General features: G+C 68.3%; 52 protein-coding genes (2 of these 52 only partly in view). 29 read left to right on the forward strand and 23 right to left on the reverse strand.

Annotated features, from left to right (window positions below):
- The 4 genes in view from EV647_RS12915 to EV647_RS12930 are tightly spaced (each overlapping or abutting the next) and all read left to right on the forward strand, a layout consistent with a single transcriptional unit that may run on beyond the window.
- Window positions 1-525 carry the end of a glycosyltransferase family 2 protein gene (locus tag EV647_RS12915; protein ID WP_134002460.1) on the forward strand. 1,746 nt of this gene lie to the left of the window's left edge, so only the last 525 of its 2,271 coding nucleotides appear in the window; its start codon lies off the left edge, out of view; it ends in the stop codon at window positions 523-525.
- Window positions 525-1,349, forward strand: a complete 825-nt coding sequence (locus EV647_RS12920) for a hypothetical protein (RefSeq protein WP_133786509.1) — start codon at window positions 525-527, stop codon at window positions 1,347-1,349. The genes EV647_RS12915 and EV647_RS12920 overlap by 1 nt, the downstream gene beginning before the upstream one ends.
- The gene (locus tag EV647_RS41980) at window positions 1,342-3,204 is read left to right on the forward strand and encodes a hypothetical protein (protein ID WP_166680305.1); all 1,863 of its coding nucleotides are present in this window, start codon (window positions 1,342-1,344) and stop codon (window positions 3,202-3,204) included. Before EV647_RS12920 ends, EV647_RS41980 begins: the two co-directional genes overlap by 8 nt.
- Window positions 3,201-5,360, forward strand: a complete 2,160-nt coding sequence (locus tag EV647_RS12930) for a glycosyltransferase family 2 protein (RefSeq protein ID WP_166680306.1) — start codon at window positions 3,201-3,203, stop codon at window positions 5,358-5,360. The genes EV647_RS41980 and EV647_RS12930 overlap by 4 nt, the downstream gene beginning before the upstream one ends.
- A gap of 301 nt (window positions 5,361-5,661) precedes the next feature.
- On the opposite strand, the gene EV647_RS12935 is transcribed toward EV647_RS12930, so the two are convergent.
- Entirely contained in the window at window positions 5,662-7,152 is a 1,491-nt protein-coding gene (locus EV647_RS12935; protein WP_238177177.1) for a class I SAM-dependent methyltransferase, read from the reverse strand.
- A gap of 190 nt (window positions 7,153-7,342) precedes the next feature.
- Here EV647_RS12935 and EV647_RS12940 point away from each other — a divergent pair, with 190 nt between their 5' ends.
- Entirely contained in the window at window positions 7,343-7,996 is a 654-nt protein-coding gene (locus EV647_RS12940) for a hypothetical protein (RefSeq protein WP_134002464.1), read from the forward strand.
- Here EV647_RS12940 and pseI read toward each other — a convergent pair.
- Entirely contained in the window at window positions 7,993-9,045 is a 1,053-nt protein-coding gene (gene pseI / locus EV647_RS12945; RefSeq protein WP_134002466.1) for a pseudaminic acid synthase, read from the reverse strand. The two genes, EV647_RS12940 and pseI, sit on opposite strands and share 4 nt — an antisense overlap.
- Window positions 9,042-9,551: a GNAT family N-acetyltransferase gene (locus EV647_RS12950; RefSeq protein WP_134002468.1), complete on the reverse strand. Its 510-nt coding sequence runs from the start codon at window positions 9,549-9,551 to the stop codon at window positions 9,042-9,044. The genes pseI and EV647_RS12950 overlap by 4 nt, the downstream gene beginning before the upstream one ends.
- Window positions 9,552-9,635: 84 nt before the next feature.
- On the opposite strand from EV647_RS12950, the gene EV647_RS12955 reads away from it, so the two are divergent.
- Window positions 9,636-11,210, forward strand: a complete 1,575-nt coding sequence (locus EV647_RS12955; RefSeq protein ID WP_134002470.1) for a glycoside hydrolase family 10 protein — start codon at window positions 9,636-9,638, stop codon at window positions 11,208-11,210.
- A gap of 4 nt (window positions 11,211-11,214) precedes the next feature.
- On the opposite strand, the gene EV647_RS12960 is transcribed toward EV647_RS12955, so the two are convergent.
- Window positions 11,215-13,656, reverse strand: coding sequence for a hypothetical protein (locus EV647_RS12960; RefSeq protein ID WP_202876153.1), 2,442 nt, complete (start codon window positions 13,654-13,656; stop codon window positions 11,215-11,217).
- Window positions 13,657-13,770: 114 nt separating this feature from the next.
- Between EV647_RS12960 and EV647_RS12965 the strand changes: the two genes are divergently transcribed.
- The 4 genes from EV647_RS12965 to EV647_RS12980 are packed head-to-tail and all read left to right on the forward strand — an operon-like array spanning window position 13,771 to window position 16,243.
- Window positions 13,771-14,055 (forward strand): hypothetical protein, encoded by a 285-nt coding sequence (locus EV647_RS12965; protein WP_134002472.1) that lies wholly within the window; start codon window positions 13,771-13,773, stop codon window positions 14,053-14,055.
- Window positions 14,048-14,263, forward strand: coding sequence for an acyl carrier protein (locus EV647_RS12970; protein WP_238154955.1), 216 nt, complete (start codon window positions 14,048-14,050; stop codon window positions 14,261-14,263). Before EV647_RS12965 ends, EV647_RS12970 begins: the two co-directional genes overlap by 8 nt.
- Window positions 14,260-15,501, forward strand: coding sequence for an AMP-binding protein (locus EV647_RS12975; RefSeq protein ID WP_134002474.1), 1,242 nt, complete (start codon window positions 14,260-14,262; stop codon window positions 15,499-15,501). The genes EV647_RS12970 and EV647_RS12975 overlap by 4 nt, the downstream gene beginning before the upstream one ends.
- Window positions 15,494-16,243: an SDR family NAD(P)-dependent oxidoreductase gene (locus EV647_RS12980; RefSeq protein ID WP_134002476.1), complete on the forward strand. Its 750-nt coding sequence runs from the start codon at window positions 15,494-15,496 to the stop codon at window positions 16,241-16,243. The genes EV647_RS12975 and EV647_RS12980 overlap by 8 nt, the downstream gene beginning before the upstream one ends.
- Here EV647_RS12980 and EV647_RS12985 read toward each other — a convergent pair.
- Window positions 16,240-17,631, reverse strand: a complete 1,392-nt coding sequence (locus EV647_RS12985) for an FAD-binding oxidoreductase (RefSeq protein WP_134002478.1) — start codon at window positions 17,629-17,631, stop codon at window positions 16,240-16,242. The genes EV647_RS12980 and EV647_RS12985 overlap by 4 nt on opposite strands.
- Before the next feature lie 167 nt (window positions 17,632-17,798).
- On the opposite strand from EV647_RS12985, the gene EV647_RS12990 reads away from it, so the two are divergent.
- Together EV647_RS12990 and EV647_RS12995 are read left to right on the forward strand one after the other, a co-directional pair.
- The gene (locus EV647_RS12990) at window positions 17,799-19,004 is read left to right on the forward strand and encodes a DUF2786 domain-containing protein (protein ID WP_238177178.1); all 1,206 of its coding nucleotides are present in this window, start codon (window positions 17,799-17,801) and stop codon (window positions 19,002-19,004) included.
- On the forward strand, window positions 19,001-19,519 hold the full coding sequence (locus tag EV647_RS12995; protein WP_134002480.1) for a dTDP-4-dehydrorhamnose 3,5-epimerase family protein: 519 nt from the start codon (window positions 19,001-19,003) through the stop codon (window positions 19,517-19,519). Before EV647_RS12990 ends, EV647_RS12995 begins: the two co-directional genes overlap by 4 nt.
- Here EV647_RS12995 and EV647_RS13000 read toward each other — a convergent pair.
- Complete coding sequence (locus EV647_RS13000) at window positions 19,500-20,078, reverse strand: TetR/AcrR family transcriptional regulator (RefSeq protein ID WP_134002482.1); 579 nt, start codon at window positions 20,076-20,078, stop codon at window positions 19,500-19,502. The two genes, EV647_RS12995 and EV647_RS13000, sit on opposite strands and share 20 nt — an antisense overlap.
- Before the next feature lie 122 nt (window positions 20,079-20,200).
- Between EV647_RS13000 and EV647_RS13005 the strand changes: the two genes are divergently transcribed.
- A complete protein-coding gene (locus tag EV647_RS13005; RefSeq protein ID WP_134002484.1) occupies window positions 20,201-21,679 on the forward strand; it encodes an MFS transporter in 1,479 nt (492 codons plus the stop codon).
- Here EV647_RS13005 and EV647_RS13010 read toward each other — a convergent pair.
- The 4 genes from EV647_RS13010 to EV647_RS13025 form a co-directional block, all read right to left on the reverse strand.
- Complete coding sequence (locus EV647_RS13010) at window positions 21,668-22,648, reverse strand: GNAT family N-acetyltransferase (RefSeq protein WP_134002486.1); 981 nt, start codon at window positions 22,646-22,648, stop codon at window positions 21,668-21,670. The two genes, EV647_RS13005 and EV647_RS13010, sit on opposite strands and share 12 nt — an antisense overlap.
- A 36-nt stretch (window positions 22,649-22,684) precedes the next feature.
- Window positions 22,685-23,725: an alpha/beta hydrolase-fold protein gene (locus tag EV647_RS13015; RefSeq protein WP_134002488.1), complete on the reverse strand. Its 1,041-nt coding sequence runs from the start codon at window positions 23,723-23,725 to the stop codon at window positions 22,685-22,687.
- 47 nt (window positions 23,726-23,772) lie between these two features.
- Entirely contained in the window at window positions 23,773-25,443 is a 1,671-nt protein-coding gene (gene argS, locus EV647_RS13020; protein ID WP_134004283.1) for an arginine--tRNA ligase, read from the reverse strand.
- A gap of 127 nt (window positions 25,444-25,570) precedes the next feature.
- Complete coding sequence (locus EV647_RS13025) at window positions 25,571-27,793, reverse strand: bifunctional glycosyltransferase/CDP-glycerol:glycerophosphate glycerophosphotransferase (protein WP_134002490.1); 2,223 nt, start codon at window positions 27,791-27,793, stop codon at window positions 25,571-25,573.
- 24 nt (window positions 27,794-27,817) lie between these two features.
- Between EV647_RS13025 and EV647_RS13030 the strand changes: the two genes are divergently transcribed.
- Window positions 27,818-28,591, forward strand: a complete 774-nt coding sequence (locus EV647_RS13030; RefSeq protein WP_134002492.1) for a Fic family protein — start codon at window positions 27,818-27,820, stop codon at window positions 28,589-28,591.
- 273 nt (window positions 28,592-28,864) lie between these two features.
- Here EV647_RS13030 and EV647_RS13035 read toward each other — a convergent pair whose 3' ends face one another.
- Entirely contained in the window at window positions 28,865-29,662 is a 798-nt protein-coding gene (locus EV647_RS13035; RefSeq protein ID WP_134002494.1) for an HAD family phosphatase, read from the reverse strand.
- A 415-nt stretch (window positions 29,663-30,077) separates the two neighbouring features.
- On the opposite strand from EV647_RS13035, the gene EV647_RS13040 reads away from it, so the two are divergent.
- Both EV647_RS13040 and EV647_RS13045 read left to right on the forward strand, forming a co-directional pair.
- Window positions 30,078-31,754: a chitinase gene (locus tag EV647_RS13040; protein WP_134002496.1), complete on the forward strand. Its 1,677-nt coding sequence runs from the start codon at window positions 30,078-30,080 to the stop codon at window positions 31,752-31,754.
- Between the two features lie 14 nt (window positions 31,755-31,768).
- Complete coding sequence (locus EV647_RS13045) at window positions 31,769-32,671, forward strand: LuxR family transcriptional regulator (RefSeq protein WP_134002498.1); 903 nt, start codon at window positions 31,769-31,771, stop codon at window positions 32,669-32,671.
- A 2-nt stretch (window positions 32,672-32,673) separates the two neighbouring features.
- On the opposite strand, the gene EV647_RS13050 is transcribed toward EV647_RS13045, so the two are convergent.
- Both EV647_RS13050 and EV647_RS13055 read right to left on the reverse strand, forming a co-directional pair.
- Entirely contained in the window at window positions 32,674-33,123 is a 450-nt protein-coding gene (locus tag EV647_RS13050; protein ID WP_134002500.1) for an aminoacyl-tRNA deacylase, read from the reverse strand.
- A gap of 4 nt (window positions 33,124-33,127) precedes the next feature.
- Window positions 33,128-34,339, reverse strand: a complete 1,212-nt coding sequence (locus tag EV647_RS13055; protein ID WP_134002502.1) for an MFS transporter — start codon at window positions 34,337-34,339, stop codon at window positions 33,128-33,130.
- A 71-nt stretch (window positions 34,340-34,410) separates the two neighbouring features.
- Between EV647_RS13055 and EV647_RS13060 the strand changes: the two genes are divergently transcribed.
- Both EV647_RS13060 and EV647_RS13065 read left to right on the forward strand, forming a co-directional pair.
- A complete protein-coding gene (locus tag EV647_RS13060; RefSeq protein WP_134002504.1) occupies window positions 34,411-35,298 on the forward strand; it encodes a LysR family transcriptional regulator in 888 nt (295 codons plus the stop codon).
- 88 nt (window positions 35,299-35,386) lie between these two features.
- On the forward strand, window positions 35,387-36,154 hold the full coding sequence (locus tag EV647_RS13065; protein ID WP_238175438.1) for a hypothetical protein: 768 nt from the start codon (window positions 35,387-35,389) through the stop codon (window positions 36,152-36,154).
- Between the two features lie 47 nt (window positions 36,155-36,201).
- Here the strand turns inward: EV647_RS13065 and EV647_RS13070 are convergent, their stop codons facing one another.
- Window positions 36,202-37,743, reverse strand: coding sequence for a cellulose binding domain-containing protein (locus EV647_RS13070; RefSeq protein WP_134002506.1), 1,542 nt, complete (start codon window positions 37,741-37,743; stop codon window positions 36,202-36,204).
- Between the two features lie 28 nt (window positions 37,744-37,771).
- Window positions 37,772-39,475 (reverse strand): glycosyl hydrolase family 18 protein, encoded by a 1,704-nt coding sequence (locus EV647_RS13075; RefSeq protein ID WP_134002508.1) that lies wholly within the window; start codon window positions 39,473-39,475, stop codon window positions 37,772-37,774.
- Window positions 39,476-39,710: 235 nt separating this feature from the next.
- Here EV647_RS13075 and ssd point away from each other — a divergent pair, with 235 nt between their 5' ends.
- From ssd to EV647_RS13115, 9 genes are all read left to right on the forward strand, one after another.
- Window positions 39,711-40,754, forward strand: coding sequence for a septum site-determining protein Ssd (ssd, locus tag EV647_RS13080; protein ID WP_238177180.1), 1,044 nt, complete (start codon window positions 39,711-39,713; stop codon window positions 40,752-40,754).
- A 26-nt stretch (window positions 40,755-40,780) separates the two neighbouring features.
- Window positions 40,781-41,959, forward strand: coding sequence for a TadA family conjugal transfer-associated ATPase (locus tag EV647_RS13085; protein ID WP_134002512.1), 1,179 nt, complete (start codon window positions 40,781-40,783; stop codon window positions 41,957-41,959).
- Window positions 41,956-42,753: a type II secretion system F family protein gene (locus EV647_RS13090; protein WP_134002514.1), complete on the forward strand. Its 798-nt coding sequence runs from the start codon at window positions 41,956-41,958 to the stop codon at window positions 42,751-42,753. The genes EV647_RS13085 and EV647_RS13090 overlap by 4 nt, the downstream gene beginning before the upstream one ends.
- 289 nt (window positions 42,754-43,042) lie before the next feature.
- Window positions 43,043-43,612 (forward strand): type II secretion system F family protein, encoded by a 570-nt coding sequence (locus EV647_RS13095; protein ID WP_238177181.1) that lies wholly within the window; start codon window positions 43,043-43,045, stop codon window positions 43,610-43,612.
- A gap of 112 nt (window positions 43,613-43,724) precedes the next feature.
- On the forward strand, window positions 43,725-44,090 hold the full coding sequence (locus EV647_RS13100; RefSeq protein WP_134002516.1) for a DUF4244 domain-containing protein: 366 nt from the start codon (window positions 43,725-43,727) through the stop codon (window positions 44,088-44,090).
- A 301-nt stretch (window positions 44,091-44,391) separates the two neighbouring features.
- A complete protein-coding gene (locus EV647_RS43370) occupies window positions 44,392-44,967 on the forward strand; it encodes a TadE family type IV pilus minor pilin (protein WP_255517902.1) in 576 nt (191 codons plus the stop codon).
- On the forward strand, window positions 44,964-45,437 hold the full coding sequence (locus EV647_RS43685; protein WP_370342983.1) for a pilus assembly protein TadG-related protein: 474 nt from the start codon (window positions 44,964-44,966) through the stop codon (window positions 45,435-45,437). Before EV647_RS43370 ends, EV647_RS43685 begins: the two co-directional genes overlap by 4 nt.
- 186 nt (window positions 45,438-45,623) lie before the next feature.
- Window positions 45,624-46,244, forward strand: coding sequence for a response regulator transcription factor (locus tag EV647_RS13110; protein ID WP_134002520.1), 621 nt, complete (start codon window positions 45,624-45,626; stop codon window positions 46,242-46,244).
- Window positions 46,245-46,314: 70 nt separating this feature from the next.
- A complete protein-coding gene (locus EV647_RS13115) occupies window positions 46,315-46,731 on the forward strand; it encodes an NYN domain-containing protein (RefSeq protein WP_134002522.1) in 417 nt (138 codons plus the stop codon).
- A 96-nt stretch (window positions 46,732-46,827) separates the two neighbouring features.
- Here the strand turns inward: EV647_RS13115 and EV647_RS13120 are convergent, their stop codons facing one another.
- From EV647_RS13120 to EV647_RS13155, 8 genes are all read right to left on the reverse strand, one after another.
- Window positions 46,828-48,075 carry a CehA/McbA family metallohydrolase gene (locus tag EV647_RS13120; RefSeq protein WP_134002524.1) on the reverse strand — a complete coding sequence of 416 codons (1,248 nt, stop codon included), beginning with the start codon at window positions 48,073-48,075 and terminating at the stop codon, window positions 46,828-46,830.
- 57 nt (window positions 48,076-48,132) lie between these two features.
- Complete coding sequence (locus tag EV647_RS13125) at window positions 48,133-49,233, reverse strand: ABC transporter ATP-binding protein (RefSeq protein ID WP_134002526.1); 1,101 nt, start codon at window positions 49,231-49,233, stop codon at window positions 48,133-48,135.
- Entirely contained in the window at window positions 49,233-50,054 is an 822-nt protein-coding gene (locus EV647_RS13130) for a carbohydrate ABC transporter permease (protein ID WP_133786476.1), read from the reverse strand. The genes EV647_RS13125 and EV647_RS13130 overlap by 1 nt, the downstream gene beginning before the upstream one ends.
- Window positions 50,051-50,986, reverse strand: a complete 936-nt coding sequence (locus EV647_RS13135; protein ID WP_134002528.1) for a carbohydrate ABC transporter permease — start codon at window positions 50,984-50,986, stop codon at window positions 50,051-50,053. Before EV647_RS13135 ends, EV647_RS13130 begins: the two co-directional genes overlap by 4 nt.
- The gene (locus tag EV647_RS13140) at window positions 50,986-52,413 is read right to left on the reverse strand and encodes an extracellular solute-binding protein (protein WP_134002530.1); all 1,428 of its coding nucleotides are present in this window, start codon (window positions 52,411-52,413) and stop codon (window positions 50,986-50,988) included. The genes EV647_RS13135 and EV647_RS13140 overlap by 1 nt, the downstream gene beginning before the upstream one ends.
- A gap of 532 nt (window positions 52,414-52,945) precedes the next feature.
- Entirely contained in the window at window positions 52,946-53,713 is a 768-nt protein-coding gene (locus EV647_RS13145; RefSeq protein WP_238177182.1) for a ricin-type beta-trefoil lectin domain protein, read from the reverse strand.
- Between the two features lie 331 nt (window positions 53,714-54,044).
- Complete coding sequence (locus EV647_RS42520) at window positions 54,045-54,479, reverse strand: hypothetical protein (protein WP_202876154.1); 435 nt, start codon at window positions 54,477-54,479, stop codon at window positions 54,045-54,047.
- Window positions 54,480-54,515: 36 nt separating this feature from the next.
- Window positions 54,516-56,825: a DEAD/DEAH box helicase gene (locus EV647_RS13155; protein WP_134002534.1), complete on the reverse strand. Its 2,310-nt coding sequence runs from the start codon at window positions 56,823-56,825 to the stop codon at window positions 54,516-54,518.
- 191 nt (window positions 56,826-57,016) lie between these two features.
- Between EV647_RS13155 and EV647_RS13160 the strand changes: the two genes are divergently transcribed.
- Together EV647_RS13160 and EV647_RS13165 are read left to right on the forward strand one after the other, a co-directional pair.
- Window positions 57,017-57,346: an STAS domain-containing protein gene (locus EV647_RS13160; RefSeq protein WP_130387202.1), complete on the forward strand. Its 330-nt coding sequence runs from the start codon at window positions 57,017-57,019 to the stop codon at window positions 57,344-57,346.
- 237 nt (window positions 57,347-57,583) lie between these two features.
- A protein-coding gene (locus EV647_RS13165) for a sodium-translocating pyrophosphatase (protein ID WP_134002536.1) crosses the window boundary here: on the forward strand, window positions 57,584-57,671 show its beginning. The gene runs 2,216 nt beyond the window's last position; the window shows 88 of its 2,304 coding nt (coding positions 1-88); the start codon lies at window positions 57,584-57,586; its stop codon lies beyond the right edge, outside the window.

A 57,671-nucleotide genomic window follows, 5' to 3' on the forward strand; every position in this document is an offset into this window, starting at 1 on the left:
CGCGGGCCCGGGGGTGAGCAGCGCGTGTTGCTGTGGACCGCGAGCGACTCGGCGGTCTCGCGGGTCGTTGACGACCGGGTGGTCACGCTGACCCGCTCGACCGGCGGGTACGTGAACCTGCACGAGTCGCCGATCCGCACGACCGCTGTGGCGGCGGTTGTCGAGGGCAACCAGTTGACGGTGCGCGGATCGGAGGGTCGCGAGGTCACGTTCGCGTGGCGGCGGTACCTGGCCGACTCCGACGAGCATCTCGATGTCGCATGCCGCCGTACCCTCACCGCCGAAGGATGGTCCGCGGCAGTCGACGTGGACGCGCTGGTCCCGGTGACCGCGGTGCAGGTCTCGGTCGATCCGCTGGCCGCGCTGGCCGACTGGATCCTGTTCGCCACCCCCGCTGACGGTGCGGCCCACGCCGTACAGTGCGAGCCGTTCCTGTGCAGCCGGTTGCCGTTGGCAATCACTCACGGGTCGCACGCGCTCGCCGTTCGACCCCATGCCGGCACTCTGCATGTCGAGGTGCGCTGATGCATCACCACAACCACTACTACGGTCAGACGCACATCCTGTCCCGGTACGCCGGGTTCGACTTCGACCACCCGCCGCGGTTGCGGGGATACCTGCAGCACGGCTGGAACATCGGCTGCGGCTGGAACCCGGTGCACGAGTTCTACGACGGCGCCTGGCGGTTCACCTGGAGCGATGCGCCGAGGCGTCGCGGACACGCGCTGGGGCGGCGGAACTACCACAGCATCGGCGCGCCGTTCCTGTACCTCATGGAACTCGAACCGGAGCCGGAGGAGCCGGTCGAGCGCGAGGGAACGCTGTGGTTCCTCTTCCACGGGTGGGAGGGCGGCAAGATCCACGGCGACCACCAGCGGCTGATCGACGAGATCCGCGAGACCGAGCCCGGCCCGGTCACCTTTTCGTTGTATTACACCGAGTACGACCGGCCCGAGGTGCGCGGGTTCTACGAGGACGCGGGCTTCCGGGTGGTGTCGTTCGGGCGCCGCGGGTTCTCCTACGAGGGGACCGACCGGCGGTTCCTGTTCAAGCAGCTGGCCGAGCTGCGCAAACACAAGCGGGTCGCGGCCAACCGGCTGTCGACCGCGATCTTCTACGGCGTCGCGGCCGGCTGTGAGCCCGCGGTGTACGGCGACCCGATGGAGATGGACGGCGAGAACCCGCTGTTCGGCGGCCAGAGCCGGATCGAGCGACTCTGGCCGGAAATGCTCGGAAAGACCGTCGATCTCGAAGCGGCCCGGGCGACCACCGACCTCGAGCTCGGCAAACCCTGGATGATGCCGCCCGCGGAACTGCGGTCGCTGTTCGATTGGAGAGAGCGTGTCTGAGTTGGCAGCTGGGGTTCAGGTCGTCCGCGGCGAGATGCAGCCGTGGACCGACCACACGACGCCGCGGCCGGCGCTCGCCGCGCTGCTGACCGACGTCGTCCCCGCCAACCGGCGGACGCTGATCCTCGGGCCACATGCTCCGCAGCTGATCGAGTCGGTGCTCGCGCACTCCGCGGACGTGACGATCCTGGTCCGCTCGGTCGCGGACGCGCAGCAGTTGGGCGAGGACTTCGGGCCGTGCCTGCAGGTGATCGCCGGTGCGCTGGACGGCCTGCAGAGCGAGCCGTACGACGTGATCATCGCTTCCGATGGACTCGATCGCGTCCTGGGATACGACAGCGCCGACCTGTCGTGGACCGCACGTCTGGCCGCGCTCGCTGCGTTGGCCGCTCAGGACGCGGTCGTCGTACTCGGGCTGGAAAACGAGTTCTCGCTGCTCAACCTGCTGGACAGCCGCCCTGCGGACGAACGCCACGGCGACGACGAGTGGCGCCCGCTCCACGACGACCCGACCCGGCCGGTCTCCGTCGACCAGCTCAAGTCCGCGCTCCCGTGGACCTCTGAGGTGTACGCCGACTTCGGCTCCCGCACCTTCGTCCGCGCCGATGTCGCGGCAACCGCCCGCCCCGGAGAACTCCCCACCCGCCTGGCCGGCGCCGCGCTCGAGTCGGTCGACGTATCGCTGTTATCGCCCGCTGCCGAGGGCGTGGACACCGCCGCCCGAGCCGGCCTACTAGCCGCCATCCCCACCGGCTGGCTCGCAATCGCCGGCGCCGGCGCCACCCACGACGTCTACGCCCAATCCGCAGACGTAGTCCTGACCGCCGACCAAACCCTCACCGGCTGGGACACAACCATCACGGGCGAGCCCCCCACCCCCGCCCCCGCACCTACCGCCACCGCACCTACCACCGCCGCCGCAGCGACCACCACCGCCGCAGCGACCACCACCGCCGCAGCGACCGCCACCGCCGCAGCGACCACCACCGCCGCAGCGACCACCACCGCCGCAGCGACCACCACCGCCGCAGCGACCACCACCGCACCTACTACCGCCGCCACCGTCGGCTCGCTCTTCTTTGACCCCTCCGTTGTCCCCTCCACAGTTCCCTCGGGTGTGTCGGTCGAGAGTGTGCTGTTCCGGCTTGCCGCCGCCGAGGACGTGCCTGCCTTCCGCAAGCTGGCCGCCGACCTGGGTGACTGGGTGACAACCTCTCGTGTGATCGTCCGCTGGGACGACGTGATCTACGACGGCGACTCCTTCGCGTACGGCGTCTCGGGCTGGGTAGCCGAGGACCCCATCGAGAAAGAGGACCTGCTGGCTGCCGCCTGGGCGCGGTTCCACGACCGTCTGATCGGACAGCGCCGTCGCCACCCGTGGCCGCCGTGGATGCTGGGTGACGACCTCATCTCCGCGTGGCTCGGCATGTCCGGTGTCGAGCCGCCCGAGCAGACCCCGGCCACGAGCCCCGACTCCCTCCCGGCCACCACCGAACAAGTTGCCTGCGGCAAAGAACTCGCCGCCGCGCTGGACGTCGTACTGGAGACGAGCACCACCACCGTCGACGTACGCACGACGCTCGCCGAAGCCGAAGAGGCCAAGCAGGAGCTGTTCGAGCTGAAGGGCCACGTCTACGGCCTCGAACGCACGCTCGGCTTCCGCAACAAGGCGATGAAGACCCGCGAGAACCGCATCCGCGAGCTCCGCGGTCAGCTCCAGCGGCTGACCACGGCCCACGAGCGGATCCGCGGATCCCGCACGTACGCCGTCTCGCGGGTGATCTTCCACGCGGCCCAGGTCCGCAAGCCGAAGGTCGTCGCCCGCAAGCTCGCGCGCCGGATCAGACAGCGGTGAGTACGCCGCGCCCTCCTGCACGACTCAGCGTGGTAGTGCCGTTCTACAACGTGGGGGCTTATATCGGGGACTGCCTGGACTCGATCGCGCGGCAGACCTTCGGCGACTTCGAGGCGATCCTGGTCGACGACGGTTCGCCGGACGACAGTGCCGTGATCGCGAAGGAGTTCTGCATCCGCGACTCGCGGTTCCGGATCGTGGAGCAGCAGAACGCCGGCCTCGGACCGGCGCGCAACACCGGCGTCGAGCAGGCGTCGGGGGAGTACATCACGTTCGTCGACAGCGACGACCTGGTGACCCGGCACGGGTTCGGGATGCTGGTCCGGTCCCTCGATCAGACCGGTTCGGACTTCGCCGCCGGCAACGCGCGACGGTTCAACAACAGTTACGGCGTACGGCCGTCGTGGTTGCATGCGCAGGCGTTCACGGAAAATCGCCTGGCCACGCACATTTCCGAGACGCCGCAGTTGGTGCTCGACCGGATGGTGTGGAACAAGGTGTACCGGCGGTCCTTCTGGGACGAGTACGGCTACCGGTTCCCGGCGATCCGGTACGAGGACTATCCGGTCACGCTGAAGGCGCACCTCGACGCGGTCACCGTCGACACGCTCGCGGCGCCGGTGTACTTCTGGCGCGAGCGCGAGTCGGGTGACTCGATCACGCAGCAGAAGTTCCAGCTCGCGAACATCCGTGACCGGGTCGTCTCGGCCGGTCTGGTGCTGGACGAGATCGAGGACGCGCCGCCGGCGATCCGGCACCGGGTGCACGCGCACTTCCGGCAGATCGACCTGCACGCGATCCTCTCGGCGTTCGGCACGGTCCCGCCCGAGGAGGAGCAGCACCTGGTCGAACTCACCACCGAGCTCCTCGACCGCCTGGACGAGGCCGTGCTGGTGAACTCGCCACGCCTCGCCCAGCTCCAGTTCGCGGCCTTGCGGGCGCGCGATCTCGAACTGCTGCACAAGGTCGCCCTCGACCCGGACGCGGCCCAGGAACACCTCGCGCTCACCAAGAACGACCTGACGCCGGCGACCAGTGTGCGCGAGGTGACCTGGATCGACGGCGCGTTGTCGGTTCGTGGCACCGCCGAGATCCGGCACCTGCAGTCGAAGCCGTCGAACCTCCGCATCGACTTGGTGATCGCCGGCAAGAACTACCGGCTTCCGGTACGGCGCTACCCGGCGACCGATCTCCGTGGCGAGGAAAGCATGGTGGGGTTCGAGGTTCGCGTCAGTCGCGAGCTACTCGCCAAGTGCACGGCCGGCCCGTCGCACTTCGACGTACGGCTGCGGGTCGGTGGGATCCGGCGGCGGGACCTGCTGCGTGGGCAGAAGGCCGGCAGCCCGGGGTGGCCGCCCGGAGCGTGGATCGACGCGACGAACTGGATCCAGCCTGGTCCGGGCAAGGACGGGGCGTTCGCCGTCCGGCGGTTGGCGGATCCGTGCCGGTTGACGTCGGTCGAGCAGACCCCGGATGCGCTGGTGCTGCACGGGCGATCGACGTTCGACGAGCCGGCGTTGTTCGTGAGCCGGCCGTTGTCGGGTGGTGAGGAGCAGGTGCCGCTCGAGGTGCGTGGCCGGGACTTCACCGCGTGGTTGCCGATCGGGCCGATCCTCGCGGAGGTCAATCCGGACGACCCGTTCAGTCAACGGACGACGCGTGCGTTCCGGGTCCGTGGACCGGAGGGGCAGGAGCAGGTGCTGCTGTGGACGGCGGACGATCGGCTGGTCTCACACGCCGAGCGCGGGCGTGCGGTGATGCTGACCCGGTCGACGGGCGGGTATGTGAACCTGCACGAGTCCCCGATCCGGATGACCGCCACCGCTGCGGTTGCCGCGGGCAACATGCTGGTGGTGCGCGGGCCCGATTGGGGCGAGGTGGACTTCAGTTGGCGCCGGTACCTGCCGGATTCCGACGACCACGTGGACGTCGCGTGCCGACGTACCGTCTCGGACGACGGCTGGGCCGCCGTGGTGGAGATGGCGACGTTGGACGCGGCGGAGTGGATCCTCTTCGCCACCGCACCAGACGGCACCTCCCACGCAGTCCAGTGCGAACCGTTCCTCTCCAGCCGCCTCCCCCTGACCGTCACCCGATCCCCCCACACCTACGCCATCCGCCCCCTGGCCGGCACCCTCCACCTCGAAGTCACGTAGAACCCGGCAGCTCGACAGGAGGTGTCGGCGAAATCGGCGCCGGTGCCCGCCGCGCTGAGCGTGACGATCGCCCGGCCGAGGTCACACCTCCTGTCGAGCTACACATCTCCGCCGCAGGCCGCTCGCATCTGCTGGGTTGGCCAGGCAATTTCGTGGGTTGGCCAGGCAATTTCGTGGGTTGGCCAGGCAAATTGGGGGTTTGGTACCCATTATCAGAGTGTGGAGCCCGGCATTTCGCTGGCTGACCCACCAAATGGGGCCGGTGAAAGCGGGGGGACTCGGGTTGGTGGCGGTTGGCGGGTTAGCGGCGGGCGATTGTTAGTTGGTGGGTGACCGGCCACTCAACGGCGTCGCCGTCGGGGGTGGTGATGGAGGCGACCGGTGCGATGCGGTTGTTGATGACCCAGTCGTTGCGCCAAGCCGTTGAGGACGGGTCGATGGTGAAGCCGGCGCGTTCGGCGACGGTGGTCCAGCCGGCGAAGTTCAGGCCGCAGAACTGTTCGTGGGTCTCGCTCAGCCAGTTGTCGACGTAGTCCTTCCGCGTGAGGAAATCCATCGCGTCGGCGAGCCGCAGTACCAGACCGTCGGCGCGGACCTCGTACCCCAACGGCACCTTCGCGTTCCGCCGGAAATCGTGGGCGAACTGGAAGAAGCGCGCCCGCGTGGAGAGTTTTCCGACGTACGTCGCGGGGTCGTCGAGGGACTCGAGTTCCGTGATGTCGTCCGGGTTCTCGCCGTCGCTGTCGTCCAGCCGCAATACGACGGGACGGTCCGGCTCGTCCGGGCCGCACACGTCGGAGTTGATCCAGACACCGTTCGGGGCCGTGTGCGCGTAGAGCGCGTCGGCGAACCGCTGGACCGTATCGGGTCGCGAACCGTCGGCGTACGACCAGATCTCGTGGGTGAGCGCGAGCGTCAGCGTGGTGTCGATCGAGCGCGTCGGGAACACGGCGGAGCCGAGCATGTTGCGCTGGTAGAAATAGACGTTCGGGTTGCTGAACAGGCCCTGTTCCTTCTTGTGCTCGCATTCGGCGAACAGGTGCCGCGCGACCTCCACACCGATCAGATCCGACTCGTGGAAACGTGGATCGCGGTCGACGAGTTGCAGGGTCGCACCAGTCGCGCAACCGATGTCGAGAATCCGGCCAGGGCGGACAAACGCCTTGATTTGTTGCCATTTCCGGTCGGCGGCGGTCTCGAACGCGTCGGCGTACGACTTGTAGTCGCGGGTCGTGGTCAGTCCGCCGTCGTCGCCGACCACCGGGTCGTTCACACAGCGCGCGACGTGCGCGTCCAGGGCGTAGCGCTCGAACACGTCCACGGTCGCCGGATGGGCGAGTTCCTTCCACTGCTCGTTGCCCGTAGCAATCATCAGCAGCACGTCCCACGGCCGCGTCGTACCCTCGGGCTCGACGCCGATCACGGAGTACCCGAGCTGCTCGTACAGCTTGCTCACCTCGGGCGTCGAGCACGCCACGACCGTGTTCTCCGGAGTCAACCGCACGAGATCGTCGGTCCCCGCCTCGATCGCCTTCACCGTCACCTCGGCGAACTCGTCCGTCGGCGGGGTATCAACCACTCCCACCACCAGCGACCGGATCCCCTCCGCCACACTGAACCGCTCGATCGCCGCCTCCCGCCGATCGAACGCCACCGGGTTCCGCTTGGTCGTCCGGTGATTCGCCGACGTCACCGCCCACACCACGGTCCGCTCCACAAACTGCTTCAGGAACTCCCCCTGAAACCGCGTCAGCACATGATGCCGCCCCGGAAACAACAAGTACTCGGTCACCCCGGCCAACCTTTCCTGCGTACCATGCATCAGACAGAACATGATCCCAGGGAGAGGGGCCGCGGTGGGTCGGTGGCTGGCCGCGGGCATCTGCCTGGCGGTTTCGCTCAGCGCCTGTACCAAGCCGAGCCGGGACGCTGATCCCGGGCCTTCGAGCGGACCTTCGGCACCGGCCCCAGTCGTACCGCGGATGACGCCCGTACCTCGAGTGGCGGTCACGCCGACGACCGGACCGCACCAGTACGCGGTCAAGGACCTGTGGTCTGCGCTTCCGGACGCGTACGGCACGCACTTGCTGGGGAAGGACTACTACCCGTATCCGCCTCGGGCCGACTGGAAGCCCAGGACCGATCCGTTGGCCGGGCGTACGGTCTCGCCGGAGCTCTGCCGGGACGTCATTCGGTACGTGGGTGTGCCTGGTGTGCCGGGCGACTTCGTCGCACCGGCTACGCCCGGCGTCGCGGCGTTCGCGGCGCTGGGACCGACTACCGGGCCGGCGAGGCCGTTTGTCAGCGTCAACATCGTCGAACTGGCTGCCCCGTTGGGGGACAGGTTGCTCGATCAGCGGCAGCCGACGCCGGCCGAGTGCGCGCACGTCCAGGTCGACGGCCGGGAGCTCGCCTCGGTCGTCGAGCGGCCGCTGCCGGGATTCGGGGTCCGGGCGCGTTACATCGTGCGCACCTACCCGATCGCGGGCAAGACCTGGACCGAGCGCACCTTGCAGTACCGCACGGCGACGTACGTCGTGCTGTTCCGCCTGGATGCGTACGCCAATCCAGAGGCGGCCTTCCTCGCGTTCGCAGGCAAGACCCGTGACGGTCTGACCTCCGCGCTGAAGGGCTAGAGCAGGTCCCAGGTGAGCGGCGTGCCCGCCTGGACGTCCACCCGGAACGGGCGGCCTTCGACCTGGGTGAACAGGTCGGGGGCGAGGCCGCCGGCGGGGCGGATGGAGCGGACGTTTTCGAAGGTGATGAGGTCGCCGGCGCGGACGTCCTGGGTGACGAAGAGCGAACGCCGGAAGCGGAGGACGTTCTGTTCTGCCTGCTTCGGGCCGATGACCGGCTCGCCGAGCGACAGTTGCGCGACGCGCGTGCTTTCGACGAGAAGCTCCAGCTCCCAGGGCTCGAGCGAGAACGCCGAGTCGACGCCGCCGTCGACGCGCTTCAGCGTCACATGCTTCTCGATCACCGTCGCACCGAGCGCGACCGCGGCCACGGCGGCGCCGATGCCCATCGTGTGGTCGGAGAGGCCGACCTGTACGCCGAGGGCGTCGCGAAGGACCGGGATACCGCGCAGATTGGACTGCTCAGGTGGCGCGGGGTAACTCGCCGTACAGGACAGCACGATGATCTGCTCGTTGCCGGTCGACCGCGCGGCGCGGACCGCGGCGTCGATGTCGGTGAGTGTCGCCGACCCGGTGGAGATGATGATCGGCTTCCCGGTCTCCGCCATGCCCCGGACCAGCGGCAGGTCGCCGATCTCGTTCGACGCGACCTTGTACGCCGGTACGTCGAGCTTCTCCAGGAAATCGATCGCGGTGCTGTCGAACGCGGACGAGAACGCGACCAGGCCGAGGGACTTCGCGAGCTCGAAGATCGGCTCGTGCCACGCCCACGGCGTGTGCGCCTCGTTGTACAGGTCGTACAGCCGCGCCTCGCTCCACAGCTCGTGCTCCGCCGGCAGCCGGAACGCCGGCAGGTCGAGGTCGAGCGTCATCGTGTCCGCGGTGTACGTCTGCAGCTTCAGCGCCTGCGCACCGGACTCGGCGACCGCGCGGACGATGTCCAGCGCCCGCTCCAGGTCGCCGTTGTGGTTCCCGGACATCTCCGCGATGACGAACGGCTGGTGGTCCGGTCCGACCTTGACGCCGCCGATCTCGATGGTGGTGCTCATTTCGTCCCCTGGGTTCTACGGTCCTGCTTGCGCAGGCTGATCGGAATCACGGTGATCTCGCGTCCGCCGGCGTACCGCGTCTCCGGCGTGCCCTCGGTGAACCGGAACCGCCGGTTCATCTGCCGGACCACGGTGTTGTGTTCGAGCACCTCGCCGGTCAGCAGCTCGAGCCCGAGCTCGTCGAACGCGTACGCCGTGGCCTCGCGCATGATCTCGATCCACGCCGGGAGTGTCTCGCCGCGCTCCGCGAGCCCGTCCGCGTCGAGGAAGAACCCCCATGCGCCGCTCGTCCCCTCGAGATCGAAGAAGTTCACCACTCCGGCGAGCCGGCCGGCCCGCTCGTAGATCAGCACCCGCCGCGAGGGATCGGCCGAGGTCTTGGCCCACCACGCCGCGTGCTCGTCGGCGGTGATCTCGTGTGAGGTGATGCTCACGTCACGGTTCGCCTGCTGATTTCGCAACCGCCGGATCGTGTCGACGTCGTCTTCGGTCGCGGCGCGCAGCATGCTCTTAACCTAGCGCCTTCTCTTGAGGTGCCTTGATGTGTAAACATCTTTCGACTTCACCTTGAACGACGGTCGGAGAGTGACATGAAAGTCTGGCGAGCGATGGGTGTCCTGGGCGTGACGGCGGGGCTGTTGATGGGCGGGCTGACCGGTACGGCGTCCGCCGCGGAGGCGGACGGTCAGCAGACGTGTGCGCCGAACGCGTCCACGCCACTGCGGCAGTTCCGGGCGAGCTGGGTCGCGTCGGTGGTGAACATCGACTGGCCGTCGAAGACCGGTCTGAGCGCCGCGCAGCAGCAGTCCGAGCTGATCGGCTGGCTCGACGACGCGGTGCGGCAGAACCACAACGCGGTCATCCTGCAGGTCCGTCCGACCGCGGATGCCTTCTGGCCGTCCAAGGTCGAGCCCTGGTCGAAGTATCTGACCGGCGCACAGGGCGGCGACCCCGGCTACGACCCGCTGGCCTTCGCGGTCGCCGAGGCGCACAAGCGCAACCTCGAGCTGCACGCGTGGTTCAACCCGTACCGGCTCTCGATGGACACCAACATCAACGGCCTGCTCCCGACCCACCCGGCGCGGCAGCACCCGGACTGGGTCGTCACGTACGGCGGGAAGCTGTACTACAACCCCGGCATCCCGGCGGCTCGCAAGCTGGTCGAGGACGCGATCATGGACGCAGTCTCGAACTACGACATCGACGGCGTGCACTTCGACGACTACTTCTACCCGTACCCGGTCGCCGGTCAGGTCTTCGACGACGCCGCGACGTACGCGCAGTACGGCGGCGGCTTCTCGAACCTGCAGGCCTGGCGGCGGAACAACATCGACCTGCTGATCCAGGAGCTGAACCAGAAGATCCACGCGGCCAAGCCGTGGGTGAAGTTCGGCATCTCGCCGTTCGCCGTCTGGCGGAACAAGGCGACTGACCCGGAGGGCACCGACACCACGGCCGGCGTGCAGACGTACGACGACCTCGCGGCGGACACCCGCAAGTGGGTCCGCGAGGAATGGATCGACTACATCGTGCCGCAGGTCTACTGGGCCGGTGGGTTCGCGCCGGCGGACTACAACAAGATCGTGCCGTGGTGGGCGGAGCAGGTCCGCGGTACGCACGTGCACCTCTACATCGGCGAGGCGACGTACAAGGTCGGTACGTCGACGCAGTCGCCGGACTGGTCCGACCCGGCCGAGCTGAGCGACCACCTGGCGTTCGACAGCACGATCCCCGAGGTGAAGGGCAACATCTACTTCTCCGCGAAGGACGTCCGCGCGGACCGGCTCGGGGCGACCACGCTGCTCAACAAGACCTGGTACACGCGGCCGGCGCTGATCCCCGCGATGCCCGCCCTCGACTCGCGGGCACCGCTCCCGGTGCACGCCGTCCACGCGACGCGCACGAGTGACGGCGTACAGGTCAACTGGTCCAGGACGTCGAGCGACACCACGTCGTACGCGATCTACCGCCGGGAGCTCCGCGGCGGAGACCACTGCCCCGACAACGACGCCCGCAACCTGGTCGCCACGGTCCGCTCCACCGGCGCCAGCCAGTCCTACACAGACACCACAGCCGCGCCCGGTACGGCGTACATCTACTCGGTAACCGCCCTGGACCGCCTCGCCAACCAGAGCATCGCCATCCCGGCAGTCACCATCCGCTGAGTCGCTACGGGCTGTTGAGTCCCGGCGTGGTGGTGATCTGCGTCGGGACTGGGGTGGTGGGGAACGTTGGGGTGGTGGAGGTTGGCAGGGGTCCGGTGGGGGAGGGCTGGGTCGGCTGAGTCTGGCCGGGGAACTGCGTGCCGGTCGGGAAGCTGGTCGACGGGGACCCTGGCGTGCTCGAAGGGGAGCCCGGGGTCTGCGTCGGGAAACCTGGGGTCGGGGTACCGGTCGGGGACGGTGTTCTCGTGGGGAACGGGTTCTCCGGGGGCGGCGGGTAGATCTGGTAGACGCGGACGGTTCCCAGCTGGAAGCGGAGTTCGGTCAGCTTGTCCAGGTTCTTCGGCGGGGCGCTGACGCGCTCGTCGAGCAGCAGCCATTGGACGCCGTACGTCGTCCGCAGCGTCTCGATCAACTGGCGGCTCGGGTTGCTGAACACCTCGTCGTTCAGCCGCAGCTCGTCCTGGTTCCAGTACGGTCCCTGCACGCCCGCGGGGTAGGAGTCGTCGACCCGCGCCCGGTACGCCCAGCCCTCCACGAGGACGCGGCGTTCGGCGTACCCGGCGATCCAGTACGACCCCGTCTGGCAGTGGGACGCCCGTGGCTGGTGGCAGTGGACGTTCGTGGCGATCCGATCGTTCGAGCCGGAGTTGCGCCGGATGAAGCGCGCCGCCTCGATCCCGCCCGGTGCGATCGACTTGTACGACGTCAGCGGCGGGTTCGCGAACCGTCGTACGGACGCGACCGTCGGCGACACCGTCGTACCGACCAGCACCGCCACTGCGATCACAGCCCAGGTACGTCGGGAACCGCGCAGGACCAGCCCGAATACCCCGATCCCGAGCACGGCGATCACCAGCGCGACCGCGAGGCCCTGTCCGAAGCAGTTGGCCGTCGTGCACGACTTCGGCGACCGGTACCGGCCCCAGTAGATCGCGGCGACCCCGATGGCGATCGCGATCCCGGCGACCCAGTACTGCCGGCGCTCGAGCGAACCCAGCCCCCAGGTCGCGAGCAGTACGCCGAACACGAACCCGGTCCGCACGAAGAACAGTTGGGTGTCCCCACGATCGGCCAGCAACGACGCGCCCAGCACCGCGGCCACGAACCCGGCCACCAGGAACACCACCATCGGATCCCGAGCCACCCGCCGCCTGATCAGCAACGCGCCGACCACCGGCATGGCCCACCCGACGACGACCACGACCGCGATCACCGCGACCGCGGATCCACCGCCCATCCGATCCGCGAGACTCTCGAACGTCGCGCCCGGATCGAACCGCACGCTCGACGCCGCGCCTCGCAGTACGACGAAGAACGTCAACGTATAGGCCGCCGCAACGCCGACGCCGAGCACCAACGCACGCAGATTCAGGCGACCCTTGCGAACCGTCAGATAGATCCACGCAACCGCAAGGCCCGTCGCGTACACCGGCAGCGTCGTCGCCTTCGTCAATGCCAACGCGGCAACCAGCACGCCCGCGGCGACGAACAGCCGGAACAACTCGGCCCGCGTCGTCCCCGCCCGCCGTCGCAACAGCAACGCCGTCACCGCGATCAGCGGCAGCAACAGCACCGTCGAGAACGCCTGCGACGGACTCGTCAGCCCGCCGAGCGAGAACGGCCCGTCCGCGAACACCCGGTCCGACACGGCCCACGGCCAGGCCACCAGGTCGCCACCGGCCACCACGAGCCCAGCAGCGATCGGAGCGGCGACCGCACGCCCGGTCAGCAGCATCCCGACCGCGGCCGCGCCCAGGACGGTGAGCAGGATCCAGGCGAACGGCACCATCCGATGCGTCAGTACGTCGAGCGGCACGCTGGTGATCCAGTGCGTGGACGCGATGTGTTCGTACGCCGCCCAGTGGCTGGTCAGCCACCCGCCGTCGGCGTACGGGATCTTCGGCGGGAAGTGGTGCGTGACCTCACCGGCCAGCGCGAGATTGTGCGGAGTGTCGGAGTTCGGCCGCAGCGCGTCCGATCCGTCGAGCGGGACGAGCTGCGAGCCGACCCGGACGAACCAGGCCGCCGCGACGCCGACCGCGACCATCGCGCCGGCCATCGACCACCACGGCGTCGGCCGTTCCGGCAGTTTGCGGCGCGGCAGCCCGCGCCACATCCCGAGCGCCAGCGCCGGCATCAGCAACGCCGCGAACGGCATCTCGAACAGCATTCCCAGCGGGTAGAGCAACGCCTCGACGGCCAGCCCGAACGCCGTACCCAGGATCACGTCCGCCGACCGCCAGCCGGCACCGCCGGTCAGCCGCCGCCAGAACATCGTGCCCGGAACGACGATCACGATCAGCAGGTACGCGAGGTACGCGGCCGCCATCCATGGCGGGTGCTCCTGGAGCGCGACGAACCAGGCCAAGGGCAGCACAGGCAGGCTCATCAAGGCCGCGGTTCGCTTGCCGCGCCCGGCCGCAAGCCGCTTCCCCGGTCTGATCATCGGCAAAGTGTATGAGTCCGACGAGTCGCCTTCGTGGCCGGTGAGCCGTTTACTGCCACGAACTTCGCATTTACACTCAGTAATCTCCCAGCCCCGCAGTGTTCGGGAGGTCCGATGGTCGTGCAGCACATCGCGGGCCTGCCGGTGGAGGAGGTCCTGCTGGCGGCACTCGCCGCCGCGGGCCCGGTGATCGCCCTGATCGGCTGGGAGATCACCAGCCGGATCAAACGGGTGAAGGACCGCTGGCACTCACCAACGTCCGGCGAGGCCGCTCTGGCGGGCTCGGCTGAGCGTGACGGGGCCACGGCGCAGACGGTTGGTGAGTGCGGGACGTCCGGCGCTAGGCTGCGGGACTATGAGTTCGGTGGATCGGAGTCGGGTCAGGGAGTTGATGGGTGAGGTGATGACGGCCCAGGGCCGGGCATTGCCGGCCGAGGACACGGCGGACCTGCGCGAGATCGGGTTCCGGTCGCTGGACTTCTCCGAGCTGGCCCTCCGGGTGGAGGACGAACTCGGTGACGAGCTGAACTTCGATGCCCCTGGGCTGCGCCGGATCGCGACGGTCGGCGACGTACTGGATTTCATCGAGCAACTCCAGTCGGCGTGAGCACCCGGCGCCGCACGACCGCCCTGATCGGCGACGACAACACCGTCGTCGTCGCCGGCAAGCGCCTGACCTGGCGGACGCTGCGCAAGCTGCCGCAGCTGCCGTCGCCCGCGGCCGTCCTGGTCGACAACGGCGCCGACGCGCTCGCCGCGCTCCGCCATCATGCGGTGCACGGCACCGAGTTACTGGTTGCGACCGAGTCCCGCGTCGACGAGCGCATGCGGGAGGAACTGGGCGAGTCCGGTTTCGCGATCGTCCTGCCCGACGGGTCAGTCACCCCAGCGCGACTGAAGCGGGTCGAGGAGTCCGGTCGCGCCTGGCTGCTCACCTCCGGCTCCACCGGCCGCCCGAAGCGCATCGGGCACACCCTGGAGTCGCTGACCACCGTCACCGCCGACCAACCGCCGCGCACCTGGCTGCTGCCGTACTCGCCCGGGACCTACGCCTGGTGGCAGGTCGTCACGCTCTCGCTGACCCAAGCCGATCAGGGCCTGGTCGTGATCGAGCCGAGCGAGCTGGAGGACTGGCCGAAGATGGCGACCGAGCACGGCGTCACGGCCGCCTCCGGTACGCCGACATTCTGGCGGCAGGCGATCTACCGCGACGCCGACGCGCTCGCCGGCGTACCGCTGGAGCAGATCACGCTGGGCGGCGAGCCCGTCGACCAGGCGATCCTCGACCAGCTCCGGGAGATCTTCCCGACGACGCGGATCTCCTGGATCTACGCGTCCTCGGAGGTCGGCGCGTCGATCGTGGTGCACGACGGCAAGGCCGGGTTCCCCAGGTCCTGGCTGGACCGCGACCCGCACCCGGAGCGCCCGGTCCTGAGCGTCGAGGGCGACGAGCTCGTGATCCGCTCGCCGCACCACGGCGCCGGCCTGATCGGCGCGATCCGCACCGGCGACCGGGTCGAGTACGACGGGGACCGGGTGCTGATCACCGGCCGCCTGGACACCGACGAGATCAACGTCGGCGGGTCCAAGGTCTCGGCCGGCGTGGTCCGCAACGTGCTGATGGGCCACCCGGGCGTGTCCTGGGCGCGCGTCTTCGCCCGCAAGGCGCCGTTGGTCGGCCGGATGGTCGCGGCCGAGGTGGTCCCGAACCGGTCGCTCGGCCCGATCACGGACACCGACCTGGTCCAGTGGTGTTCGACCCGGTTACCGGACTACGGCGTACCGCGGCGGATCAAGTTCCTCGACCAGATCCCGCAGAAGGAAACCCTGAAGAGCGATGTCTGAAGCCCCCAGTGTCGTCCCGCCGGCCTCGGTCGTGCTGGTGTCCGGCGGTTCCCGCGGTCTCGGTCTCGCGATCGTCACCGACCTGCTCGCGGCCGGTCTCAAGGTCGGCGCGTTCGCCCGTACGGTCACGCCGGAGCTGACCGCACTCGGGGAGAAGTACCCGGACCACCTCCATTACGGCTCCGTCGACATCAACGACGGCGCGGCCGGGCAGGCGTTCGTCAAGGCGGTCGAGAGCACGCTCGGCCCGATCGATGCCTTGGTCAACAATGCGGCGATCGGACAGGACTCGTTACACGTCCACACGTCCGCAGACCACGTGGCCGAGATCATCCGGACGAACCTGACGTCGCCGCTGATCCTCACCCGCTTCGTGCTGCGCCGGATGCTGGCGAAGGGCCTGAAGGGCCGGATCGTGAACATCACCTCGATCTGCGCGCAACGCGGCTACCCCGGCCTGGTCGCGTACTCGGCCACCAAGGGCGGGATGGACGCGGCCACCCGTTCACTGGCCCGTGAACTCGGTGGCCGCATCCTCGCCAACGCCGTCGCGCCGGGTTTCTTCGCCTCGGAGATGTCCGCGGTCCTCGGCCAGACCCAGCTCGACCAGATCGTCCGCCGGACGCCGACCGGCCACCTGACCGAGCCGGAGGACGTCCTTCCGGTCGTCCGCATGCTCCTCCTGGAGAACACGAACCTCAACGGCCAGGTGCTGGTCGTGGACGGCGCCGCCTCGATCTAGGGCCTGATGTTCTGGTTGCGGTGGAACACGTTGTCCGGGTCGTACTTCTGCTTGACCTCGCGGAGCCGGTCGTACTTGTCGCCGTACGACGCCCGGATGCGGGCCTCGTCGGGCTCGGTCATACCGTTCACGTAGCTGCCGATGTTGATGGTGTGCGGCTGCAGGGCGTCCCAGAACGTCCGCACCCACGTGCGTTCGGCCTCGAGCGCCTCGCGGACCGGCGTCGTTGCGATCATGAACACCGCGTAGCGCTCGGTGCGCTGCCCGCTGAACGCGGTCGCGTCGTCCGCCGTCTCCAAGTAGCCGTGGTCGAGGTGGTAGAACATCGTGACCGACAGCGGCGACGTTTTCTGCGGGAACTGCTCGGTGATCACGTCGATCGCCTCGTCGGTCAGCGTCTCGAGGTAGGCGCCCTTCTCGTAGCGGCACATTCCCCAGGCGTTCGGCTCGTCGATCGACTGCTGTACGGCGACGTACGGCATCGGCGTCGTGAACTCGAACAGCGGCGGCGGCAGCGTCCCGCGCAGTTGCCGCATCGCCTCGGCGTGCTGCTCGGGCGACCCGAATCCGACCGCGATGAGCGCGTATCCGACCTTGAAGTGGTGCTCTTCGGGGACGAACGGTGCCGGCGGCGCATTCAGGCCGGCGATCACCACGTTCACCTCGCGCGGCAGTGCCGGGATCACCTCGCGGGCGGCCCGGAACAGTTCGACGCCCTGCTCCGCGCCCCAGAACGCGATGCCGTAGTTCACCATCGGCCCGGCCGGGTGCAACCGGAACTCGAACTCGGTGACCACGCCGAAGTTGCCGCCTCCGCCGCGGACGGCCCAGAACAGGTCTGTGTTCTCGTCCGCCGCGGCGCGCCGGAGGCTGCCGTCCGCGGTGACGATCTGGACCGACTCCAGGTTGTCGATACTGAGCCCGTGCAGCCGGGTCAGCAGACCCATGCCGCCGCCGAGCACCAGCCCGCCGACTCCCGTGTGGCTGACGATGCCGGCGGGTACGGCGAGACCGTACTCCTGCGTCGCGGCGTCGAGATCCCCGAGCAGCGCACCACCGGCGGCACGCGCCCGGCGGGCCTCGGGATCCACCGACACCTGGTTCAACAGGCTCAGGTCGATCATCAGGCCGTCATCCACCGACGACAGCCCGGCCATGCTGTGCGCACCCCCGCGGACAGCGATCTCCAAGCCCTCGGCGACCGCATAGCGGACGGCGGCCTGCACATCCGCGGCCGACCGTGGCCGCACGATCACCGCCGGACGGCGGTCGTGCTCGGCGTTCCAGAGCCGCCGCGCCTCGTCGTACCCCTCTTCACCCGGCCGCAGCGCAAGGCCCTCCAGGATCGCGCGTAACGCGTCGAATCCGGTTTCCGCAAGTTGAGTCATTGCTTCCCCTCCCCGATGTGATGCCGTCAGGCTCGGTGCCTGACCCCCTGTTGACAGCAGTCGTTCGTGCGTCTGTCTTCAGTTACTGTCGGGATTCGCGGGGTTATCCACAAGGGGATGGATTCCCGTTTTGGGTGGGAACTTCGGTGGGTGTCAGACTCGACGGCGTGAGTGACCAGGAAATCCTGCGATTGTTACCGACCGCTGCGGCGGTCGTTGCCGTGCGCGACGATCGCGCCGACGCGCACCTGGCCCAGCTGGGTGCGTACGACGAGCGCGACCAGGCGCAGGTGGATCGGTGCGTGCAGGCGTTCCTCACCGGTTTGCTCCGCACCGCCTGGGAGCGCGGCTGGGCGCCGGCCGATGTGGTCCAGCACGGCCGCCGCACGCTGGATGCCGGCGTCGAGCCGTTGCTGCTGGCAGCGATCTCGGCCGAACACCGCGGTTACCGTCCCGCCACCATCGACCCCCGCTGGCTCGGTCAACTGACAGACCTCGGCGTGCCGCAGCCCTTCACTGAACTAAGCCTGACCGCTTGGGCAGCGGGCGCACGCGTCGGCCGCTACCTCACGCTGCATCACGCCTTGTCCCTGGCCGGCTTCCTCCAGACCCTGCCGGTCCTGGCCAGGCTCTACCCATTACCCGGTACGACGGTCCGCCGCGGGCAGCCCGCCGTACCGGCGAACGGGAAGATGCTGGCGCGGATCCGCGGCCTGCTCGCGAAGGCGGAGGCGACCGAGTTCCCGGACGAGGCGGAGGCGTTGTCCGGTAAGGCGCAGGAGCTGATGGCGAAGTTCTCCTTGGACAGCGCCCTCCTGGACGCAGAGGTGGAGATCCCGGATGATTCCGCGGGGCGCCGGCTCTGGGTCGAGACGCCGTACGTGTCGGCCAAGGCACAGTTGGTCGGCGCGGTCGCCGCGGCGAATCGGTGTCGCACGGTCGTGATCGACGAGCTGGCCGTCGTCACCATCGTCGGCGCCGAGGTGGACCTGCAACACACCGAGATCCTCAGCACTTCCCTTCTGGTGCAGGCGAATCGCGCGATGCTTGCCGCTGGCAAACATATCGGCCATCAGGGTGAGTCCCGGACGCGATCGTTCCGCCAGTCGTTCCTGATGGCCTACGCGCAACGGATCGGCGAGCGTTTGGAGCAGACGGCCGCGGCGACGCAGGCCGCCGTACCCGAAGCGGCTGCGGACCGTCTGTTGCCGGTGCTGGCCAAGCGGGAGGAGCAGGTCGACGCGTTGTTCGCGCAGCTCTTCCCGAACACGACCACGCGGCGGACTCGCATCACCAACGGCGCCGGGTGGAACGCGGGCGTGACCGCTGCCGACCAGGCCCAGCTCGAGGCCCGCCGGCAGGTACGCCGGTGAGGATCGAGGAGACCGCAATCCCCGGCGTACTGCGGATCGAGCTGGAGGTACAGCCGCACGACGACGGATGGTTCAAGGAGAACTTCCACCGCGAGAAGCTGGCCGACCTCGGGATGGAGGTCGTGCAGCACAACGTCGCGCACTTCGAGGCGGCCGGGATCGTCCGCGGGATCCACGCGGAGCCCTGGGACAAGTACCTGTCGCCGTCGTCCGGGCGGGTGTTCGCCGCGATCGTCGACCTCCGCCCCGGTGACGGCTTCGGCCAGGTGGAGACGTTCGAACTCGGTACGTCGGACGCGCTCTACGTGCCCCGTGGTGTCGGGAACTCGTTCTGCACACTGACGCCGCACACGACGTACAACTTCCTGGTGAACGAGCCCTGGTCGCCGGAGCGGGTGACCGTGGACCTGTTCGATCCGGAGCTGGCGATCGCGTGGCCGCTCGAGCAGCTCAAGTACACCGAGCGGGACTCCGGGAACCCTTCGCTGGCAGAACTCAGGAGGCAGCGGGCCTGAGTCCGCAGAGCACGATGTCGAGCAGGCGGTGGGCCTGCTCTGGCTGGGTGTCGGCGTTGTGAGCGATACCGCCGACCAGTCGCAGGACGTCCGCCAGCTCCAGCTCGGGCCGGACGTCGCCGGCCGCCTTCGCCTTGTCGAGCAGGAGTTTCCCGGCCTCTTGCACATTCGCCTTGCAGGCCTGGAAGAACGGCGAGTCCTTGCCTAGGGCATCTATCAGCTCACCCGACAGGCTCTTCTTGGACAGCCCGTACCCGACGAAGCTGCGCAGCCAGGCGGCGAGCGCGTCGAACGGCTCCAGTTCCCGGTCGAAGTCGTACGCGCGGTCGCAGACGGACTGGATCTCGTCGACGTAGACCGCCTCGAGCAGTGCGGTCCGGCTCGGGAACCGGCGGTACAGCGTGCCGATGCCGACGCCGGCCCGGCGGGCGATCTCCTCGAGTGAGGTGTCGGTGCCGTGCTCCGCGAACGTCTCCCGGGCGGCCGTCACCAGGCGGTCGTAGTTCCGGGCCGCGTCCGCACGGGTCGGACGTGCGCACGGCAAGGGTTGTGGCGCCATCCGGCCTCCTCGCAGATCACCAGAACAATATCGCTTGCAAAGCGGAGGAACCCTCCGTATCGTATCCGGAGGAGCGCTCCGCTTTCTGTCTCAACTGTAGCCCCTCAGGGGTAAGGAGCAATATGTCGGCAACATCCGCGGCGCCGGCCGGCGCCACCTCGGGCACGCCTGCGCGGCGGCCGGGGATCGTTCTCGCGGTCATCCTGGTCACCCAGTTGATGGTGATCCTCGACGCGACCGTCGTGAACATCGCAATGCCTCACATCCAGCAGGCCCTGCACTTCAGCCCGTCCAGCCTGTCCTGGGTGCAGAACGCGTACGCGCTGGCGTTCGGCGGTCTGCTCCTGCTCGGCGCCCGTGCCGGTGACCTGCTCGGTCGCCGCCGGGTGTTCCTCACCGGCGTCAGCGTCTTCACGCTCGCCTCGCTGCTCGGAGGCCTCGCGCCGAACGCCGAGTTGCTGCTCGCCGCCCGCGTTCTGCAAGGCATCGGCGGTGCGATCGCGGCGCCGGCGGCTCTGACGCTGCTGATGCTCACGTACCGCGAAGGTCCCGAGCGGATGAAGGCACTCGGCTACTACAGCCTGATCTCGTCCGGTGGCGGCAGCGTCGGCCTGGTCCTCGGGGGCATGCTGACCGACTGGGCTTCGTGGCGCTGGGGCCTGTTCATCAACGTGCCGATCGGTGTGGCGCTGATCCTGACGGCCCGCCAGGTGCTGACCGAGACCGAGCCCGAGACCGGCCGCTTCGACGTGGCCGGAGCGGTCACCTCGACCCTCGGAATCACGTCGCTCGTCTACGGATTCATCCGGGTGGCCGAGAAGGGCTGGACCGCCACCGAGGTCCTGGTGGCGTTCGCCGCGGGCGTGGTGCTGCTGGTCTCGTTCGTGCTGATCGAGCGTCGCGTCAGCCACCCCATCGTGCCACTGCGGCTGTTCCGGTCGGCGACCCGGACGGCGTCGTACCTGACCATGCTGCTGATCGTCGGGACGATGTTCGGGATGTTCTTCTTCCTCACGCAGTACCTGCAGGGAGTGCTCGGGCTCAAGCCGTTCGCGGCCGGCCTGGCGTTCCTGCCACTGACGGGTCTGCTGTTCGCCCAGTCGCGAGTGGTGCCGAAGCTGATTGCCCGGATCGACGGCGCGAAACTGATGCTGATCGGCTCCACGCTGGTCACGCTCGGGACGATCTGGCTGACTCGGCTGGACTCGCACAGCACCTACCTGCACGACGTGGTCGGACCACTCCTGCTGTTCGGCGCGGGTGCCGGGATGATCTTCATCCCGCTCGTCGGCCGCGCCATCTCGGGCGTCGCGCCGGAGGACTCGGGTGCCGCGTCCGGCATGCTGAACGTGGTCCAGCAGGTCGGCGGCGCGCTCGGTCTGGGCATCCTGGTGACGATCTTCGGTACGGCGAGCCGCAACTCGACGTCGACGATCCCCCGGGAGGTGCTGGTGGACGGCGTTCACGCCGCGTTCGTCGGATCGCTGGTCTACGCAGCGGTGAGCCTCGCGATGATCGTGTTCACCGTCCAGCCGTGGAAGTGGTTCCGCGGAGCGCCGGAGCCGGTCGAGACCCCAGCAGTCGTGGACTCACACGTCTGACGGGATGGGCAGCGCGTAGCTGATGAACTTCTGGTGAGTGACGAAGCCGAGGCCCTCGTACAGTCCGAGGGCTCCGGTCGGGTTGTCGGCGTCGACGCCGAGCGCGGCCCGCTGGTACCCGGCCTCTGCGGCCTTGGCGAGCACCTTCGCCAGGGCCGCACGGGCCAGTCCGCGGCCACGGTAGGCCCGTCGGGTGCCGACCTGGCCTATGTACAGCTCCCGGACTCCGGTCGCCTCGGTGTCGGCTTCCCACTCGTAACAGTTGGCGTACGCCGCGATGGTGTCGCCGTCGAGGACGTAGTACGACTGCGTTCCGCGGAACGCCCGTGATCCGACGTTCCGGGCTCGCCACGCCTCCGTGGTGGGCGGGGACCAGCCCCAATGGTCGGAGAAGGCCTCGAAGTGGGTCTGCCGCAACGCTTCCTCGTAGGACGTGTCGTACGACCTGAGCTGGAGGCCGCCGACCACTGGCGCGGGCGGGACCGGTTGGTCCAGCCGCCGCCGCATGTCGAAGAAGAACCGCTCGGCTTTGAAGCCCAGGCCTTCGAGCAGGTTGGTCACGCTGACGTTGTTGCTGCCCGCGCCGACGCTGACCTGACCGGGGGCGTCCGGGTGCGTGGCGGCATGCAGTTCGCCGGCGCGACGGATCAGCCAGCGCATCAGGGTCGTGCCGAGGCCCTGCCGGCGCCACTCCGGATCGATGGCACCCTCGGTGTTGACCCGGTCCACGTCCACCACGGTGGTCCTGCTGTGTGCGATGCCATAGCCGATCATCCGGTCGCCGGACCACAGGCTGATGCTGTCGTTGGCCAGATCGAGTTCCGGCCGCTCCAGCTGCTCGGCGAGATCCTCGGCACTGTAGTTCTCGCCGACCTGGTCGACCTTCTCCTTGGCAGCCGTCAGTGCCGCCCACGCCTCGACGTCGCCCTTTTCCATCGGACGCGCCTCGATCCCCTCCGGCCAGCTCATGGCTCGACCGTACGACGTCTGCACGGTGACGGCATGTCAATTAGTCAGTTGCTCGGCCAGCCAGCGGACTGCCATCGGGTAGCGGTACTCGATGCCGCCGTGGGTGCCCTCGAACAGCTCGAAGTGGATCCGCTCGTCCGGGAGACCGGCCTCCCGCGTAGCACGATGGAACGCCGTGGCGCCGAGGTCCAGGTAGTACTCGTCCTGCCGGCCGGCGTCGATCCATACTGCGCGGAGCGATCGCAGCGCATCGGCGTACTGCGGCTCCTTCACCATCTCGACCGGGTCGCGGGACAGCCAGCGGGCCCAGATCTCCGGGACGATCGCGCCGAGGTCGTCGAACGGCAGTAGTACCGTGCCGTCGGCCTCAGCGGAGTACGCCGACGCGTACCCGTACATCTCCAGCAGGTGCAGGTCCTCGTTGGTGGTCCGCCCGGTCTTGGTCGCGAGCACCTCGAAGTACTTCTCGTAGCTGCCGTCGTACTTGTCCCGCAGCGTCCGCGCGCGCTCCGGGAACTCCGGCCGGTAGCAGACGTCGAAGAGCGCGTCACCGGCATGCGTCGCGAGCGCCCCGAACACGTCCGGACGCAGCAGCGGCGTCACCATCGCGGTGTAGCCACCGCTCGACTTACCGGTGACCGCACGATGATCGCGGTCCGGGATGGTCCGGTACGTCGCATCGACCCACGGCACGATCTCGTCGCAGAGATACGACTGGTACTGCCCCGTCCCGGGGGAGTCGAGGCATTGGCTGCCGCCGTACTTCGTCCACGAGTCGACGAACACCACGACGGCCCGCGGCACGCTCTCGTCGGAGAACATCGCGTCCAGCAGCTCCGGGTACGGCTGCCGGAACGGGACCCGGTTGAACCACATGCCGACGTGGCCGGTGTAGCCCATCGTCACGTAGACCGACGGGTAGCGCTCGGCGGAGTTGTCGGGGTCGTCGTACCCCGGCGGCAGGTAGATCAGCACCGGCCGCTCGTGCGGATCGCCGAGCGGGTTCCCGCGCAGCAACTCACTCGTGTACGTCGTCTGGTCCAGGCGTCCCTTGAACTCGGCCGACCACGGCAGCATTCGTCCTCCAAAGGCTCACATTGAGCCAGACTCACATTGCGTCAGACTCACATTGCGTCGGGGGCCTCGATCCCCAGCAGGCCGAGTCCATCCTGCAACACCTTCCGGGTCGCAGTGCAGAGGGCGATCCGGCTTGCCCTCGTCGCACCCTCACTGCTCAGCACCGGGCACTGCTCGTAGAACACGGAGAGGGCGGATGCGACGTCGTACAGATAGGTGCAGAGCCTGTGCGGCTGGAGCGTCTCCGCGACCTGCTCGACGGTGGTGCCGAAGCCGGTGAGCAGGAGGGCGAGCCGCTGCTCGGCCGGGTCCTTCAGTTCGGTGAGCTCACCTGTCGTCCCTGCTTTGGCGAGCAGCCGGGTGAGCCGCGCGTGCGCGTACTGCAGATACGGGCCGGTGTTGCCGGTCATCGCGACCATCCGGTCCAGGTCGAACACATAGTCGTTGCCCCGGTCGCTCGACAGGTCGGCGTACTTGACCGCGCCGATCCCCACGGCCCGTGCGGTCGCGGCCCGGTCGACGCCCTCCCGGCCGGCCAGCAGCGCGTCGGCCCGGGCGACCGCGCTCTCCAACAGGTCGACGAGCTTGACGGTGCCGCCTTCCCTTGTTTTGAAGGGTTTTCCGTTCGGGCCGAGCACGGTGCCGAACGAGACATGCTCCGCCGGTACGCTTGCCGGCAGCCAGCCGGCGGTCCGCGCGAGCGTGAAGATCATGTCGAAGTGCAGGGCCTGCCGATGGTCCACGACGTACACGATCCGGTCCGCGTGCAACGTGCTCACCCGATGCCGTACGGCGGCGAGGTCGGTCGCGCTGTAGCCGAATCCGCCATCGGACTTCCGCACGATCACCGGCAGCGGATCGCCGTCGCGACCGAGGAATCCTGGCAGGAAGGCGCACATCGCGCCGTCGGACTCGGTCAGCAGGTCTTGCTGTTCGAGCTCGGCCACGACCCGCGGCAGATCGTCGTTGTACGCGCTCTCGCCGACGACGTCCGTCCGCTCGAGGTTGCTGCCGAGCAAGGCGTACACCTTGTCGAAGTCGTCCAGCGACACGTCGACCATGTGCCGCCACATCGCCCGCGTCTCCGGATCGCCCGACTGCAACGCGACCACCCGCAGCCGCGATTTGTCGGCAAAGGTGCCGTCGGCATCGAAGTGCTTCCGGCTCCGCTCGTAGAGCTGCTGCAATCCCTCCAGATCCAGGGATTCCGCGGCGAGACCTTCCTCGAGCAGTTGCTCGATCATCATCCCGTACTGCGTGCCCCAGTCGCCGACGTGGTTCTGCCGGATCACGTCGTACCCGGCGAACTCGAGGACGTTGCAGAGTGCGTCACCGATCACCGTCGACCGGAGATGGCCGACGTGCATCTGCTTCGCGACGTTCGGTTGCGAATAGTCGACGACGACCCGCTGACCCCTGCTGGTAAAGGATTCCGGCTCGTTGACCGCCTTCGCCAGCGTCTCCGGCAGCAACGTCAGGTTGATGAATCCAGGGCCGGCGATCTCTGGTGTCTGGCAAAGGTCCTCGACCTGCAACGAGGCGACCAGGCGTGCGGCGACGTCCCGCGGCGATTGGCCGAGGGCGTTGCCGATCCGGAGCGCGAGATTGCTCTGGTAGTGGCCGAACTCCGGCTTGGTACTCGACCGCAGCTCGGGGTCGTACGACGTACCGAAAGCGGCCAGGGCGGCAGCGGACAGTCTGGTGGACAGGACAGGCAGAACTGCGGACATGACTAGGTCCTTCAGGAGACGCGACTGGAACAGGCTGGGTGTTCAGACAGTGCGTCGTCGTCGCAGGCTGAAGCGCACGCGCCGGGCGTGGACAGGCTTCAGGCTGATCGACATGTCAGCCATTATGCACGAAGTACGCCGACGGCGCCGGAGACCGCTCGGCCAACGGCGCGATCGCCGGTACGTCGGTCTCGCCCAGGAACACCCGCCGTACGACGCGTTCGGCCGCGCGCCCGTCGTCGAACTCGCAGAACTTCTCCCGGTACAGGTGCCGGTGCTTGGCCGCCTCGGGCGCGGCGAACGTGCCGTTCCGGAGCGCGGCGTACAACTCCTCGGCGGACCGTGCCACCACGCCGGGCGGGAACTCGGCGACGTCGAAGTACGTGCCACGCCGGCCGTCGTAGAACGCCTGGTCCTCGACGTGCAGCATGATCGGCCGATCGAGGTTCGCGTAGTCGAAGGTGATCGACGAGTAGTCCGAGATGAGTACGTCGGCCGCCAGCATGAGGTCCTCGACCCGCGGGTGCCGCGACACGTCGATCACCACTCCGGAGTGGGATTCCGGTGCTGCGGACAACGAGTAGTGGGTGCGCACGAGCACCCGGCCGTGCTCACCGGCCGCAGCCGCCAGTTGGTCCAGGTCGAGCCGGACGCCGGTCCCGCCGAGGTCTTGCAGCCCGGTCGGCAGTCGTACCGAGTCGACGCCGTCGCGGAACGTCGGCGCGTACAGGATCACCAGGTGAGAGTCGTCGAACCCGAGCGCTGCGCGGACCGCCCGGACCTGCTCCAGGGATGCGTTGAGCAGTCGGTCGTTGCGCGGATAGCCGTACTCGAGCTCCTCGAAGTACGACGGGTAGGTGCGCTCCCAGATCTCCGACGAGTACCGGTTCGAGGACAGGTTGAAGTCCCAGCGATCGACCTGACGCATGAGCTCGTCGAGATCGAGGTCCCTGCACGCCTGGGGATGGTGCCGGAGGTCGGTGCCCATCGTCTTCAGCGGCGTACCGTGCTGGGTCTGCAGATGGATCTGGCCCTCGCGCTTGTCCAGGTTCTTCGGCCAGTTCATGTTGCTGACGAAGTACGTCGCCTTGTCGAGCAGCTTCTCGTACGCCGGGGAGTCCGCGACGACGTACTCGACGCCCTCCGGGACCGCGTCGACGTGCTCGTTGTCGACGACCCAGACCCCGCGCAGGTGCGGAGCCAGCTCGGCCGCCTTCTCGTAGATCGCGCGCGGGTTGCAGGCGTACTGCTTGAACCAGTAGGCGGCGTACGCGACCAGGTTCGGGTCGAGCTTGCCGCGCCGCAGCAGCTTGCCGACCGTCTTGCCCGCACTCGGGACGTGCAGCATCCGCGCGCTCAGCTTGAGCGTGGAGTAGGTCGCGTAGTCGTCGTGGATCAGCAGCCAGCGCTTGAACCCGCGGGCGGTCCGGTCGGCGCCGTACCCCTCCGGCTTCCAGCGCTTGGCGAAGGCGTGCGCCGTATGGAAGAACTCGGCCCGGTCGTCGGCGTCGATCCGCTCGGGCTTGGCGAGTACGGCGAGGATGTGGTCCAGCGACCGGTCGAACGCGAACCGGCGCCAGCCGGCCAGCTCCGGGTCGGACTGGATGAACGCGTGCACGCGGTCGTACTGGTCGAAGATGTCCCACTGCCGGCGGCCGCTGGTGGCGTGGATGTTGCCGCCGGTCCGATGCTGCCGGTAGTGCACGACGACCCGGTCCAGGGTGGCGATCCGCTCCGCGGTCAGCATCGTCGAGTAGGTCCAGGGCGCGTCCTCGTAGAAGCCGCTCGTGAAGGCGAAGCCGTGCCGGGTCAGGAACTGGCGGCGGTAGGCCTTGTTCCAGACCACCTCGAGGAAGGTCAGGAAGATCGGCCGCTCGGCCGCCGTGAACACCCCGGCGCCCTCGCGGGCGAACGCGTCGTGCCGCTGGCTGCCCATGACCCGGCCGTCCCAGAAGACCCGCTCGTAGTCGAACAGCACGAGGTCCGGCTGGTTGGCGGTGTCTATGCGGGCCGCGATGGCCTCCAGCGAGCCCGGCAGGTAGCTGTCGTCGGCGTCGAGGAACAGCACGTACTCGCCGCGGCACTCCTTCAGGCCGGCGTTCCGGGCCGGTCCGAGGCCGACGTTGTCGTCCAGGTGCAGCGCCCGGACCCGCGCGTCGGCGGCGGCGTACTCGTCCAGGATCCGGCCGGACCCGTCCGGATCGGCGTCGTCCACCCCGATCACCTCGAAGTCGGTGAACGACTGCCCGAGCACCGAGTCCAGACACGGCCGCAGCCAGGCCCGCGAGGCATGGCAGGGGACCACGATGCTGAACCTGGGGACGGTGCCGAGCGCCATGCCTAGTCATCCTATGGTGCAGCTATGAGTACTGATGTGTTCGAGCCATTGGCCGGTCTCGAGGGGGTCGGGTCGGCGGCACGGGCGGCCCGGGACGCGGTCGACGTACTGCTCCGGGATCGCGGGCTGCGCCGGGTCGGTTCGGACATGACCGCCGAGGCCCTGCTGCGGGGCGCGCACGCCTCAGCGGCGCTGGCCGGCAGCACGGCTGCTCTGGACGAGGTACGGCGAGGTGATGCCGACGGACTGGTCGCCGGCGCGGTGCGGATGACCGGCGAGCTGATGTCGCTCGCGCCACAGGTGGACAAGGCGCCGGTGCAGGTCTGGACCAGACTGCACCAGTTGGCCGCCGCCGACCTGGTCGCGGAGGACCAGTTGGGCCATCTCCGGACCAGTGCGGAACCTCTGCCGGACGACATCCCCGGGCTGCCGCCGGCGCCCGGTGCCGACGAGATGTGGGAGCGGCTGAGTGCCCTCGCGCAGAACCTGACCCGCCCGACCAAGGCGCCCGGTCTCGTCGTCGCGGCGATCGTGCACGCCGAGCTCGCCGTCCTGCGCCCGTTCCCGGCGGCCAACGGACTCGTTGCCCGGGCCGCCGAGCGCCTGCTGTTGGTTGCCCGGGGCATCGACCCGGTGGCGGTCACGGTCCCGGAGGGCGGTCACTATGTGTTGCGGGCGACCTATGCGTCGGGTCTCACCGACTACACAGCGCGAGGATTGACCGGCGTTCGTGATTGGTTGCTGCGGTCCTGCGAGGTCGTGACAAGAGGTGCCGAGCTCTCGCCGCTCTCGTCCTGAGTGAACATGCGAACGGCGTTCTCGAGTGAGAACGCCGTCGCTGGCACGTCGCCCTGGTTACCATGCGTGCACCTGTTTGCCGCCACAGGACGAGCCTGGGTCGCGCTGCCCGTTTGGGATGGGCTGGTCGCCGCGTGGGTACCTGGGTTCCCGTGCAATCTCTACCGGACCCTGAGGCCCTTTGTTGATTCCTTTGTACTCCTGAAACCCCTTTCTGTGAAGGGGAAGCGGAGTCCTTCATGGAGTTGAGAACAATGAAGCCCGCTTCAGCTTTCAGCTCGTCCGGGACCGCCGCCGGGAGGCCAGCAGCAGTGCTCCGGCGGCGATCGCCGCGACCAGGCCGGCCGCCAGCGCGGGGCGTCGTACGGCGGGGAAACCGGCCCGCTCGCCCGGCTCCGCGAACGCCAGGATCGGCCAGCCGCGCTCGAGCGCGACCCGGCGCAACGCCTTGTCCGGGTTGACCGCGTGCGGGTGCCCGACCGCGGCCAGCAGCGGCTCGTCGGTGATCGAATCCGAGTACCCGTAGGAACTCGCGAGGTCGTAGCCCTCGGTCGCGGCCAGGGCCTCGATCGCGGTCACCTTGTTCGGACCGTACGCGTACTCGGCGATCTCGCCGGTGTACTTGCCGTCGGCAACGACCATCCGGGTGGCGATCACCCGGTCGGCGCCGAGCATCGCGCCGATCGGCTCCACCACCTCGGCGCCGGACGACGACACGATCACCACGTCCCGGCCGGCCGCGTGATGCTGCGCGATCAGCTCGACCGCCTCGGTGTGGATCATCGGGCGGACGATGTGGTCCAGCGTGTCGGCGACGATCGCCTGCACCGTCGAGACGTCCCAGCCTGTGCACATCGCGGAGATGTACTCCCGCATCCGCTCCATCTGGTCGTGGTCCGCGCCGCCGAGCAGATAGACGAACTGGGCGTAGGCGCTGCGCAGGACCGTCCGGCGGTTGATCAGGCCGCCGGCGTAGAACGGCCGCGAGAACGCCAGCGTGCTCGAGCGGGCCAGAATGGTCTTGTCCAGATCGAAGAAGGCCGCCGATCGAGCCGTTCCGGGATGCGCCATGCAGTCGAGGATAGGCAGCCGGGAGAAACGCCGGGGACCCGGGCTTTTGCGTGGGCCGGTATCCCGTTAGACTAGTCGGCAGTGTGACAGTGACACTGGCTGGAAGCACCCGATCGGGTGGGACTGGCGCTTGGGCGAAACGCAATCAGTTGAAATTGAACTGAGATGTGTGAAGCCCGAACTCGGGGGGTACAAACTCTCTGACAGTGGCAGACTGTCGCCTCCTGAACGGCCCCCGGCTCCTCCCCCCGAGCCCGTGGCCGAAGACGGCCCCCGGTCACCCCCCCGCCGGGGGCCGTCGCCTTTCTCCGATCAGCCAAGTAAGCGTAAAGATTCTCGCTTTTCTGCGCGTGGGAGCGTTCTCACTTTATGCAGGGTCTTGACAATGTAATTGAGCAGTCACAGGTTGTAAGGCATGAAACCGCCTGCACACCGCCCCCAGGCAGCGGTCGTCATCAGCCTGCTCGTCGTGATCATGGCCTTCCTGGTCCCCGGCTCCGCCTCCGCGGCCGCCAATCTCGTCACCAACGCCGGCTTCGAGTCCGGCACGCTTTCCGGCTGGTCATGCCCGGCCGGCGGCGTCACGACCTCCGCGCCGCACTCCGGTTCGTACGCCCTCGAGGCGACGCCGAGTGGGAGTGACATCGCCCGGTGTTCCCAGTCGATAGCGGTCCAGCCCAATACGGCGTACACGCTGTCGGCGTGGGTGAAGGGGTCGAACGTCTACCTCGGTGTGGAGGGTGGTCCCTCGACGTGGACCACGAGTTCCGGGTGGAGTCAGCTGACCGTGCCGTTCACCACGGGTGCCTCGTCTTCCGTGACGATCTACGTCCACAGTTGGTACGCGCTCCCGGCGTACCAGGTTGACGACGTCGTGCTGGACGGACCTGGCGGGACGCAGGACACCACGCCGCCGTCGACCCCGGGTGGTCTGGCGGTCGGCAGCCCGACCTCGAGCTCGCTGAAGCTGACCTGGTCCACCGCGTCCGACGCGAACGGCATCGACCACTACGACGTCGTCCGAGGGGCTGGGGCCGCGCAGAGCGTCGGCAACGTGACCAGCTGGACCGCTACCGGGCTTACTGCGTCGACGACCTACTCGTTCAAGGTCCGGGCGTGCGACCCCAGCGGCAACTGCTCGCCGTACGGCGCGGCCGTGTCGGGCACCACGTCCGACGGCGGCACCAACCCACCGGTCGGCAGCCTGCCCGCCCACGTGCTCACCGGGTACTGGCAGAACTTCAACAACGGTGCGACGGTGCAGAAGATCTCCGACGTGCCGGCGGCGTACGACCTGATCGCGGTGGCCTTCGCGGACGCCGACGCGTCGAAGCCGGGCGGCATCACGTTCAACCTGGACAGCGCCGGGCTCGGCGGATACACGGTCGCGCAGTTCAAGGCGGACATCGCGGCGAAGCAGGCGGCCGGTAAGAAGGTCATCCTGTCCGTCGGCGGTCAGAACGGCACCATCTCGGTCGCCGACCCGACAGCAGCGTCCAACTTCGCGTCGAGCGCTCTCTCGGTGCTGCGTGAGTATGGGTTCGACGGGATCGACATCGACCTGGAGAACGGGGTCAACGCGCAGTACATGGGTCAGGCGCTGCGGAGCCTGCAGAGCCAGTTCGGCAGCGGGCTGGTGATCACCATGGCGCCACAGACGATCGACATGCAGAGCACGTCGTTCGAGTACTTCAAGCTCGCGCTGGCGATCAAGGACATCCTGACCATCGTCAACGTGCAGTACTACAACTCGGGCTCGATGAACGGCTGTGACGGCCAGGTGTACTCGCAGGGCTCGGTCGACTTCATCACCGCCCAGGCCTGCATCATGCTGCAGGGTGGCCTGCGTCCCGACCAGGTCGGGCTCGGCCTGCCGGCGTCGTCGCGAGCGGCCGGGAGCGGATACGTGTCGCCGACTGTGGTCAACAACGCGCTGGACTGCCTGGCCAAGGGCACCGGGTGCGGCAACTACAAGCCGAGCACTCCGTGGCCGTCGCTGCGCGGTGCGATGACCTGGTCGACCAACTGGGACGCGTCGAACGGCAACCAGTTCGCGACCCAGGTCGGCGGCCACGTGCACGCCTTACCCTGATCGCGCGCCTGATCATGCACAGCTATCGACCGGCTCCGCTGCTGGAGGCGCTCGGTGTCTGCTCGGAGGACGAGCAGCTCTACCGGGCGCTTCTGGCCCGCCCGGAGTCCACAGCGACCTCTCTGGCCTTGTCAGTCGACTGGCCGGCCAACCGAGTCGGCCGGCATCTCAGGTCACTACTGTCCCTCGGCCTTGCGTCCCGGACACCAGGCCGGCCCGCCCGCTACGTGCCGGCCGTACCAGACGCCGCGGTCGAGCTGCTCGCGCTGCGGAAGCAGGCAGCGATCGTGGAGGCCCGGCTGGGTGCTGCGGCGCTGACAGCCGAGTTCAGACAGCCGGACGCGTTCACGGTCATCCGTGGCGCCGAGGCGATCGCCCAGCGGTTCTACCAGGCGCAGCAGTGCGCACAGGACGAAGTACTCGTGCTGGACCGGTTGCCGTACGCCTTGTTCGCCGCCCGTGGTGTGACCTACCGGACGATCTACGACATGGCGTCACTGTCCGAGCCTGGCGATCTGGTGGCGGCTCGAGCGTCGGGCTGTTGCCGGATGCTGCGCGACGTACCGCTGAAACTGGTCATCCTCGACCGCCGTACGGCGCTCCTCCCGACCGGGCCGGATGTCGTCGTAGAACTAGGACCGTCGAGCCTCCTGGACGCCCTACTGCGCCTGTTCGACCTGCTGTGGCGACAAGCCAGTCCGCTGACTCCCTCCGTGTCCGAAGGCCCACTCACGCCGGACGACCAGCAGCTCCTGTCCCTGGCTGCCGCCGGACTGACAGACCAAGCCATCGCCCGGCGTCTGGGTGTGGCCCAACGGACTGTAGAACGTCGAATGCAGCGCATCCTCAAAGCCCTGGACGCCACCACCCGCTTCCAAGCCGGCCTCCGCGCGGGCCAGCAGGGCCTGCTTGTCTAGCTTTAGTCGGTTACGTCCGCCACGGTGGCGCTCAGGGCCTTCGTCAGGGCCTCGGCGTCCACCGTGATCCCCACCCCATGGTCACCGCCGCCGATCGAGATGGTGCCGGTGATCCGCTCGTCCGCGATCACCGGCCAGGCGTGGGTGCTTCCGAGCGGCGTGATCGTCCCGCGGACGTAGCCGGTGACGGCGAACGCCGTGTCCTTGTCCGGCATCGAGATCCGGTTCACGCCGAGCAGTGTCCGCAGCTTCGGCCACGCGATCTCGCGGTCGCCCGGCACCAGGACGAACCGGTAGTCGTCGTCGGACAGCCGCACCACGATCGTCTTGATCAGCCGCGCCGGCTCGATGCCGCGCGCCGCAGCGGCCTCCTCCAGCGAGTTCACCCGGCCGTGCCTGGTCACCTCGTAGGTGAGCCCCAACTGATCAGCCGCATCGGTCGCTTTGGTCACCCACTTAGTTTTGCACCCGGCTGGGAACGTTCTTCAGCAGCAGCGCGAGCACCAGCGTCACGAGGAACAATGCTCCGGCCTCGGCCGCCACCCCAGTCCACTCGGCGCGGCTCCACGCCGTACCTGCAAGGCCGCCGAAGACCGAGGAGCCCAGGTAGAACGCGAAAAGGTACATGCTCGACGCCTGTCCGGTCCCGACGCCGCTCGCATGCGCCCGGGCCGGCACCCAGCCGCTGGCGACCCCGTGCACCGCGAAGAAGCCCGCGGTCATCACAGCCAGCCCCAGCACGATCAACGGCAGCGGAGCCGCAAGCGTGATCGCTACGCCGGCCAGTGTGATCAGGCACCCGACCGGCACCACGGCTCGCCGACCGTACCGATCGGCGAGCGTCCCAGCCGTCGCCGACCCGGCTGACCCGAGGAGATAGACACAGAAGACCAGCCCGGCTGCTCCGGCGCTCAGCTCGTACGGCGAACCGGACAGGCGGAAGACCGCTCCGTTGTAGACAGCCACGAACGCGCCCACCGCCGTCGCAGCGATCCCGTACAGCGCGAGCAGCGCCGGGTCACGCAGTACGCGGAACAGGTCGTGTGGTCGCGCGGCGCTCGGGTGGAAGTTCCTTGACGCGGGCAGCAACAGCCAGACGACAGCCGCGCACAGTACGCCGACCGTAGCGATCCCGGCGGTCGCGAACCGCCACCCGCCGAGGTCCGACAACCCGCCTGCGATGAGGCGGCCCGCCATACCGCCAACCGCCGTACCCGCGATGTAGAGGCCGCTGGCGCGCGCGTGGCTGTCCTGGTGCACCTCCTCGCGCAGGTACGCCATTGCGACCGCAGGCAGCCCGGCCATCGCGATTCCCTGCAGACCGCGCAGCGCGAGCAGCAGGTGCCACGTCGGCGCGAACGCGCTGAGCAGCGCGAACACCGACGTCGCAGCGACCGACCAGCGCATCAGATTGGTCCGGCCGAGCGCCTCGGACGCCGGACCGGCGATCAGCAACGCCAGACCTAGACCGAACGTCGCGAACGACACGCTGAACGCGCTCTGGCTGGGCGAGACGTGAAACGCATCGACCAGCTGGGGCAGCAGCGGCTGTGTGCTGTAGAGGAGAGCGAACGTCGCCAGCCCAGCCGCGAACAGCGCGACGGACAACTTGCGGTACTCGGGGTCTCCGGGCAAGTAGCCGGTCTGGCGGGCGACGGACTGGTGCATGTCTTCGACGGTCGCACGGCTGGAGCGATACGTAAAATGTCGATCTCAGCAGAAATCGATACGCTTATCGCATGCACGTCGAGGATCTGCGGTGGTTCGTCGTACTCGCCGAGACCGAGCACCTCACCGAGGCGGCGGCCGCCCTGGGGACGAGTCAGCCGAATCTGTCCCGGTCGCTGCAGCGGGTCGAGCGGGCGTTCGGGGTGCCGCTGTTCGAGCGGGAGCGTCGCGGCGTACGGCTGAATCCGTACGGCCGGCTGGTTCTGGATGCGGCGCGAGCAGGGACTGCGGCCGTGGATACGGCGAAGCGCCGGATCGACGCGTTGCTCGACCCGGAGTCCGGCACGGTGCGACTCGCGTTCCTGCACTCGGTCGCCACCAGCCTGATGCCGGACCTGCTGAAGGCTTTCCGGGCGGTGGCACCGAACATCGGGTTCGCGCTGCGGCAGGAGCCCGCGCACGACATCGTCCAGGACCTGGAGAGCGGTGAGGCCGAGATCGCGATCATCGCGCCGCGGCCGGACCCGGCGCGCTTCGGTTGGCACCTGCTCGAGCGGCAGCGGCTGTATCTCCACGTGCCGCCCGGTCACGCGCTCGCCTCCCGGCGCCGGGTCGAGCTGGAGTCGGCCCGGGATGAGGCGTTCGTCGGTCTGCAGCCCGGGTTCGGCTTCCGGCGGGTGACGGACCGGTTGTGCGAGGAGGCGGGGTTCAGTCCGCGGCTGGCGTTCGAGGCGACCGACCTCGCGACGATCGACAGCCTGGTCGGTGCCGGTCTCGGTGTGGCGATCCTTCCGGCCGGTGCGGTCCGTGGGAACGACAGCGGCGCGGTATCCGTTCCGTTGGCCGGCGTACGGGCCCGGCGGGAGATCGGTATGGCGTGGCGGCTGAGCATGCCGCTGACGCCCGCGGCCGAGCGGTTCCGAACGTTTGTCAGATCGCGCCCGGTAACGACCAGCTGACCGCATTCGCCGCGACTTCCGTAGCGTTCGTCCCAATTTCGCGGTGTCGACTTGCACAGAGAGGGCTTTCCCCCGCACCCTTGCCCTCGTGAGGAAGCGTCTGGGTTCGTTCCGGCCGAGTCGCCGGCTGTTGTTCGCAGCCGGGACCGCGGCGGCTGCGTCGACGGTCGCCGCCGCCACCGCGGCGGAGGCGGTCCCAGGTTCCCCGGCGGCCGGACTGCTTTCCCTCGGCGCCTACGGCTCCGGCGTGCTCGGTGCCTGGGAGCGCCAGGCACGGGCGATCTCGAACGAGCAGCAGATCCGCAAGGCCCGGGAGACCGACGGGGTCTTCATGTTCGGCGACAGCATCGGCGTCCAGGACGGACCGGCGCTCGCCCGGCAGCTGACCCAGCTCGGGATCAACATCGCCGTCCACAACTGGGCCGGGCGGCCGGTGACCCCCGCGGTCGACGCTCTCGACCTCTGGGCGCAGCAGTACGGACTGCCGCACCGGATCGTGATGTCGGTCGGGTCCAACGACATCTTCATGCCGCCGGCCGTCGAGGCCCAGGTCGACCGGACCATGAGGATCGTCGGCGAGGAGCGGATCGTCTACTGGGTCAACGTGCAGGCGGCCCGCACCGCCCACGGCCCCGACATCAAGGTCGCGGACCAGCGCAACAGCGCCTGGATCAACCTGCAGCTCGCCGACGCCCAGCGTCGCTACGACAACCTGCGGATCGTGCGCTGGGCCGAGCACCTGGCGTCCAGCCCCAACCGCCTGGCCCGCCTGCTCCGCGACGGCCTGCACCCGTCGGTCCCGCTCGGGCAGAACGCCCGCAACGGCCTGATCATCGAAGCGATCAAGGCCGGCTGAGTGCGGCGCTGACGCCGCACCCAGCCGTCTTGTTCAGCAGTTCCCGCTCAGAAGCCCGCTGTGATGCGGGTGAAGTCCCAGTCGGCCTGGGCGATGCCGCTGCAGTTGGACACCACGCCGCCGCCGGCGCAGCCGCGGTCACGGTTGACCGACCAGAACGCCAGCCGGCTGAGCCCGTTGCTCTTCGCCCAGTTGGTGATGTTCTGCCAGGTCGCGGTCGTGGTCATCTCCTGCTGGTCGGACAGACCGTTCATACCGGAGATGCCCTGGTGCGCGTACGCCTCCGCCGTGGACCAGCCGAAGGTGGCCTTCAGCTTGTTGTTCAGGCCCTGCGACGCGCCGACCGTGTCGTTGTAGATGTTCGAGCTGCCGAAGTCGAACGGCATCAGCGTGAACACGTCGATGTTCGCGCCGAGTTCCTTCGACCGGTCGATCAGCCGGTTGCCGTAGTACGTCGGACCGGTCGTCGACGTACCGAACGTGACGACGGTCCGGATCCCCGGGTTGTTCTGCTTGACGATCTTCAGCGCGTTCAGGATGCGGTCCTGGACGGCCTCGTTCTCGAACTCGTCGGAGTTCTCGATGTCGATGTCGATCGCCTTCAGGCTGTAGGCGTTGATGACCTGCTGGTACGCGCCGGCCAGCGCCTCGGGGGTGCTGCAGTTCGGGCCGAGCTTGTTACCGCTCCAGCCGCCGAACGACGGCACGATGTCGCCACCGGCCGCGCGGATCTGGGCGATCGCGTTGGCGTCGGCACTGCCCTGCAGCGGGCGGCTGCCGTCCCAGGCCGGGTTGCAGCCGCCGGACGACAGGACGAACGCCATGGTGAACCACTTGATACCCGTCGCGTTCATCACGGTCGCCGGGTTCGGCGGGTCACCCCAGCCCATGTACAGGTACGGCGCGGCCTGCTTGGTGCCCGTATTGCCGCCACCGGCGCCGGTCTTGACGGAGATGGTGCTGCTCTTCGCGCCTTCTCCGGCGCTGTTCGACGCACTCACCTGGTAGCTGTACGTCGTGTTCGCGGCGAGTCCGGAGTCCGTGTACGACGTGCTGCTCGGGCTGCCGACCTTCGTGCCGTTCCGGTAGACGTTGTAGCTGGTCGCACCGGACGCGGCCGACCACGTGAGGCTCACCGACGACGCGGACGACGTACCGGAGAGACCTGTGGGTGCACCGGGGACGGTGCCGCCACCGCCGCCTGAGCACGAGCCGCCGTTCAAGCGGCACGCGGCCAGGCCGGGGAAGTTGCCCGGGCTGCCGTTGAAGCCGAAGGTGACAGTCGCGCCAGGAGCCAGTGGGCCGGCCCAGCTCGGCGGTGTGAACGTGTGCGTCTGTCCGCTGCTGGTGTGGGTTGCGTCCCACGTAGAGCTGACGGTGTAGCCGGACGGGAAGTCCAGCGCGACCGACCAGGTGCTGAGAGAACTGGTGGTGCCGTTGGTGACGGTCACCTTGCCCTCGAAGCCGGTGCCCCAGTCGGACACTTTGGTGAAGCTGGCAGTGACACCTGCCGCGTTGGCTGCCTGTGCGGTCAGCAGGGCGACAACAACGGCCGTGACGGCCGCTATCGCCAAGGTGATGCGTTTCATGATGCTCCGATCAGTGGGCGGTACGTGATCAGACCCGGCCCCAGAGTGCGGGGACGTTCGGCGGCTCCCAGCCGACCAGGGACGTGTGGCCCTGGATGCACTTGTAGGTGACGCCGTCGTAGCTCACGAGCGCACCGGTCGCGTACGTCGTGTTCGGGGCCCACGGGGTGGCCGTGCCGGGCGGTGTGGTCGGCGGCGTCGTCGGGGGAGTCGTGGGCGGTGTGGTGGGCGGTGTGGTGGGTGGTGTGGTGGGTGGGCCGCTGCATCCGGCCGTGCCGGCGTTGACGGAGTCGACCACGTTGTTGAAGAGGGTGACCCCCGGGTCCAGCGCCTCGAGCGAGTACATCATCGCGCCGGCCAGCCCGTTGCAGTGCTGGTAGTCGGCCTTCGCCTTGATCGACTGGGCGTTGTCACCGGACCAGAACGTGCCGTTGCTGTAGAACCAGGACGACTTGGTGGTGTCGTCGAAGTGCGTGGCGGACGGGTTGTCCACGAAGCCGGTGAGTTCCTTGTAGAACGAGACACCCGGCACGTTCCCGCTCAGCGCGTGTCCATCGGCCGCCCCGGTCGCGGTCTGGTACTTGCCGTTGTCAGTGGCCGGAACACCCTTCCATCCCCTGTAGTAGAAGGGATATCCGATACTGAGCTTGTTCGCCGGGAACCCGCCCGGGATGCCGTACGCCGAGTCGCCAGTTGTCCACGCCTTCACCGCGGAGTCGACGGAGTACTTGCCCTGACCCGGTGGGATCGGGTTGCTCGGATCGTTCGGCGCCGTGTAAAGCGGGTCCTGGAAGTTCGTCGGCCCGGTGGCCTCCCAGCCGCCGTGCATGTCGTACGTCATCACGTTGTTGTAGTCGAGGTACTGTCCGATCTTGTCGGTCTCGATCGTGGCGATCTTGTCCTGTCCGGCCGGGGTCGCGGCAGTCAGGTAGTACTTCTTTCCGGTCTGCCCGCCGTACGCGTCCAGCTGTGCGCGGAACTCGGCCAGCAGCAGTGTGAAGTTGTGCTTGTCGGCGGCGCTGTAGTGGTTGCCGACGTGACCGTTGGGCGAGCCCGGGTACTCCCAGTCGAGGTCGACACCATCGAAGATGCCGGCCGCCGTACCGGGGCCGCCGAAGCCGTCGATCACCGGCAGGTCGCCCTTGAGGAACATGTTCACGCAGGAGCTGACGAAGGCCTTGCGCTTGGCGTCGGTGGAGGCGGCGTCGGAGAAGTACTTCGAGTACGTCCAGCCGCCGATCGAGATCAGGATCTTCAGGTTCGGCACCTTCGCCTTCAGCTTCTTGAGCTGGTTGAAGTTGCCCTGGATCGGCTGGTTCCAGACGTCGCCGACCCCGTCGACGCTGATGTCCGCGCCGTACGACTTGCCGTAGTCGGCGAACGCGTCCCCGGCGCCGTCGCCGGCGTTCGGGTTGTTCTCGTCCTGCGACGCGGCCTTGTTGGCCATGAAGCAGGTGTGGTTGACCGGATCGATGTTGGCGAACGCGTAGTTCAGGAAGTCCAGCTTCGCGCCGGCTCCGGTGGTGATCAGGTTCTTGGGATAGAAGGCGTTGGCGTAGATCCCCCACTGGGTGAAGTACGCCGTCTTGACGCCGCCGCTGGTCGCCTGTGGCGCCGCGACGGCTGCGTTGGCCGTGGTGGCGTCCGAGCTCGCGAGGGAGACGCCGGCGGCGGTGATCAGGGCGGTGGCCGCGACACTGGCTGTGGCGGCGAGCATGCGCAATCGACTCATCTGTTCCTCCGGAGCGATGGGGCGGAAGCGGTCCGGTGAAATTTAGTTAAAGACGCTTCGAAAGGAACCGTAACTGTTCCCGGCGGGTTGGTCGCGGGCTCGTCGTGGCGGGTTCCCGCTGCTGACGGAAACCCGACAGCGCTTTGTCCACAGGCATCCGGTCGCGTTCCCGGAAGCGGCCCGGCAACGGCATGTTCTTGGTATGGACACGAACTCACCAAGCTCATCGGTGCTGATGGCAACTACCAACGAAGCTCTGCTCGACGACCTGCTCCGGCTGGCCGCGGCCGCATCCGTGACGCCCCTCGTCGAGCTCGATCTGCTCAACCTGCGGCGCCACTGGCATGCCTGTTCACTGGTCGTTCTCGGCCGCGACCTGGCGGAGCCGCTGGCGCGCGTACAACCCGCGCACCGGCCAGGTGTGGTCGTGGTCGGTTCGACGTCGGACGGCGACGATCTCTACCGGTGTGCCTTCGACGTCGGCGCCGATGCCGTCTGCCGACTACCCGACGACGAGCCGCTGCTCGCCGGCAAGCTTGCGGATGCCCTGGACGGTGTCGACCGATCTGCCGTCACCCTGGCGTTCGTCGGCGGCTGCGGGGGAGCAGGGTCGACCACGCTCGCCGCCGCGGTGGCCGTTGTCGGCAATCGGCGCGGGTTCCGCACGATGCTGATCGACGGCGACCCGCTCGGAGGCGGCATCGAGCTTGCCCTCGGCATCGAGCACGACCCCGGTGACCGGTGGCCGAAGCTCCTGAACGCCTCCGGCCGAGTCAGCGCCGTCGCTCTGCGCTCCGCACTACCTTCCGTCGACGGATTGTCGGTCCTGTCCTGGGATCAGTCCGATGTCACCGTCCTGCCGCCGGACACGATGAGCTCGGTGATCGGCGCAGCTCAACGCAGCGCCGACCTGGTCGTCCTCGACCTCCCGCGCCGCGCGGACCCCGCCGTAGAAGAGGGCTTCATCCGCTCCACAGCGACCCTTCTGGTCGTACCGTGCGATGTCCGCTCGGTCGCAGCCGCCAAACGCCTCTCCGGCCCTCTCCGAGCGGTCGCCGGCGACCTCCGCGTAGTGGTCCGAGACTCCCGCGCAGGCCTCGCCCCTGCCGACGTCGCCGCCCACCTCTCCTTGCCCCTAGCAACAAAGCTCGGCCACGACAAAACCCTCCCCGTCGCCATGGATCAAGGCCATTTCTCCCTGAATCCGCGAAGCCCTCTCACCCGAACCGCCACCACCCTTCTGGACCTCTTCCCCCCACCTCACCCAACGCCCACCTAGCCCAATCTGAGAAGAGAGGTGCCCGCATGCCTAACACCGTCGTACCTGCAGGCCTTCTGGACCGCGTCCGCAGCACCCTCGCACTCACCGGCGCCGAGCCAACCCCAGTGCACGTAGCAGCAGCTCTCCGCGCCGACGGCACCATCTGCGGCGACGCCATGGTCCTCGCAGTAGTCACGGCCCTGCGTAGAGAAGCCCTAGGAGCCGGCCCACTCGACAGCCTGCTCGCCGAGCCGGGCGTCACCGACATCCTGGTCAACGGCCCCGACGAGGTCTACATCGACCGTGGCCGCGGCCTCGAGTTCGTCGCGATCCGCACCGGAGACGAATCGGCCATCCGCCGCCTCGCCACCCGCCTCGCCGCTGCGGCCGGCCGCCGCCTCGACGACTCGACCCCGTACGTCGACGTCCGCCTCGCCGACGGCACCCGCTTTCACGCCGTCCTGGCCCCGATCGCCGCCCCAGGCACCTGCCTGTCCCTGCGCGTTCCGTCCCGCAAGGTCTTCACCCTCGACGACCTGGTAGCCGCCGGCGCCCTCCCGCAAGCAGGCGCTGCGATCCTCCAAGACCTCCTCGACTCCCGCCTCGCCTTCCTCATCAGCGGCGGCACCGGCACTGGCAAGACCACCCTCCTCAATTCCCTGCTCTCATTGGCAAATCCCGCCGAACGCCTGGTCCTGGTAGAAGACGCCAACGAGCTCCGCCCGGATCACCCACACGTGGTCCGCCTCGAAGCCCGCCCACCCAACATCGAGGGCAGCGGCGAGATCTCCCTCCGAGACCTCGTCCGCCAAGCCCTCCGCATGCGCCCCGACCGCTTGGTCGTAGGCGAGGTCCGGGGCCCCGAAGTAGTAGATCTCCTGACCGCACTGAACACCGGCCATGAAGGCGGCTGCGGCACCATCCACGCGAACTCCGCCTCGGACGTACCCGCCCGCTTGGAAGCCCTAGGTGCCCTCGCTGGTCTGTCCCAATCCGCCGTCCAAAGCCAAGCAGCATCCGCACTACACGCCGTCATCCACCTGACCCGAACCCCCACCGGCCACCGCCGAATCACCGAAATCCATACCCTCAGCAAACCCCCGAACGGCCCTCTGACCACCCACCCCGCAGTCACCTTCCACCCCGACAACACCCTCACCCTCCACCCTCCATCCCGCCTCTTCACCACCCCCGCTCAGGCAACCCCCGCAGGTGCCGCATGAACCCAGCTGCCCTCGCTGCCCTCCTAACCTTCCTCACCTGCACCTTCGCCCGCCCACCCCGATCTGCAGGCCTCCACCGACTGACTCCCGCCGCCCGCACACGACGAGCCCACCTCAGATCACCCAACTCCCGGATCTGGCTCCTGGCCCCACCAACGGCATTAGCCACCGCCCTCCTCGGCCCCCAAGCGCTCGTCACCGCCCTGGCCGCAGCAGCCGTCGTCGCCTTGATCGCCCACCAACGAGCCCGCCACCAAAACCAGAAGTCAATCGCAACCCGCCGAGCCAACATCATCGAAGCCCTCGACGTACTCTCCGCCGACCTCACCGCCGGCCGCCCACCCATCGCCGCACTGGAAGGCGCCGCGTCCATCAGCCCCGACTTCGAACTGCCCTACGCCGCAGCCAAGCTCGGTGCCGACGTCCCCGCCGCGCTCACCCGGGCCGCCGCCAAACCCGGCGCGACGAGCCTCCGGGCCCTGGCCGCAGCCTGGCGCGTCACCGAAGAATCCGGCGCCGCCTTCGCCACCCTCACCGAACGCCTGGCCGACTACCTCCGAGCCGACGAGGCAATCCACCGCCAAACCGAATCCAGCCTCGCGGGCGCCCGCTCCACGGCCCGAATCCTGGCCGTCCTCCCGGCTTTCGGCATAGCGCTCGGCTACCTCCTGGGGGCCGACCCCATCACGTTCCTAACCACCACCCCACCGGGCTGGGTCTGCCTAGCCGCTGGCCTCGCCCTCACGGCAACAGGCCTCCACTGGACCACCCAAATAGCCACCCCTCAAACCTGAAGCCCACCCTTCGCACCTACCCACCGCCGGTGCAGACCACCGCGCCCACGCACCGCGCCCACGCACCGCGCCCAGGCACCGCGCCCACTCACCCACTGCACGCACCTCACCGCGCGTTCACCCGCACCCCACGAGACTCCGCATGCTCCACGCACTGACCGCAGCCGCAGCTGTTGCCCTAAGCACCTATTTCCTCATCCCACCCCGACCCAACCTCCGCCGGCTGACCCCACCGCAACCTCGCGTCCGCCGCCACTCCCCGCGATCCCACCGGCTAGCCGCAACAGCCGTGGCACTCTCCGCCCTCGCACTCATCGGCCTCCCCTGGGGCCTCATCCCAGCCGCGATCGCGTATTACTCCATCCCCCGAGCCCTGTCCCGCCTCGAACCAGCCACCACCAAACAGCGCAACGCCCGCATAGCCCGCGACCTCCCCCTCGCGATCGATCTCGTGACCGCCTGCCTCCGAGCCGGCCGCCCACCCCAACACGCCCTGACCCTCGTAGCCGAAGCCCTCCCCGGCCCACTAGCCGACGTCTTCACCAAAATCGCCCACCACCTGGCGCTAGGAGCCGATCCCACCACCGCCTGGGCGCACCTACGCACCGAACCCGCCTGCGCCCCTATCGCCCGAGCCATCACCCGCTCACTCCGCTCCGGAGCCCCACTCACCAAAACCCTCGAACACCTCGCGGACGAAACCCGCCGAGCCCACCATCACACCGCCGACCAACAAGCCCGAGCCGCAGAATCCCGAGCCACCCTGCCCCTGGGCCTGTGCTTCCTCCCCGCGTTCGTACTCCTCTCGATCGTCCCAACAATCGCCGACGCCCTGATCCCCTACCTCCTCCACCCCTAACAGCCCGCCCCTTGTCCACAGCCCAGAACTCCTTTGAAAAAAGGCGATCCAACAACGGCATGTTTACGGACAAGCCCCCGCAGCACCCCCAGCCCACCCCGCAGGAGCCCAAATGCCCAAGGCAGCAGCCACCAGCAACCGTCCACTCCTGACCGAAGCCTCCTCGCACCCCGTCCCATATCCCCACAACCAACTCGAGTCCCGCACCCCTGACACCACCAGCCGTGTACGTCGCTCGCGCCTCACCCCCTTCCGCGCTACGAACATTCGCCGCCTTTGTGGCAAAGGCATCAACCGCCTCCGCAACCGCGCAGAACGGGGGGCCGTAACCGCCGAGTACGCGATCATGATCGTCGGCGCCTGCGCCATCGGCGGCGTTCTGGTCGCCCTCCTCAGATCCCCCGCCATGCAGAACGCCCTCAAAGCGATCATCAACTACGGCCTGAAGATCGCCGGCGTAGAAGGCGTACACCTCTGACCCCAAGCCCCCAAAGCCAGCAGGTCAATCAACCCTGACGAGCCGGCAACCCTCGATCCGGCGGCCGGCCGATGCCCCCTCCCCGGCCGGCCGCCACCCCAAGGACCCCCATGCCCACCGCCCAGACTCGCCCACCCATGCGCTCCCGCATCACAAACAACGACCTGCAACTCAAGCCGACCGCTGCACCCGCGCCGGCCACCCGACCCGAGCTGGCCACACCCGACCCGACCCGGCGACCCCCACGATCCGGCAGCCGGCCGATGCCCCTCCCCGGCCGGCCGCCACCCCAAGGACCCCCATGCCCCACCGCGCAGACTCGCCCACCCCACGCGCCCCAACCTCACAAACAACCACCACGCCCCAAGCCAACCACCCAACCCGAGCCAACCACCCAACCCGAGCCAACCACCCAACCCGAGCCAACCACCTGACCCGAGCCAACCACGTGACCCGATCCGGCCACGTGACCCGAGCCGACCACCCAAGCCGAGCCGACCACCCAAGCCGCGCCCGCCGCGCGGCCCGAGCCGAGCGTGGGGCTGTTACGGCTGAGATGGCTTTGGCGCTTCCGGTGCTGGTTTCTCTGCTGCTGTTGGGGATGTGGTCGATCGGTCTCGTCGTGCTGAACATCCGGTGCATAGATGCTGCCCGCGATGTGGCCCGGGCAGTCGCCCGCGGGGAGTCGCTCGATCAGGCGAAGGCGATCGGTCGCCGCACCGTCCCCACAGGCACGATCGTCATCAACCGCGACGCATCAGACATCCAAGTGACCGTCACTGCCACTCCAGCCCACAAGCCACCCCTCCTAGCCTTCCTGTCTCCCACAAGTCTCAAAGCGACCGCCACCCTCCAAGCGGAGCCGGACACACCATGACCCGTACCGAACGAGGCAGCGCCACCCTCCACACCCTCTTCGCAGCCGTACTCCTCTTCACCGCCTTCACCGCAGCAATCCTCTGGTCGGCAATCTCCACCGCCCACCACAAACTCGCCACCGCAGCAGACCTAACCGCCCTAAGCGCCGCCCAATCCCTCAGTGCCGCCCAATCCTCAAGCATCGCTCAGCGCCTAAGTACCGCTCAGCGCCCAAGCACCGCTCAGTTCCCTGGGACCGCTCGGTCCGTCGGCTCCTTCGGTCAGCTCGAACATGACGAGCAGCCTGCGGGCATCGCGCCGCCTGCAACACCCTGTGCGACAGCGGCGCGGGTCGCTGTGCTCAACAAGGTGCGGCTTACTGCGTGCGTTGTCGCTTCCGACGCAGTAACCGTTGAAGTCTCACTCCAGCTTGATCTGCGGCTGACGCGTCCAACTCTGACCGCGGCGGCCCGTGCCGGGCCGCTATAACTTCGCCGCGTCAACCACTCGTTGCGTGCTCGGTTCTGGTGTGATCGCGATCTGGTCGCAATCTGGTAGAGATGCCGCGTTGATGTGGACGACGTACGGGAGGGCGCTCCATGATCGGGAACCGAGTACTGCTCATGTTCCCGGACGTACTTCCCCGGCGCCCGGACGGTTACCTCGGAGGCTCGTTTGCCCAACCGGATTCGGCTGCTGCTGGTCGACGACCAGATCCTCAGCCGAGGCTTGCTCCGCAGCGGTCTGGAGCGTGAGCGCGATCTGGAGATCGTTGCCGAGCTCAACCGATCTGACGATGTCGTCGGTGCGGCCAAACGGCACCGTGCGAACGTCGCGCTGGTCGATGCGGGCGGTCCGGGCAGCGACAGCATCACCGTGACGACCAGGTTGCGTACGTCGATGCCGGAGTGCCGGGTCGTGATGCTCACGACGTACGGGCGGCCGGTGCACCTGCGTCGCGGGCTCGATGCCGGGGCGAAAGGGTTCGCGTTGAAGAGCAGTCCGGCGCCGCAGCTGGCGGATGCGGTACGGCGGGTGCACCTCGGTCTGCGCGTGGTCGACGCGAACCTCGCAGCCGAGACTCTCAGGTACTCCGAGACTCCGCTGAACGCGGACGAGACCGACACGCTGCGCGCGGCACGCGATGGTGGATCGGTCGCGGTCATGGCGCAGGAACTCGATGTGTCGGAGCGCGTCGTCCGTACCCGGCTCTGGTCGGCTATCGGTAAGACCGGCGCGCACACCCGTTCCGACGCCGTCGAGATCGCGGAACGAAACGGCTGGCTTCTCGACTAGCTGCCTGCATGCAGCCGGGTAGCGAAAGGGTTCTGCTCAGGTGGTCTGCGGGGAGGTGCAGACTGGGGCCGTGGATGGTGGGCGGAGTCGGGTCGTCGTTGTTGATGCCGCGAACGTGGTTGGGTCACGGCCGGATGGGTGGTGGCGGGATCGGGTTGGCGCGGCTCGGCGGTTGTTGACGCGGCTGGCGGCGTTGCAGGAGCGGTTGCCTGACACGGATGTGGTCGTGGTGCTGGAAGGCGCTGCTTGCCGGGCGGTGTCGGGGGACGGTGCGCCGGAGACCGGTCGTGTTCGGGTGGTGCTGGCGTCAGGGTCCGGTGACGACACCATCGTGAGCGTGACTGCGGAGGTTGCCGCGCAGTCGCATCATCCGGCGGTCACTGTGGTCACCGCGGACCGCGAGCTCAGGCAACGAGTCGAAACCACCGGCGCGACGACCACCGGCCCTCGCTGGCTCCTGGACCAGCTGGACGCCCTGCCTGAATAGGCACCTCGACCATCGTCGAGGCCGGCAGCGGCTCGGTGAAGTACAGCGCCCGGACCTCCCCGCAGACCGTTGGATCGCGTGCGTCGGGCGGTGGCGTTAGGTGCAGGTGGAGAGGAGTTTCCCGGTGTGGGTTATGAGGAGGTGGGGGCCGGGCGTGGCGGGGAGGCGGGCCCTGTCGGTGCGGATGGGGTGACGGGTGCCGTCGGGGGAGATGACTAGTGAGTTGGGGGCGTCGAGGGCTATGAGTTCGTCGTCGGCTCGGACCAGGACGGGTGCGGTGTAGGACCAAGACAGGGCGGTACGGCCGGCGGCTAGGGCTTCGAGCGTGGCGGCGGGGAGTTCGTCGGGGCCTTCGGCCGAGGCGTCTACGGCGATCCAGGTAGTGGGAGAGCCGGGTGGCGTGATGGAGGTCGGGTTGTGCCAGTCGCTGCCGCCGATGGGGGTGGTGCCTTCGAGACCCCAGGCCTGCCACCACGCGACGGGGCCGCCCCAGGTGTGGTCCAGCCAGGAGGAGTGCCAGATCTCGGCGAGCGGTGGATGTTCAGGGAGTGGGTGACGCCAGGAGCAGTCGCCGCCGAGTGGGTGGTTGATCGAGAGGAGACCTCCGCGGCGGGCGACCTCCGTGACCCAGGTGGCGGCGGGTTGGCGGAAGTCGATCGGGCCGATGGCGCCGAACGCGTTCGCGTGGCCGGTGTCGGTGGTGACTTCCTGGCCGGGGATGAGGCCGAGGTCGAAGCGTTTGCTGAGCGAGGGAAGCTCGGCGTGGTGGGAGATGGTGTTGTGGTCGGTGACGGCCAGTACGTCGAGGCCGGCCGACACACCGAGTGCGGCGAGGTTGGCGACGGGGGTGGACCCGTCGGAGTGGAGGGAGTGCGCGTGGAAGTCGCCGGCGATCCACTTCAGGCCGGAGGATGCGGGGAGGGTACGGCGCGGTGGTCGCGGGGGTACGGCGATTGCCGCCGAGGTGTCGGCGTACTCGGTGAGACCGGGGATGGTGTCGACCGGGCCGGTGACTGCTTCGACGAGGAGTTCGACGCCTTCGACCGGTACTCGGTGCAGGCCTAGGACGACCCACCAGGTGCCTGGTTCGAGTTCGCCGGGGACGTAACCTGGGGTGGCTGCGTGGGGGGTGATCGCGAAGGTTTGCCGGGCGCCGCCGGACCATCCGCGCCAACCGGCCGCACCTTCGCAGCCGAGGTCGATGACGGCGCCTTCGACGGGCGGAACGGTCAGGGTGACGAGCAGGCCAGGACAATCGCCCGGGATGTCGACGGGCAGAGAATGCCAGACCGACTCGGCGCGGTCGTCGAGTGTCCAGCGCCGACGGTACGACGTGACAGCCATCAGGCGATCTCCCCGCTCACGAACGAGCTCTGAACAGCCATCAGACGATCTCCCTGCTCACGAACGAGCTCTGGCGGTGCTGTCTGCGGAGGTGAGGAGTTCGCCGGTGTCCTGGGTATAGAGGAGGACTCGGGAGGTGGGCGCGGTGAGGACTACCGGGGTGCCGGGGGCAGGCTCGGCTTCCTCGGGAACGGTGACGCCGATGAGGGTGCCGGCGCAGTCGACGCTGACGAGGGACTGGGTGCCGAGGTTTTCGGCGACGACAACCTCGCCGCGGAGCGCGGGGCCGCTGACGTCGCCTGTCGACAGGGTCAGGTACTCGGGACGGATACCGACCGTGACCTCGGCGTCCGCCGGGGTAGAGGAGGTTGTCGCAGGCAACGAACCGCCGGCCACGGTGACGGCGCCGTCGGTGGTGACCTTGCCGGGGAGGAGGTTCATCGGGGTCGAGCCGATGAAGTTCGCCACGAACGTGTTGGCGGGCCGCGCGAACACTTCACGCGGGGAACCCAGCTGCCGGAGCTTGCCCGAGTCCATGACGGCGATGCGGTCGGCCAGCGCGAGAGCCTCGGCTTGGTCATGGGTGACGAAGACCGTGGTGATGCCGAGGTCGCGCTGGAGCTTCTTCAGGAAGGTGCGGGCCTCGAGGCGGAGCCGTGCGTCGAGGTTCGACAGCGGCTCGTCGAGCAGCAGGACCTTTCCTTCGGACGCGATCGCACGAGCGAGGGCGACCCGTTGCTGCTGCCCGCCGGACAGTTGGCCGGGCTTGCGTTCGAGCAGCCCCTGCAAGGACAGTTCGCCCGCAGTGCGCTCAGCCGTCGCGGCACGAGTGGCGGCCGCGACGCGGCGTACCTTCAACGGATAGGTGATGTTCTCGGAGACGCTCATGTGAGGGAAGAGCGCGTAGTCCTGGAACACCATCGCGACGCCGCGCTTGCCCGGCTCGGTGCGGGTCACGTCCGCCGCGTCGATGCGGATGCTGCCCTCGCTCGCGGGCTCCAGGCCGGCGATCGTCCGCAGCAGCGTGGTCTTGCCGCAGCCCGACGGACCGAGGAGGGCGAAGAACTCGCCGTCGGCCACGTGCAGGTCCAGCCCGTCGACGGCGCGGACGCCGTTCGGGTAGACGGTTGCGAGGCCTTCGATGTCGATGCCCGCCATCAGCTCTTGATCCCTCCGTGGAAGCGGAACCCGTAACGCGAGTTCACCAGCAGGTACAGCACGACGACCGGGATCGAGAACAGCAGCGAGAACACCGGCAGCACCTGCAGGTTCACGCTGCCGCCTTCGTCGGTGAGGGTCTGCATCAGCACCGCACCGGGCTGCTTGTCGATCGACCGGATGAGCAGGAAGGGCACCAGGAAGTTGCCCCAGGAGTTGACGAACGCCCAGACCATGATGGTCGCCAGCCCGGGGCGTGCGACCGGGAGTACGACATCGCGCAGGATCTGGCCGGTGGACGCGCCGAAGACCCGCGCCGACTCCTCGTAGGACTTGGGGACCGCGTCGACGAAGTCCTTCAGGATGAAGATGGCCGCCGGCAACAGCCCGCCGGTCATCACCAGCGCGACGCCGAACCGGGAGTCGATCAACCCGAGCTGGAACATCATCACGAAGATCGGCACCATCGCCGCCGTCCCGGTGACGACCGAGGACAGCAGCAGCAACCCGTACAGCAACGCGTCCCGGCCGGGGATGCGGACCCGCGACAAGGCGTACGACGCCAACGCGGCGAACGCGGTGACCGCGACAGCGGTCGTCACGCAGATCAGCAGCGAGTTGACCATCGAGTGCATCGCGTACGGATGGTCGAGCGTCTTCCGGACGTTCTCCAGCGTCCAGTCCGGCCAATGCACTCCGAGGCCCGGCGACGCATCGAACGGCGCCGACGCGATCCACAGCATCGGTACGGCGAAGAACAGCGTGATGGCGCAGATCAGGACGTAGAACCCGATCCGGCGCACGACGTAGCCGGGCCTCATGAGCGCCTCCGGAGCAGCCGCAGATAGACCAGTGAGACCAGGAGGTTCGCGATCAGCAGCAGGAACGAGATCGCCGACGAGTACCCGAGCTCACCGCCCTGCAGCGCCACGTTGTAGATGTAGACCGGCACCGTCTCGGACTCGTGGTTCGGCCCGCCCTTGGTGAGCAGGAACGGCGAGAAGTCGTTCGCCGTCCACAGCGAGATCAGCAGCGTGTTGGTCAGCACATGCCCGCGGATGTGCGGAAACACGATGTCCCGCAGTGTCTGCCACCCCGATGCCCCGACCATCCGCGCCGACTCGAGCTGCGACGGCGGGACGGCCTGCAGCGCCGACGAGTAGAGCATCATCGAGAACGCCGTACCGCGCCATGTGTTGAACACCACCAGACACGCCATCGGGTAGTCGATGAGCCACGCGGTTCCCGGCGTACCCAGGATGCCGTTGAGCGTGCCGCCGTCCCGGTCGTAGAACGCGACCCACAGGTACGCGACCACGGTCGACGGCAGGATCCAGGCCAGCAGTGTGAAGGCCTCGACCGTACGGCGGACCACCGGGCGAGTGCGGCGAAGGACCCACGCCAGTGTGAACCCGAGGATGTTCTGCCCGATGATGGCGGAGCCGAGCACGAACAGCAACGTCAGCCACAACGCGTTGTGGAACAGCGCGTCGTTGAGCGCCTTCGTGTAGTTCGACAACCCCACCACCGACGGCGACACGGCCTCGACGCCGGTCAACCGGTAGTTGGTGATGCCGATGTAGATCGTCCAGATCGCGGGGAAGACCAGGAAGGCGCCGATCAGCAGGAGCGCGGGCGCGACGAAGCCGAAGGCGCGGCCGACGCCGAGTCCCGCGACGTCCCCGGCCGGACCACGGGTACGCCGTGCCGGCTCAGGGGGCCGAGCCGGCACGGGTGCGGAGGCGGAAGTCATCAGTTACTGGTGACCTTGTCCTTGCCGCCGGCCGCGGTCTCGACGACCTTCTGGTACGCCGTCGCGGCGGCGTCGGTGCTCTTGCCGCCGACCACGTCCGCGGTCGCCTGCTGCAGTGCCGCGGAGACCTTCGGGTACTCCGCCCGGCCCGGACGGTACTGCGTGATCGGCAGCACCTTCTCGGCGACGAAGCTCAGCATCGGGTCGCTCTTCAGCACCTCGCTGTTGACGTCCGACCGCTGCGTGATCTTGGCGGCGCCGGCCAGCGACTCCTTGACCATCTCCGCGGAGTTCATGAACTGCAGGAACTCCCAGGCCTGCTGCGGGAACTTGGTGTTCGGGTTGATCACGGTCGCGCCGCCGCCCGACATCGACACGAAGTCCTGGCCCTTCACGCCGGCGCCCGGCTTGCTCGCCGGGATCAGCGCCCACCCGACCGCGGTGTCCCGGTCGGCCATCTTCGCGACGCCGGCCTTGGGTTCGACGACGCTGCGCCAGAAGTAGTCGCTCTCGAGCAGGATGCCGATCTTGTTCGCGGCGAACTCGGCGAACGACTTGTCCCGGCCCTTGGCCTCGCGCTGCAGCACGGGGTCACCGAGACCCGTCGAGTAGACCTGGTGGTAGAAGTCCAGCACCTGGCGCAGTTGCGAGGTGTTGCCCAGCCACTTGCCGTCGGAGTTCACGGTCGCGCCGGTGCCGACCAGCAGCGGCAGTACGCCCTGCATGGTGGTCGCCTCACCCATCGCGGTGCCGGCGTTGATCTGGATCGGCGTCACACCGGAGATCTTCTTGAGCGCCTGACCTGCGGAGATGATGTCGTCCCAGGACTTCGGCTGCCAGTCGGCGGGCAGTCCGGCCTGCTGGAACAGCTTCTTGTTGAAGTACAGGACCCGGCCGTCGGTGCCACCGGGTACGCCGTACCGCTGGCCGTTGTAGCTGCCGAGCGCCTGGACCGACTCCGGGATCTGCTTCCAGCCGTCCCAGTCGTCGACCTTGGCGGCCTCGCCGACGGTGTCGGTGAGCGGCTTGATGTAGTTGGCCTGGGCGAACTCGCCGACCCAGATGCCGTCGATCTGGAACAGGTCCGGTCCGGACTTGTTCGACAGGTCGAGGGAGAGCTTCTGCTTGTAGACCTCGTCGTCGGAGCCGTCGCCCTGGAACTTGACCGTGACGTCGACGCCCTTGCCCTTCTGGTCGGCGACGAACTTCGGGATCAGGACGTCTTGGACGAAGGTTGCCCCGGCGCTGCTCTTGCCGCCCTTGACCGAGTTCGACCCGAAGGTCAGCTCGACCTTCTTGGCGTCGGCGTTCCGGTTCGCGTCCTGGTCGCCGCTGCCGGAGTCGGACGAGCCGAGGCATCCGGTGAGCAGGGCGAGGGCCGCGGCGCCGAGTACGCCGGCGGTGGTCAACCGCGAGAGTGATCGCATCAGGGCTCCTTGCAGAAATGGTCCGGCGACAGTGCCGGTCAAACATTGGCACTCATCCGCGACTATGTGAAGACTTTTTCCCAACCCCGAGGCGAACGTTGTCGGGGCTGTAGGCAACCAACCGTGAACTGTCAAGTCCGGTTCCCGCGTGATGCGTTGCGGAAGAGTTAAAGGATGCTCAAGGTTCTGCGACAACCGGTAATTGTGTAGATACAGAGGGTGAGTAGCCGAGCTACTGTCTAGCCGTTCGATTCAGCGGATCGGAGGTGAATGACGTGTCACTGCTCCATGGAGTCGCTTGCCTTGTCGACGACCTGCTCGGGCATTGCTGGTGCTGGTGGTGACCTTGGCCTGCGCGGTGACGACACCGGGCTCCCGCTGACGCGCAAGCAGCGGGACATCCCGGAACTCATCCCCGAGCGCCGCTTGGCCCCACCGCGAGAGACACCGCGAGAGACAAGGAGTGAAAAACGGCCGGCCCCGACGATGTCGGGGCCGGCCGTCCTCTCGTTGGCCGGTGTTCGAACTCGACTCAGCTCTGGGCCAGCTGCATCATCTGCTTCGGCAATGTCGTCATCTGGGCCGGGATCGGAACCTGTGGCCTGATCAGCGACAACAGGCTGGCGGCCGCGCCCGCGATCGGCAGCGGCAGGGCCAGGCCCAGCGATGCCAGCAGCGCGTTCACGAGGGCCAGCACCGCGCCCAGGATGTCCAGACTCGGGATCGGCAGACCGCTCCAGGCCTGGATCGGCGTGCCGGCAGCGCTCATCGTGCCGGTCGGTTGTGCCTGCTTGGCCTTCCCCTTGCCAAGCAGCGACGTCAGGGCGAGCCCACTGGCCTCGTTCACGAACGTGCCGGTGTCCTCGTCGTAGTTCCACTTCTGCCCGTCGCCGCTACGGCAGGGCAGCACCAGCAGTGGAGCCGAAGCCGGCACCTTGGCCAGGTCCGCGCCGCTGTCCAGGCAGGCTCCGGTCGTCGCAAGGGCGCCACCGACGCTCTTGCTCATTGCGACCTGCAGCTGGCCGGACTCGGTGTAGATCCACTCCTGGGTCTTGCCTTCCTTGCCCGGGGCGCACGCCATCATGACCGCCATCGGGACCTTGTCGGCCGTGACGAACGTCAGGCAGTAGCGCGTGTCGGAGCGCGTGGCGATCTGTTGTGCCACACCCACCGAAACGCCCGGGGCCTTCGAACCACTGGGTTCCGGGTTCGCGGCTTGGGCCGGTACGGCGGTGGCGATGGCCACGCTGACCGCGAGCACCACCACACCGGTGCGGCTGAACAGCTTTCGGATGATCAAGACAACCTCCAGAGGTCGTGCCATCTCGTGGCGTCAGGTCGTCGGGACCCCGTGGCGCGAGCCGGGTTTGCCGGCAGTGACTCAGCGCGACGTTGACGCCACAACCAGTAAGGCACAGGTGTGACCGAGGGGGTTATGCCGATTCCGCGAAACTTGATGCCAATGGCAACTAACTGCCAGGCCAAGTTCGTTGCGCAAGGCATCTACACCGAGCCGTCGGCCCGCTGTGTGGTCGCCGTGCGGAGGCTGTGAGTCGTTCGAGATCTTACGGCAATCCAGTGGGATGCCGGTCATCGTCAGTGCATGGTTGATGCCCTAGGCAACTGAGTGGTCAGTGGTGCTGTTTGGTGTCCTTGGGGTCCGGCGCCAGCTCCTGCTCGGTGGCGAGGCGCTCGTCGGCAGGGGCGTCGCGGGTGCTGCCGGTGCCGGCGGGGAGGTCGGCGGACGCATCACTCTGCGTGATCTCGCCTCCGACCTTGTCACTGGGCGCAGTCGAAGTCACCGCAGGGGTGCCGTTCGTCGCCTGGGCGCGCAGTTCGCGCATCTCCTTGCGGCGGCGCAGGCCTCGCCCGAGGCCCTTCTTCAGCAGCCACAGGGCGACGACGAGGGCGGCGCCGGTGACCGCGCCGAGGAAGAACACGGTCGGCACCGAGACGCCGAAGTCGACGCCGAAGACCTCCAGCTTGGTGGAAGCGCTCGACGAGACCGAGACGCCCAACCCGAACAGCACGACCAGCACGATCAGGACGATTCCGAGAACGGCCATGGCGACCCGCCTATCTGCCGGCCCAGAGCCGGCCCTTCAGGCCTCACTGCTTAACAGTGCGGAGAGCAGCGCCACCGCGCCGCTCTTGTCGAGTGGGTTGTTCTGGTTCCCACACTTGGGTGACTGTACGCACGACGGGCATCCATCCGTACATTCACAGTGTGCAATCGCCTCGCGTGTCGCCGTCAACCACTCGCGCGCCGCGGCGTACCCGTGTTCGGCGAAGCCGGCCCCGCCGGGGTGGCCGTCGTACACGAAGACCGTCAGTCGGCCGGTGTCGGCGTGGCGGGCGGTAGAGACGCCGCCGATGTCCCAGCGGTCGCAGGTGGCGAAGAGTGGGAGTAGGCCGATCGACGCGTGCTCGGCGGCGTGCGCCGCTCCCGGCACGTCTTCCAGCCCGAGGCTCTCGACGACGGTGTCAGGCATGGTCCACCACACGGCCTTGGTTCGCAGGGTGCGCTCCGGAAGGTCGAGCGGCTGTTCGTCGAGTACGTCGCCGGTCGCGATCAGCTTGCGCTGGTACGAGATGACCTGGCTCGTCACCTGGACCCAGCCGCGCGACAACTCCGCCGTACCCCACGAGCACGTCTCCTCGGTCGCGAGGATGCTGATCTCGGTGACGTCCCGCGCGAAGGTCGTGTAGTCCGGGGAGGCCGGCTCGACGACTGCGGCGTGCTCCTCGAGGTCGAGCGAGCGCACCAGGTAGGACTCACCCGCATGGACGTAGACGGCGCCCTCGTGGACCGATGCATGGGCCGAGCCGCCGTCGACCGTGCCGAGCAGACGGCCGGTCTGGTCCTCGACGATCTGCACCGTCTTCCCGCCGGCCGACCGGATGTCGATGGCATCGACGGCTCGCTCGCGGCGCGTCCAGAACCACCCGTGCGGCCGTTCGCGCAGCGCGCCCTGCCGCACGAGCTGGGCGATCACCTGCGCCGTCGTCTCGCCGAACACCTCGAAGTCGTCGGGAGTCAGCGGCAGCTCTTGCGCCGCGGCACACAGCTGAGGCCCGAGCACGTACGGGTTCTCCGGGTTGAAGACCGTAGCCTCCACCGGGCGCCCGAAGATCGCGGCCGGATGTCGCACCAGGTAGGTGTCCAGCGGGTCGTCCCGTGCGATCAGCAGCGCCACCGCGTCCCCACCGGCCCGGCCTGCGCGTCCAGCCTGCTGCCAGAGCGACGCGCGTGTGCCTGGCCAGCCAGAGAGCAGTACGGCGTCCAGCCCCGCAATGTCGATGCCCAGCTCGAGAGCGTTCGTTGCCGCGACTCCCGTGAGCTCACCGCTCTGCAGCATGCCCTCGAGCCGCCGGCGTTCCTCAGGTAGGTAGCCGGCGCGGTACGCCGACACCTGGTCGATCAGTGTCGGGTCGACCTCGGCCAGGTTCTCCCGGGCCGTCATCGCGACCGACTCGGCTCCACGCCGCGACCGGACGAAGGCGACCGTACGGACACCTGTGACGACCAGATCGGTCAGGAGGTCGGCCACCTCGGCTGTGGCGGACCGGCGTACCGGTGCGCCGTTCTCGCCGTGCAAAGAGGTCAGAGGCGGCTCCCACAGGCCGAACGCGATGCCGCCGCGCGGAGAGCCGTCCTCGACCACCTCCACCATCGGCAGCCCGGTCAGGCGCTCACCTGACACCGCCGGCTCGGCCACGGTCGCCGAGGCGCAGACAAAGATCGGATGCGCCCCGTACTGCGCGCACACCCGACGCAGCCGCCGCAGTACGCCGGCGACATGCGCACCGAAGACGCCGCGGTAGTGGTGGCACTCGTCAACCACGACGTACTGCAGGCAGCCCAGGAAGCGCGCCCAGCGTTGATGGTTCGGCAGGACCGACCGGTGCAGCATGTCCGGGTTGCTGAGCACGTACGTCGCGTAGTCGCGTGCCCAGTCGCGCTCGGTCCGCTCCGAGTCGCCGTCCAGCGTCGTGGCCCGCAGACCGGGCACGGAGTACGCCGAGACCGCGCGGAGCTGATCGTGCGCGAGCGCCTTGGTCGGAGACAGGTACAACACAGAGGCGGTACGGCGGTGTGGTGAGGCCGCCTGCGCGATGCTCAACGTGGCGAAGGCCGGCAGCAGGTACCCGAGCGACTTGCCGGACGCCGTCCCGGTCGCGACGACCACGTGTTTCCCGGCGTACGCCGCCTCGGCCGTCGCCACCTGGTGAGTCCAAGGGGCCGTGATGCCGGCGTCCCGCAGCTGGTCGAGGACCTCGGGCGGGACCCAGCGCGGCCAGTCACACGTTTGTCCCACGCGCGGCGGCACCGACTCGACATGCGTCAGCCGGTCGTCGCGACCGGCGGCCAGGCGCTTCAGGACGGCAGCCGCCTCACCACCTGCACGCATACCGGCACCTTAGGCCCTGGCATGGACACTTGCTCGCTGAGGACCAGCTGAGAGCTGCACGGTCGGATGCACGCGCTTTTTCGGGACGGGAATCGACTTCGGGTGGGCGAGATGAAAGAGTTTTCGGCAACGGGTCTCACTCACGGTCCGTACATGGTTGAATGCAGCAGTTCACGGGATCGGAGGCCGAAGTGGATCTGTCGCTGACCGCGCGCGCCGAGGGCGGGCGCACCGTCATCGAGGTTGCGGGGGAGATCGACGTCTACACCGCACCGAAGCTCCGCGAGAAGATCGCCGCGCTCGTCGACGAAGGGGTCTACGACCTGGTCATCGACCTGGAACGCGTGGAGTTCCTGGACTCCACCGGCCTCGGCGTTCTCGTCGGCGGACTGAAACGGGTGCGCACCCACGACGGATCCCTGTCCCTGGTCTGTACCCAGGAACGGCTGCTGAAGATCTTCCGGATCACCGGCCTGACCAAGGTCTTCGACATCCACCCGGACGTCGCCTCGGCGATCTGATCACAGCGAAACGGGTCCACCTCACTACGTTCGGTGAACGTTGCGCCCAGGTTCCGGCGCAGGTCTTGCCGGGTCGGCCGGGTATGGCGTAGACCACCCTGTCGTCAGGTCTGGTCGGGAACCCGTTAGAGTAACCCACCGCGCCAGGCCACTGGCGCTGTGTCGTATTTCCCCAACCCTTCGGTTGCGGCAGACGGGGGCCGTCAAGCCTGGATGGGTTGCCTACAAGGAGGACGGATGTCCGCGCTGCTTGCTCCACAAGCGGTGGATCTTTCGTCGAGCAACACCACACTGGTGATCGTCGTCGGGGTGATCGCGATTCTCG

It is taken from the genome of Kribbella sp. VKM Ac-2566 (genome assembly GCF_004366005.1).
Classification (GTDB): Bacteria; Actinomycetota; Actinomycetes; order Propionibacteriales; family Kribbellaceae; genus Kribbella; species Kribbella pratensis.

Coding starts and splice junctions, on each gene's coding strand:
- EV647_RS12920 (WP_133786509.1), top strand. CDS start 525: ATGCATCACCACAACCACTACTACGGTCAGACGCACATCCTGTCCCGG.
- EV647_RS12940 (WP_134002464.1), top strand. CDS start 7,343: ATGACGCCCGTACCTCGAGTGGCGGTCACGCCGACGACCGGACCGCAC.
- pseI (WP_134002466.1), bottom strand. CDS start 9,045: ATGAGCACCACCATCGAGATCGGCGGCGTCAAGGTCGGACCGGACCAC.
- EV647_RS12950 (WP_134002468.1), bottom strand. CDS start 9,551: ATGCTGCGCGCCGCGACCGAAGACGACGTCGACACGATCCGGCGGTTG.
- EV647_RS12955 (WP_134002470.1), top strand. CDS start 9,636: ATGAAAGTCTGGCGAGCGATGGGTGTCCTGGGCGTGACGGCGGGGCTG.
- EV647_RS12960 (WP_202876153.1), bottom strand. CDS start 13,656: ATGATCAGACCGGGGAAGCGGCTTGCGGCCGGGCGCGGCAAGCGAACC.
- EV647_RS12965 (WP_134002472.1), top strand. CDS start 13,771: ATGGTCGTGCAGCACATCGCGGGCCTGCCGGTGGAGGAGGTCCTGCTG.
- EV647_RS12970 (WP_238154955.1), top strand. CDS start 14,048: ATGGGTGAGGTGATGACGGCCCAGGGCCGGGCATTGCCGGCCGAGGAC.
- EV647_RS12980 (WP_134002476.1), top strand. CDS start 15,494: ATGTCTGAAGCCCCCAGTGTCGTCCCGCCGGCCTCGGTCGTGCTGGTG.
- EV647_RS12985 (WP_134002478.1), bottom strand. CDS start 17,631: ATGACTCAACTTGCGGAAACCGGATTCGACGCGTTACGCGCGATCCTG.
- EV647_RS13000 (WP_134002482.1), bottom strand. CDS start 20,078: ATGGCGCCACAACCCTTGCCGTGCGCACGTCCGACCCGTGCGGACGCG.
- EV647_RS13005 (WP_134002484.1), top strand. CDS start 20,201: ATGTCGGCAACATCCGCGGCGCCGGCCGGCGCCACCTCGGGCACGCCT.
- EV647_RS13010 (WP_134002486.1), bottom strand. CDS start 22,648: ATGAGCTGGCCGGAGGGGATCGAGGCGCGTCCGATGGAAAAGGGCGAC.
- EV647_RS13015 (WP_134002488.1), bottom strand. CDS start 23,725: ATGCTGCCGTGGTCGGCCGAGTTCAAGGGACGCCTGGACCAGACGACG.
- EV647_RS13025 (WP_134002490.1), bottom strand. CDS start 27,793: ATGGCGCTCGGCACCGTCCCCAGGTTCAGCATCGTGGTCCCCTGCCAT.
- EV647_RS13030 (WP_134002492.1), top strand. CDS start 27,818: ATGAGTACTGATGTGTTCGAGCCATTGGCCGGTCTCGAGGGGGTCGGG.
- EV647_RS13035 (WP_134002494.1), bottom strand. CDS start 29,662: ATGGCGCATCCCGGAACGGCTCGATCGGCGGCCTTCTTCGATCTGGAC.
- EV647_RS13040 (WP_134002496.1), top strand. CDS start 30,078: ATGAAACCGCCTGCACACCGCCCCCAGGCAGCGGTCGTCATCAGCCTG.
- EV647_RS13045 (WP_134002498.1), top strand. CDS start 31,769: ATGCACAGCTATCGACCGGCTCCGCTGCTGGAGGCGCTCGGTGTCTGC.
- EV647_RS13055 (WP_134002502.1), bottom strand. CDS start 34,339: ATGCACCAGTCCGTCGCCCGCCAGACCGGCTACTTGCCCGGAGACCCC.
- EV647_RS13060 (WP_134002504.1), top strand. CDS start 34,411: ATGCACGTCGAGGATCTGCGGTGGTTCGTCGTACTCGCCGAGACCGAG.
- EV647_RS13070 (WP_134002506.1), bottom strand. CDS start 37,743: ATGAAACGCATCACCTTGGCGATAGCGGCCGTCACGGCCGTTGTTGTC.
- EV647_RS13075 (WP_134002508.1), bottom strand. CDS start 39,475: ATGAGTCGATTGCGCATGCTCGCCGCCACAGCCAGTGTCGCGGCCACC.
- ssd (WP_238177180.1), top strand. CDS start 39,711: ATGGCAACTACCAACGAAGCTCTGCTCGACGACCTGCTCCGGCTGGCC.
- EV647_RS13085 (WP_134002512.1), top strand. CDS start 40,781: ATGCCTAACACCGTCGTACCTGCAGGCCTTCTGGACCGCGTCCGCAGC.
- EV647_RS13090 (WP_134002514.1), top strand. CDS start 41,956: ATGAACCCAGCTGCCCTCGCTGCCCTCCTAACCTTCCTCACCTGCACC.
- EV647_RS13100 (WP_134002516.1), top strand. CDS start 43,725: ATGCCCAAGGCAGCAGCCACCAGCAACCGTCCACTCCTGACCGAAGCC.
- EV647_RS43370 (WP_255517902.1), top strand. CDS start 44,392: ATGCCCCACCGCGCAGACTCGCCCACCCCACGCGCCCCAACCTCACAA.
- EV647_RS43685 (WP_370342983.1), top strand. CDS start 44,964: ATGACCCGTACCGAACGAGGCAGCGCCACCCTCCACACCCTCTTCGCA.
- EV647_RS13120 (WP_134002524.1), bottom strand. CDS start 48,075: ATGGCTGTCACGTCGTACCGTCGGCGCTGGACACTCGACGACCGCGCC.
- EV647_RS13125 (WP_134002526.1), bottom strand. CDS start 49,233: ATGGCGGGCATCGACATCGAAGGCCTCGCAACCGTCTACCCGAACGGC.
- EV647_RS13130 (WP_133786476.1), bottom strand. CDS start 50,054: ATGAGGCCCGGCTACGTCGTGCGCCGGATCGGGTTCTACGTCCTGATC.
- EV647_RS13135 (WP_134002528.1), bottom strand. CDS start 50,986: ATGACTTCCGCCTCCGCACCCGTGCCGGCTCGGCCCCCTGAGCCGGCA.
- EV647_RS13140 (WP_134002530.1), bottom strand. CDS start 52,413: ATGCGATCACTCTCGCGGTTGACCACCGCCGGCGTACTCGGCGCCGCG.
- EV647_RS42520 (WP_202876154.1), bottom strand. CDS start 54,479: ATGGCCGTTCTCGGAATCGTCCTGATCGTGCTGGTCGTGCTGTTCGGG.
- EV647_RS13155 (WP_134002534.1), bottom strand. CDS start 56,825: ATGCGTGCAGGTGGTGAGGCGGCTGCCGTCCTGAAGCGCCTGGCCGCC.